Genomic DNA, 56,093 nt, shown 5'->3' with positions numbered 1-56,093 from the left:
GCCGACAGCAACGCCATCGCCGCGGCGTTGCGGCAAATGCGACCGGCGTCCGAAAAAACCGTCTTGCCAATATTAATCGTCATATTGTTTTCCTGGCAGCCGGGTTAGAGCGTGTTGGACCCGGTCAGATGTCCCATGATAATATGTCAAGAAAACGCCCCGGGAGGAACCCCGCGAACCATGTCCAAAGCTGCCGATTCGGACAAAGCGGAAGATGGCGGACCTTCGTCGGTCGAGCAATATCTGGTCAAGGACCCGGAACGCTTCGCGTTGAACATGGCGCGCATGGTCGAGCAGGCCGGCAAGGCGGCTTCCGCCTGGGCCGAGCCGCGCGAGAAGGGCGAGGTGCGCGACCACGTCGCCGAGCCTGTCGTCGACATGGTCAAGACCTTCTCCAAGCTCAGCGAGTACTGGCTGGCCGACCCGCAGCGCGCGCTGGAGGCGCAGACGCGGCTGTTCGCCGGCTACATGACGGTATGGGCAAACGCCATCCAGCGTGTCAGCCCGAATGGCGAGGCGCCGCCTGACGACGCCGTCAAGCCCGAACGCGGCGACAAGCGCTTCCAGGACCCGGAATGGGGCCGCAACGCCTTCTTCGATTTCCTGAAGCAGGCCTATCTCGTCACCTCGCGCTGGGCGGCCGATCTGGTCGAGCATGCCGAGGGTCTCGACGAGCACACGCGCCACAAGGCCAGCTTCTACGTCAAGCAGGTGTCCAACGCGATCGCGCCGTCGAACTTCATCCTGACCAACCCGGAACTGTTCCGAGAGACCGTCGCCTCCAACGGCGAGAACCTGGTTCGCGGCATGAAGATGCTGGCTGAGGATATCGCCGCCGGCAAGGGCGACCTGAAGCTCCGCCAGGCCGACTATTCGCCCTTCGAGATCGGCAAGAACGTGGCGACGACGCCCGGCAAGGTGGTCGGTCGCAGCGACGTCGCCGAGATCATCCAGTACGATCCGGTGACCGAGACCGTGCTCAAGCGTCCCTTGCTGATCTGCCCGCCGTGGATCAACAAGTTCTACATCCTCGATCTCAACCCGCAGAAATCCTTCATCCGCTGGGCGATCGAGCAGGGCCACACCGTCTTCGTCATCTCCTGGATCAATCCGGACGAGCGCCACGGCTCCAAGGGTTGGGAAGCCTATATCCGCGAAGGCCTGCAATTCGGCCTCGACATGGTCGAGAAGGCCACCGGCGAGAAGGAAGTCAACGCCATCGGCTACTGCGTCGGCGGCACGCTGCTCGCCGCGGCGCTGGCGCTGTTGGCGCAAGAGGGCGACAACCGCATCAAATCGGCGACCTTCTTCACCACGCAGGTCGACTTCACCTATGCCGGCGACCTGAAAGTATTCGTCGACGAGGACCAGGTCGCGGCGGTCGAGCGGTCGATGAACGAGAAGGGCTATCTCGACGGCACCAAGATGGCGACCGCCTTCAACATGCTGCGCTCGGGCGACCTGATCTGGCCCTATGTCATCAACAACTACATGCGCGGCAAGGATCCCCTGCCCTTCGACCTCTTGTACTGGAATGCCGATTCGACCCGCATGGCGGCGGCCAACCATTCCTTCTACCTGCGCAACTGCTATCTCGAGAACAACCTCTCGCGCGGCACTATGGAGCTTGCCGGCCGCACCGTCTCGCTGGGCGACATCAGGATCCCCGTCTACAACCTGGCCACCAAGGAGGATCACATCGCGCCTGCGCTGTCGGTGTTCCTCGGCTCGCGCTATTTCGGCGGCAACGTCGAATATGTAGTGGCGGGCTCCGGCCACATCGCCGGTGTCGTCAATCCGCCGGCCGCGAAGAAGTATCAGTACTGGACCGGCGGCAAACCGGTGGGTGATTTCGGCCAGTGGTTCGCCGCCGCCGTGGAGCATCCCGGCTCCTGGTGGACGCACTGGCAGCACTGGGTCGAGACCCAGGACAAAGCCCGCGTGCCGGCGCGCAAACCCGGCAAGCATATGAAAACCTTGGGCGATGCGCCGGGCACCTATGTCAAGGTGCGCGTGTAACAGTCTGTAATGTCTGGTGAGTTGACGGCCCGCTAAAACAGGTCGAAATGGTGGCGTCAACTATCTGGCGGCTTCATTTCGCCTGGAAAAAACGATTACTTCCGAGGCTTGCAGATTTGACACAGGTCCCGTTTCCGGTTTGGGAACAGAACAGCCGTTGCGAGGGGCGTAGAACGCTGCGGCGATGACCAGACGGCCGGATACCGAGGGGGAATTTAGTTTTGAGATCAGGTGGTTGGCGTCTCGCGCGGAGGGAAGGTCGCAGCATTGCGGCAGCGCTTTTCTCAGTGCTTCTGGCCTCCTGCACCTCCGCCGGCGACCCCACGATGTCGGTCGGCATGCCCGGCTACAATACCACCACCACCGAGATGAGCGCTGCAACCGGCGCCAAGCCAGCGACCTCGACCGATTCGTCTCTGCAGGTGACGTCGGCCTCATCGGAGGCGGTGTCGACCGTGATGAGCGAGGACGACAAGCCTCTGCCTGAGAAGGTTGCCTACGTACCGGTGACGAAGCCCGGATCGGCCTTCCCGATCAACGTGCCCGCCGGCGCCGACACCATCGCCGGCAACACGCCGCAGCCACTGGTGCAGCAGGCCCAGGCAGCCGAGCAGACGCAGGCCGTCGCGCAGCAGGTCGCCGCTGGCGATGCCGCCGCGACCGCAGCCAAGCCGCAGGCCGAGGCCGCCGCGCGGCCGATGAACAACGGCGTCTACGTGACCGCCGGCGAAGCACCCCAGCAGCCGATCGCCGCGCCGAAGAAGGGCCTGTTTGCCTCGCTGTTCAGCACCGCGCCGGCGTCGGCGGCGCCCACGCCGCTGGTCAACACGCGCTCGGGCGAACAGCCGGCGGCCGCCAAGGCGACTGCGCCCGCCAAGCCAATCATCACGCTCGCTTCCGCCACCCCGGCCGAAAAGCCGGTGCAACTGGCCTCGCTCGACGACCCGAGCAACCACATCACCGGCGCCGATGCCTTGCCCGGCGTGCGCCAGACGGCGCTGTTCGAGATCAAGCGCAAGTCCGGCATCGACGACGAGAGCGACGTCGACCTCAACGAGGATGAGGGCGGCTCCTACCAGGTGGCGTCGGCCGCCGGCATGGCGCGGCTCGCGCCCAACGGCCTCTTGAAGCAGAACGAAAGCGTCGACGTCGCCTGCCTGAAGCCGTCGCTGGTGCGGGTGCTGAAGACGATCGAGGGCCACTATGGCCGCAAGATGGTCGTCACCTCAGGCTATCGCGACCCGTCCCGCAACCGCCGCGCCAACGGCGCCAAGAATTCGCTGCACATGTATTGCGCCGCCGCCGACATCCAGGTTCCCGGCGTCTCCAAATGGGAGCTGGCAAGCTACGTCCGCTCCATGCCCGGCCGCGGCGGCGTCGGCACCTACTGCCACACCGAATCCATCCATGTTGACGTCGGTCCCGAGCGCGACTGGAACTGGCGCTGCCGCCGGCGCAGCGGCGGCGGCGACGGCTGATCCTTCACCAGCCTTGCCGATTGCCGGCACTGTTTCCGAAACCGCTTGGGCTCGAAACCCATCCCTCGGCGTGCCCAAATCGCGATTTTTGCCACTGTTGAAAAAAGTTGTCGCAGGCGGCGGCAGACGGGTTGCCGGTTGCGAACAACGCAATTATAAGCCGCTTCATCTGAGCGCGCCCATCGTCTAGCGGTCAGGACACCGCCCTTTCACGGCGGTAACAGGGGTTCGATTCCCCTTGGGCGTACCAAATTCCCAAGTGCCTTGATTTCATTGAGTGTTCGAAGACGCTTCCGAACAAACGAGAGAGCTGTTCCACCGAGCGCAGCGCTGTGTTGTCCTCGCAGTCCCCTGTGCCCCCCACAGCCGTCATCGCAATCCTGTACGGGAAGTGGCGCTAAGCTCCACCAGACCGCGCTTCGGGCCCGCTGGTTGATCGGCCTTCCGCCTCGGCCAAGCTGATCTCCAGGCGCTCGATCAGCGCCCGATAGCGCGGATGATCGCGCAGCGGATTCATATCCACGTCCTGCGCCATCCAGTGCACTTGCTGCAATCCAAGCTGCGGCACGCTGTGCTCCAACGTGTCGATCGCCTTTTCGACGGCGCCGATCGCCGCCAGGAAACACGCGACATTGTAGTGGCTGTTGTAGTCCTCCGGATCGATGGTGATCGCGCGCTCGGCCCACTCAAGGGCGCGTTCCTCCAGGCCGAGATTGTGGAGGATGTAACAGCCATAGGCATAGGCTGCCCCATCGTCCGGATACAGTTGCATGGCTTTCTCGATGCGGGTCAGCACCCCCCGTGAAAGCCTGTGGGCCTCCTCGTCGTCGCCCAGGGTCTTGCGGCAATCCCACAGCATGCACATCGCACCATAGCTGTTGCGATCGACCTCCGCCGCCTTCTCATAGGCGGCTGCGGCCTCTGCAAACTTGCGCTCCATGCGCAGCACGTCGCCCAGGGTCCTGTGCGCCTCGTAGAGATTGGGATCGAGCGCGATTGCTCGCCGGCAGGCAACGCCTGCCAACTCGATCTGCTCCTTCTGGAAATGTGCCATCGCGTCGGCCACGTGTGCTTCCGCCAGCGTCGAGTCCAATGCCAGCGCGCGCTGCGCCTCGGCGCTTAAGGTGACGAGATTTGCGCTGCGATCTCCGGATCTCAGCAACATGCCTTCAGCCAGCGCCAGCCCGGCCCGCGCCAGCGCGTATTCGGGATCGATCTCGAGCGCTCGCTGGTAGAGGCGTCGGGCGGAAAGGTGATTGCGACGGCCCAGACGCAGGAAATGCTGCCGTCCCATCAGGTAATATTGATAGGCTTCGACGTTCTCGGTCGTGCGCTTGCCGATGGCAGCATGCTCGGCCGGCATCAGCCGGATTTTCAGGGCATCGACGATGGCCCGCGCGATCTCGTCCTGGAGCGCAAATATGTCGTTGAGATCGCGGTCGTAGCGCTCGGCCCACAGATGATGCCCACTCATCCCGTCGATCAACTGCGCGGTGATGCGAACGCGACTACCCGCCTTGCGCACGCTGCCTTCCAGCACATGCGAAACGCGCAATTGCCGCGCCGCTTCGCTCACGTCCATTGCCTTGCCTTTGAGGGCGAAGGTCGTGTTGCGCGCAGTGACCGCCAATGCGCCGACCTTGCTGAGGTCCGTTATGATGTCCTCGGTGATTCCGTCAGAGAAATATTCCTGCTCGGGGTCGCCGCTCATGTTGTTGAAGGGAAGGACGGCGATCGACGGCTCGGCCTGGGCGGCCGGCTCGGTTTTCTCTCGAGCGATCGAGGCAATGGATCGGGGCGGCGCGTCTGCGAAGAGGTCGACGTTATAGACCCTGACCGGCCGCTCGATGTTCTTCAATATCTGCTCGCCCGTATCGTCGAAGGCCAAGTCGAGCCGGTTGCCAACATTGTCGCGGACCGAGCCGGATACTGCTACGCCCCCCGGCCTGGCCATGCTCTCGATACGCGCCGCGATGTTGACGCCGTCGCCGTAAATGTCGTTGTCCTCGACAATGACATCGCCGAGATGGACGCCGATGCGGAACTCGATCCGCCTGTCTTCCGAAACGTCGACATTGCGCTCGCGCATTTTGCGCTGGATCTCGGCGGCACACGCCACGGCGTTCACCACGCTTGGGAATTCGACCAGCATGCCGTCGCCGGTGAGCTTGACGATCCGCCCCCGGTGTTCGGCAATCTTGGCGTCCGCCATCTCGCGTCGGTGGGTCTTCAGCGCCGACAGCGTGCCCGCCTCGTCCAGCCCCATGAGCCTGGAGTAGCCGACCACATCGGCAGCGAGGATCGCGGTAAGCCGGCGCTCCATTAGTGAAGTCCGAGTTGTTCAGAGAAGTCCAAAGTATCAGGTTCGATGGTACGTGCTACATGGAAATTCCGCTGCCGCAGCCCTTGGGCACCAGGAGGGATTGTGGCTCTGCCCTACTCCATTTGAGGTATGCCCTGACGTAAGGACAGCCTTTTGCGCATGTGCTAATAAGCCATGGCAGGAGGGATGCCATGCCGTCCTTGAGGTGGGCTGCTGTTGTCGCGCTTGCCGCGACGCTCAGCAATACGACACCGATAGCCGCCGCCGAAACAGTCGGCAAGGCCGTCGTGATCAAGACTGCCGTCACCGGCGCAACCGGACCGCTGGTGGTCAGCGCGCCCGTTCATCGGGACGAACGTATCAGGACATCCAATACCGGGCTTGGCCAATTCGTGTTCCTGGATGGCACCAAACTGGCTGTAGGGTGGGGCTCTTCCGTCGTCATCGACAAGTACGTCTTCAACGATGATAATTCGGTGAAGAACCTTACTATCCGCGCCGCCAAGGGAACGTTTCGCTGGATAAGCGGAAGCTCGTCCTCGTCCGCCTACCAGATCGTCACGCCCGCGGGCACGATAGGGGTGCGGGGAACAGCATTCGACGTTCACATCGCGCCCAACGGCAAAACCGCCGTCGTGCTCCTGAAGGGGTCGGCTCGGTTCTGCAGCGGTGGCGGATGCAGGGAACTGAAGCAGCGCTGCGATTGTGTGGTCGCGTCGCCATCAGGCGCAATGAGCGACGTTACCAAGGTCAATCGATCTGTGCTCACCGCACTCGGCACCCAGCGGGCGTTGCCGTTTCTGACCGGCACTCAGCAGCTTTCGGGAGGCTTCGGTACCGGCGGAAATTGCGGGCTTAAGGTCGCCATTCAGCAGGAGCATACGCCGCGGCCGCAGCAGCAACGGGCGCCCAGTCCACCCAGTCCGGGCACACCCAATCCGCCGGATCCGCCGGACCCGCCGGCCCCGCCAACGGATGACGGCAACAACGGTCATGGAAATGACCCGGGCAAGCACGACCCCAGCAATCCCGGAAAATCCTACGGTCCTGGCCGAAAATACTGATAGGGCAAGCGCAACAGACAGCCGCTCTTTTTCCTGGCGCGTCCTGCGCTCGGCTTCGCTGGCCGGTCGGGGCTGAGTCCTTCTAGATCGGTGTGGCCGAAAAAGAGCAGCGAGCGCGGCGGCCAACTGCCGTGTCCAAATGCAGGTCAGGAGTTGGAGCCGAATTGTTGCTCCGCATAGCCGGCAGTCGCTTCCACCCCCGCTCCCGCCCGTTTGGCAAGAAAATCATCCGCTCTGCGCGATATCCTGCCATAGAAGTCCTGCAAGCCCGCCGGCAAGCCCGCGGCCTTGGCTTTGGCCGCCGCGATGATCTTTCGGCTGCCTGGCGAGCGCGAACGCAACGCCTCGATGAGCTTGCCGTGCAGAAGCCGCAATTCCGCAAAATCCGGCGACGAGGCAACACTTTCATCGCCGACGACGGCATTGATTCTCGTCCTCGCCCTTTTTCCCTTGAGCTCCAGCGATCCCGCGTCGAGGAAAGCCCAGCCTGGCAGCGATCTTACGGTGTCGTCGGACGCGAGGATGTCGAAGCTCACCGTCTTGCACACCGTCTCGATACGCGCTGCGGTGTTCACTGCGTCGCCCACCGCCGAATAGTTGAATCGCGACTCAGCACCCATGTTTCCCACGCAGGCGACGCCGGTATGGATTCCGATGCCGATGCGAACCGCCTGCTCGGCCCCGAATCCGAATGCGTCGCTTTCGTTGAGGCGGGCAATCGTCTCGCGCATGGCCAATGCCGCGCGAACGGCTTTGGCGGGATGATCGGCGACATCGATTGGGGCATTCCAAAAGGCCATGATCGAATCGCCGATGAACTTGTCGAGTGTGCCTTCGTTGGCGGTGACATGACGGCTGAGCGCGTCGAGAAGCGTGTTCAGAAACCCCACGACGGCGGTGGGCGGCAGTCTTTCGCTGATCTCGGTGAAGTTGCGTACATCGACAAACATCACGGTCAACTCGCGGTCGTCGCCGCCAAGACGAAGCGCGTCGCGGGTGTGCTCGATACGGTAGAGCAGCGATGGCGACAAATATTGACCGAACGCCCGCCGGATAGCGCGCCGCTCCCGGTCAGTCACCAGGAAGCGGAAAGAGGTGGTCGCGAAATGCGTGATCGAGCCCATGACGATTGGCGCAAACGGGTCGAACAGCAGTCCCGCAAGCGAAAAGGCAAGCCATGATGCAACGAGCGCCATGCCGGTGATCGCCAGGCCGCAGGCGAGAGCAATCGCAGGGCTCACGAAAATCGTGAGAAGCACCAGAAGGCTGCCCAGCATCGCGATCGACGCGATTTCCAGCCCGTTTGCCCAGTCGGGCCGCGACAGATAGTGGCCGGACAGCACCTGTTCAACCATCTGCGCGTGGAGCGAGACGCCCGGCACGTTCTCACCGAGCGCCGTGACACGAATATCCTGCAGCCCGGCGGAGGAAGTGCCGACAAACACGATGTTGCCTTCGATCGCGGCCCTTGTTTGGGGCGAGACGCCATTGGGTGCAAGCACGTCCTTCGCCGAAACATACCGTTCCGCCCTGTCGGGGCTGACATAGAGCCAGAGTTCGCCTGCCGAGGTCACCGGGATAACGAAGTCGCCGATCTTGACGGAGGTCATTATGCCCTGCCCCTCGGGCGCGCCGGCAATCAGATAGGTGGAGGCGCCCTGCGCTACCCTCATGGCTTCGAGAGCAAGACCCGGACAAAGCTGCTCGCCATCACTCAGAAAGAGTGGAGCTGTCCTCACCACAGCGGTCGATTTGCCTGGATTGAGGCTGATATGTCCGATGCCGGCGGCATTGGCCTCAAGCTGCGGCCGCAGCGGTGTGGCTGCCTTGATATGGGGAGGAGCATCGACCGGGCTCTCGCCGGTAAAGGCAATGCCAGCCTTCACCTGCGGGTGATAGGTCCCTTCGTTGGAGATGCCGTAACCCAGGACAACCGGCTTGCCGGCGATCGACCGGGCGAAGATCTCGTCGTTGTCGGGCAGGCGATCGAGCAGGGCAGGATCGATGCCTGGCACGTCGCGGACAACAGTGCGAGGCGACAGACGATCGGGCTCGGCGAAAAGGATGTCGAATGCGACGACTGCCGCGCCAAGCTCCGCCAGTTTATCGACCAGGGCGGCCATGCGATCCCTGGGCCACGGCCACTGCCCGAACTGCCGCAACGAAGCCTCGTCTATGTCGACCACGCGGACGGGCATCGCCTCGAAGCTGCGAGGTGCCAGCCGCTGATATTGGTCGAAAGTCGCTTCGCGGGCGAGTCTCAACGGCTGCGGGTCGCTCGCCCGGACAATGGTCAGCGCCGCTACCAGCGACAGGCCCAGGACGACGCCGGCCAACTGAGCGCGTGTCATGACCTCTGCACCAGTTGCTGAGCCGCGTCCTGCATGGTCCCGCCGGGAAGTAGCTTCTCGAACCCCAGGCTAGGCTGCATTGTTCCCGGCGAAAGCGCAATCGCTAACCCTACCGCCCTAAGGAGTAGTGCAGTTCTGGCGCTGGCGACTTGCGTAGCCACGACGAACCCAACCGCCGAAAACGCGAGATCGCGCCTCGGACAGAAACGCGCTGTTAAGGCCGTTCGCGGGTGACAGGAGTCGGCCTCCGCTCGAAAGTGTAAAGTTCGGCCTGCTCTCAGCCGTGGAGGCGGGAATGCATTTGCTTCGGATGGCACTCCTGTGCGCGGCCATTGTCGGCTTGGCAGGGCCGCTGGCCGTTAGCGCTGAGGAGCAGCCTGCTCCGCCGAACGGGCAAGCGGTGCCAGAGCAGCCGTCAGTTCATTGCGAGGGGCAAAATTGCCTGCCCCCGGCCGAGGACCCTGTCCTGGAGTGCAAGGGGCAAGACTGCGCGCCGGCTCCAGCGACGGACCAGACGCCAGCTCCGGAGATTGAACAGGTCAAGTGAGCAAGCATCAGCCGGAACCTGGAACAGGCAGTCGAGCGACGTCGACCGAATGGGCACAAGGTGCCTGCGCTTTCGCGAGGCGCCTGGAGGGCTTCAGGGTTGGGACGGCGACAAGCCGGACCTGAAATTCAGCCGCTAGATGCCGGCAAAGGCGGACGATGCGAGCTTAGGCCCGCAGTCCCCTCGCCTCGCCGCCGCGCTTACCGGGAACCATCATGTCCCTGGCGAGCAGGCCGCTGACGCGGCAGAACGCCATGAACGCGCGGCAGGCATCCTCGGTCTTGACCACGTCCACCGTGGCGCCGAAGCAGGCATTGAAGGCGGCCTCATGGACCTTGCCCTGGCGGCGGGCCGGCCAGGCCTGCAGGAAATCCAGCGCCTGCTCGACGCCGTAGATCTCCTCGACCGGCAGGCCGGGCGCCGGGGTAATGCGCACCGGCACCTCGAATTGCAATCTGTCCATTCCAAGTCTCCCCGACCGGTGCTGTCACGGCACCGGCGTTCGTCCTGAAAAATCGCTTTGGCCGGGCTTTTGACTCAGGAATGTGTCCTGAGTGCGGTAAGCCCGGCCTGCGCTCATTGGTTGGCCGGATCGGTCTCTGCCTCGAAAGCCATGCGGCTGACGAAGAACAGGGCGTAGGCCGAGGGCACGGCGAAAATGGCGCCGAGCACCATCGCCGCTGTTCCCGCCATGCCGAGCGTCTCGGCGACCGCCCAAAAAACGGTTCCGATGCAGATGATCACCTGGACCGAGAGAAACAGCGCGGCCGAGACACCGCGCGTCAGTGTCTTGAATGTCTTGATGCGTTGCATTGAATATGTTTCCGAAAATGGCGCGCCACGCGGCGACGGACGGCCAACGGCCGCCGCGCGGTTCGCGACGCGAAAAGTGGGGAATGGTTGAAGGTGCGGTCTGGGACCGCTCAATTCAAGCGAAAGGCGGCGCGCGCGGCTGGTTGGTGCTCGCCTGCCGGGCGGAGGTGGCGGCTGGAGCGGCCGCCGCCTGGATCGGCGAAACCTGGTCGACGAGGAGTGCAAGGGTCGCCGGCGCAAGCGCGCCATTGGCGCTGCCCAGGAACTTGACCGGCAGCGCCCGGCCGGCGCGGATTTCGAGCGCCTGCGTCTTGCCGGTGATGCGCAGCAGCGCGACCTGGTCGCCCTGCCGCGCCACGCTGATGCCGGCGCCGCCCGAAGCGGCAGCGCTGATCGCCTGTTGCTGGGCGAGACCGAGCAGCGACACCAGCAGCAGGGCCATCAGCCCCGAGCAGGCCGCCCTGATCGCCGACAGCGATGAGTTTGCGCGCGCGTACGCCATCAAGTCTCCAACTCTTCCCTTCGCCTACCCCGTCGAGCTGCAAAAGGAAAGCGCTGCGCCGACCCGGGCGCCGGACCAGGCGGCGGCTTGGACATCCTCCGTAGAGGCCAAATAGAGCGGGCTTAAGTCCGTCAGCGGCAGTTCGTCCTTGAACCTTGCGGCTTCCGGTGCCAAATCTGGGAAGATTTTCGCGACGGCTCGCATCAGGAGCCAACCCACCCGGTAAACGGACGTAAATGGTCACCTATCTCGACGCCGCCACGGCACCGCTCAGAAACACCGGCCAGATCCGCCTCTATGGCGAGGAAGGCTTTGCCGGCATGCGCAAGGCCTGCGAACTGACGGCACGTTGCCTCGACGAGCTGGTGCCGATGGTCGCGCCCGGCGTCACCACCGAGACGATCGACCGCTTCGTCTACGAGTTCGGCATGGACCATGGCGCGCTGCCGGCGACGCTCAACTATCGCGGCTACACAAAATCGTCCTGCACCTCGATCAACCACGTCGTCTGCCACGGCATTCCCGACAACAAGCCGCTGAAGGATGGCGACATCGTCAACATCGACGTCACCTACATCCTCGACGGCTGGCACGGCGATTCCTCGCGCATGTACCCGGTGGGCACCATCAAGCGCGCCGCCGAGCGCCTGCTCGAGGTCACCCACGAGTGCCTGATGCGCGGCATCGCCGCGATCAGGCCCGGCGCCCGCACCGGCGCCATCGGCGCCGCCATCCAGACCTATGCCGAGGCAGAGCGCTGCTCGGTGGTGCGCGATTTCTGCGGCCACGGCGTCGGCCAGCTCTTCCACGACGCGCCCAACATCCTGCACTACGGCACTGCCACCGAGGGCGTCGAGATGCGGCCGGGCATGATCTTCACCGTCGAGCCGATGATCAACCTCGGCCGCCCGCATGTGAAGGTGCTGTCGGACGGCTGGACCGCGGTGACGCGCGACCGCTCGCTGTCGGCGCAGTACGAGCACACGATCGGCGTCACCGACACCGGCTGCGAGATCTTCACGCTCTCGCCGAAAAAACTCGATCGGCCTGGTTTACTGGCCTAGTCTTCCCTCAATGCCTTCGGGGGGCGGGTTCATGGGAAAAACCGGCGACGACGAGCGGGGATTTTTCTCCGAGCGGTGGATCGAACCGCCGGCCGGCAAAGCGGCGGCCGAAAAGAAGGCGACACCAGAACAGCCGCACTATCATGGCCATCGCGACCGTTTGCGCGAGCGTTTCACGGCCGCCGGTCCCGACGCCCTCCCCGACTACGAGCTTCTCGAACTGCTGCTCTTCCGGCTGATCCCGCGCGTCGACACCAAGCCGATCGCCAAGGCCTTGCTGGCCCGCTTCGGCACCTTCGCCGAAGTGCTCGGCGCGCCGGTTGCGCTGCTGCAGGAAGTCAAGGGCATCGGCCCTTCGGTGGCGGTCGACCTGAAGGTGATCGCCGCGGCGGCGCAGCGCATGGCGCGCGGCGAGGTGCGCGGCCGCGAAATCGTCGCGAACTGGACGCAGCTTCTCGACTATTGCCGGTCAGTCATGGCCTTCGAGAACCGCGAGCAGTTCCGCGTGCTCTTCCTCGACAAGAAGAACGGGCTGATTGCCGACGAGGTGCAGCAGGTCGGCACCGTCGACCACACGCCGGTCTATCCGCGCGAGGTGGTCAAGCGCGCGCTGGAACTCTCGGCCAGCGCCATCATCCTGGTTCATAACCACCCCTCCGGAGATCCGACGCCGTCGCGCGCGGACATCGAGATGACCAAGCAGATCATCGACACCGCCAAACCGCTCGGCATCGCCGTCCACGACCACCTCATCATCGGCAGGAACGGCAACGCGAGCATGAAGGGGCTGCTGTTGATTTAAGGCTGGAGGCCGGCATCAGCGCGCGCGTACAAGCCTATTGGCGCCCCCCCGAAACACTGCGCCCGAAATCAGCTGAAGGATTTTGAATTTGTCAAGCATGCTACGAGAGGACCGCTCACCATTGCGAATCACGGTCACTCGACGGCGAGATGCATAAATATTTTAGGTACCACTAGATCTATCTTGCGATAAAATCATGCCATTAATAATTTCATATATTATCACCAATGGGTGCATAGTTAGATGATCGGAAGGAAAATCTTCTCTGTATATAGATTTCATACAAGTCGCGTACACCCCCAGAAGCTCGTATAAATCATCATCTTCAATAGAAGATCTAGGGAGACCTTTGCGAGTCCTGGCGGCACTATAACTATAAAGCTCTATCAGACCATTAATCGCGCTGGAGAGATATCTTCGATCGAGCGCCATTTCATTTCTGGAGGCTAGAGTATCCAGATGGCTCATTAAGGGCCTAAATAGCTCAGTGCCTTGATCGGGGGTATTCATTGCTTCCACCCATCCCACGGCTTTGGTCCCAATCCCAAACCTTGAAGCCAGCCCTCTGGGTAGTCAATACCGCCACAATCATTGTCAAGCGCGCGCTGGAGCTTTCGGCCAGCGCCATCATCCTGGTCCACAACCACCCCTCCGGCGATCCGACGCCGTCGCGCGCGGACATCGAGATGACCAAGCAGATCATCGACACCGCAAAGCCGCTCGGCATCGCCGTCCACGACCACCTCATCATCGGCAGGAAAGGCAATGCGAGTATGAAGGGGTTGCTGCTGATCTGAGCTCGGTGTCGATCTCCGCCCCGCGCCGGCGACATGGCTCGACGAAGGCACAAGTAGCAGGACAGCTCTTCGCCGCAACCTCGTTCCTTTCGCATTTGACGCATAGCGGACTCCTCGTCATGCTGGGGTGATGACAAGGGGCGTGCTGTTGGACCTTGCAGGCGTCATCTATGATGGCGGGACCGCCATACCGGGCGGCGTCGACGCTGTCGCTCGATTGCGCCGGGCTGGCCTTTCCATACGCTTCGTCAGCAACACCACGCGCTCGTCGAAGCAACGGGTTCTCGACCATCTCGCGGCGATTGGCCTGATCGCGGCCAAGGCGGACGTCTTCACGCCGGCGCAGGCGGCGCGGGAATGGCTGCTTCGCAACGGCCGCGCGCCGTATCTGCTGGTCCACCCCGGTCTCGAGCCGGACTTTCACGAACTGCCAAGTCGCGACAAGCGCGCCGTCATCATCGGCGATGCCGGCGAGACCTTGACCTATGCGGTGCTGAACGACGCCTTCCGCGAATTGACCGCGGGGGCCGAACTGCTGGCTCTCGCCACCAACCGGACATTTCGCGATGCCGATGGCGGGCTCAGCCTCGATGCGGGACCGTTCGTGGCGGCGCTGGAATTTGCCTCGCTGAAACGCGCCACCGTTCTCGGCAAGCCGTCACCGGCATTCTTTCTCTCGGCGCTGGCTTCGATGAACTGCCCGCCGGAACAGGCGATCATGGTCGGCGACGACGCCGAGGCCGACATAGCCGGCGCGCTCCGCGCCGGACTTTCGGGTGCCCTGCTGGTGCGCACCGGCAAATATCGCCGCGGCGACGAGAAGCGGTTCGATCCGCCGCCGACCGCAACCGTCGCCGATCTCGCGGCGGCGGCCGACTGGATCATCGCGCGCTCCGGCCCGGGCTGAAATCGAGGCTCCGCGACCGCGGGACTCGCAAGTTTGCCCACATATATATCCCACCCATAGTCGGCTCTGGAATTTCAACCGCAAATCACGCTATGATGATCTTGGCACTCGCCGGGACGGCTCCGCGCCCCCTCGATTGCCGGGAGGACGGGACATGGCCATTGCGCTTGTACTCGTTTTGGTTGTTGTGGGCTCGGTGCTGTTTCACTTCCTGAGCCCATGGTGGTGGACGCCGATTGCCTCGAACTGGGACTATATCGACCACACCATCATCATAACCTTCTGGATCACCGGCGTCGTCTTCGCCGCCGTGGTGCTTTTCATGGCCTATTGCGTGTTCCGCTTCCGTCACCGGGAGGGCAGCCGCGCCGCCTATGAACCGGAGAACAAGCGCCTCGAATGGTGGCTGACGGTCATCACCGGGGTCGGCGTCACCGCCCTTCTGGTGCCCGGCCTGTTCGTCTGGAGCCGCTTCGTCAATGTCCCGAGCGACGCGACCGAGGTCGAAGTCATCGGCCAGCAATGGCAATGGAGTTTCCGCTTGCCCGGCAAGGACGGCAAGCTCGGCACCTCGGACACCCGCGACATCACGGCTGAAAATCCGCTCGGCGTCATCCCAGGCGATCCCAACGGCCAGGACGATGTTGTGGTCGAGGCCGCCGATCTGCATCTGCCGATCGGCAAGCCGGTCAAGATGGTGCTGCGCTCGGTCGACGTGCTGCACGATTTCTACATACCGGAGTTCCGCGCCAAGATGGACATGATCCCGGGCTCGGTCACCTATTTCTGGTTCACGCCTACCAGGACCGGAACCTTCCAGGTCCTGTGCGCGGAACTCTGCGGCCAGGGCCACCCGCTGATGCACGGCGTGGTCATGGTCGACACCGAACAGGACTATCTGGCCTGGCTGGGCCAGCAGCAGACTTTCGCGCAACTGTCGGCGCCCCAGAAGACGGGCTCGGCCGACCAGGCGACGGCGTCTGGTCTGAACGTTGCGGCAAAGCTCGAAACTGTCGAGGCTCGCTGAACAGGGCACGGAGGTGCCGCCATGGTCGATATCACGCCTGCAGATGCCGTCCCGCCCGCCGAAGTCGCGGAAATGGAGCTCTACCATCCGCACAGTTGGTGGACGAAATACGTCTTCTCGCAGGACGCCAAGGTCATCGCCATCCAGTATTCGGCGACGGCAACGGCGATCGGCTTCGTCGCGCTCAGCCTGTCCTGGCTGATGCGGCTGCAGCTCGGCTTCCCTGGGACCTTCGACTTCATCACCCCCGAGGCCTATTACCAGTTCATCACCATGCACGGCATGATCATGGTGATCTACCTGCTCACTGCGCTCTTCCTCGGCGGCTTCGGCAACTACCTGATCCCGCTGATGGTCGGCGCGCGCGACATGGTCTTTCCCTATGTCAACATGCTGAGCTACTGGATCTACCTGCTCGCCGTGCTGGTTCTGGTGTCGAGCTTCTTTGCGCCCGGCGGACCGACCGGCGCCGGCTGGACGCTCTACCCGCCGCAGGCCATCATGACCGGCACGCCCGGCGGCCAGGACTGGGGCATCATCCTGATGCTCGCTTCCCTCATCCTGTTCATCATCGGCTTCACCATGGGCGGCCTGAACTATGTCGTGACGGTGCTGCAGGCGCGCACCCGCGGCATGACGATGATGCGCCTGCCGCTCACCGTCTGGGGCATCTTCACCGCCACCGTGATGGCGCTGCTCGCCTTTCCCGCGCTGTTCGTCGCCTGCGTCATGATGCTGCTCGACCGCGTGCTCGGCACCTCCTTCTTCATGCCGGCGATCGTCGAGATGGGTGAACAGTTGCAGCACAATGGCGGCAGCCCGATCCTGTTCCAGCATCTGTTCTGGTTCTTCGGTCACCCCGAGGTCTACATCGTCGCGCTGCCGGCCTTCGGCATCGTCTCCGACCTGATCAGCACCCATGCGCGCAAGAACATCTTCGGCTATCGCATGATGGTCTGGGCCATCGTCGGCATCGGCGCGCTGAGCTTCGTGGTCTGGGCGCACCACATGTATGTCAGCGGCATGCATCCCTATTTCGGTTTCTTCTTCGCCACCACCACCCTGATCATCGCCATCCCGACCGCCATCAAGGTCTATAACTGGGTGCTGACGCTGTGGCGCGGCGACATCCATCTCACCATACCGATGCTGTTCGCGCTCGCCTTCATCGTCACCTTCGTCAATGGTGGGCTGACCGGCCTGTTCCTCGGCAACGTCGTCGTCGACGTGCCGCTGTCGGACACCATGTTCGTCGTCGCCCATTTCCACATGGTCATGGGCGTCGCCCCGATCCTGGTGATCCTCGGCGCGATCTACCACTGGTATCCGAAAGTCACCGGCCGCATGCTCGACGAGACGCTCGGCCGGTTCCATTTCTGGGTGACCTTCCTTGGCGCCTATCTGATCTTCTTCCCCATGCACTATCTCGGTCTGATCGGCATTCCACGGCGCTACGCGGAGCTGACCGACATGACGATCATGACGGAGTCGGCCCATCATCTGAATTCGTTCATATCGATCATGGCCTTCATCGTCGGCTTCGCCCAGATGGTGTTCCTGTTCAACCTGATCTGGAGCATCCGCCATGGCCGCGAGGCCGGCGGCAATCCATGGCGGGCGACGACGCTGGAATGGCAGACGCCGCAGACGCCGCCGGCTCACGGCAATTTTGGCAAGGACCTGCCGATCGTCTATCGCTGGGCTTATGACTACAGCGTGCCGGGCGCCAAGGAGGACTTCATTCCGCAGAACGTGCCGGGCAATTTCGGCCTCTCCAAGGAGCCGGCATGAGCGTCATCCTGGTCTTCCTGGCTGTGATTGCCGGCTTTGCCGGCTGGTGGCTTTCGCACCAGCGGCTGACCGCCAAGCCGTGGCTGGAGCAAGGCCTGGCCGGCGATTTCGTCGGCCTCGACCGGTCGGCCTTGCCCACCGCCAAGATCGGGCTCGGTGTCTTCCTCGCCGTGGTCGGCTGCCTGTTCTCGCTGTTCACCAGCGCCTATTTCATGCGCATGGGCCTGTCGGACTGGCGGCCGCTGCCTTTGCCGCGCCTGCTCTGGCTGAACACCGGCGTGCTCGTGCTGAGCAGCATCGCGCTGCAATGCGCCGTGGTCGCCGCGCGCAAGGGCCAGATCGACAATGTCCGGCTCGGCCTTGCCACGGCCGGTTTCACTTCTTTCGCCTTCCTGATCGGACAGTTAATGGCGTGGCGGCAATTGACCGAGGACGGCTACCTGCTGGCTGCCAACCCGGCCAACAGCTTCTTCTATCTGATCACCGGAATGCATGGTCTGCACATACTGGGCGGCCTGATCGGTCTCGGCAGGACCAGCGTCGGCGCCTGGAACGGCGCGCGGCCTGAGCGGCTGCGCCTCGGCGTCGAACTCTGCGCCATGTACTGGCATTTCTTGCTTTTCGTCTGGCTCTGCATCTTCGCCCTTCTGGCCGGCTGGGCCGCCACATTCATCGACATTTGCCGTGGGCTGCTGACCTGAGGAGGCAGGGTATGTCCGAGACGACTCTGACGCATAGCGGCCAAACGGCCCCAAGGCCGGCCGGCTTGAAAGGCATTGCCGCCGACTGGGCCTCGGACCAGCGCGCGTTCAAGAACGTGTCCTGGGGCAAGGCCATGATGTGGATCTTCCTGCTCAGCGACACCTTCATCTTCGGCTGCTTCCTGCTCTCCTACATGACCGCGCGCATATCGACGCGCGTGCCGTGGCCGAACCCGAGCGAGGTCTTTGCGCTGCGCATCGGCGGCCAGGAGATCCCCCTGATCCTGATCGCCATCATGACCTTCGTGCTGATCTCGAGCAGCGGCACCATGGCCATGGCGGTCAATTTCGGCTACCGCCACGACCGCCGCAAGACCGCGATCCTGATGCTTTTGACGGCGGCGCTCGGTGCGACCTTCGTCGGCATGCAGGCCTTCGAATGGACCAAGCTGATCAGCGAGGGCGTGCGGCCCTGGGGCAACCCATGGGGCGCCGCGCAGTTCGGTTCGTGTTTCTTCATGATCACCGGTTTCCACGGCACGCATGTGACCATCGGCGTGATCTTCCTGATCATCGTGGCGCACAAGGTCTGGCGTGGCGACTACGATGTCGGACGGCCCGGCTTCTTCACCAGCCGCAGGGGCCGCTACGAGAACGTTGAGATCATGGGCCTCTACTGGCACTTCGTCGACCTGGTCTGGGTCTTCATTTTCGCCTTCTTCTATCTTTGGTGAGAGGCAGGCTTTGGTGAGAGGAAGCTATGGCTGAAGCAACCGCAAACGGCCTCGGGCAACACGCACTGCACGGCGACCACGCGCATGATGCTGCGACGGTCGCCGTGGCCGAGGCGCATCAGGAACATCCGATCAAGCTCTATCTGGTGGTCTGGGTGTGGCTGTTCATCCTCAGCACCTGCTCCTACCTGGTCGACTATTTCGGTCTGCACGGCTATCTCAGATGGTCGTTGATCCTGATCTTCATGATGCTCAAGGCCGGGCTGATCGTCGCTGTCTTCATGCACATGGCCTGGGAAAGGCTGGCGCTGGCCTATGCGATCATCCTGCCGCCGATATTGGTGCTGGTGTTCACGATGATGATGGTCTTCGAGTCCGACTATACGCTCTTCACCCGCATCACGTTTTTCGGTGCCGGACCCTGACGCTCAGCCAGAGTTGCTGGACGGCCGCCTCGCCTTGAAACAATGGATGGCTGAGCCATCTTTGTCGGCATCGGAAACGGTGGGAGACCGCCGTCATTTCAATGCGTCACAACTCAAGATAAGAGGCGCCAAAATGACGATCGCGAACAAACTCAAGCATTTCATCGATGGCAAGGGAGTTTTCTACGACACCGTCGAGCATCACCGCACTTCTACCAGCCGGCAATCGGCCATAGCCGCCCATGTGCCGGGCAGCATCATGGCCAAATCGGTGGTCGTTCACCATGAGCTCGGCTATGCGCTGGCCGTGGTCCCGAGCACCCACAGGATCGAGCTCGGCACCTTGCAAAGCATCATGGACAAGCGGCTCGGGCTCGCTTCCGAAGACGAGGTGGTCTCGCTCTTCGGCGATTGCGATGTCGGCGCCGTCCCGCCGATCGGCGCCGCCTATGACGTGCCGGTGATCCTCGACGAAAGCCTCGGCGCCGCCGACGACGTCTATTTCGAGGGCGGCGACCACAGGACGCTCGTGCATGTCAGCGGCAAGGACTTTCGCAACCTGACCACGGATGCGCGCCAGGCCCGCTTCAGCCATCCGGCCTACTGAGAAATCGAGAGAACTACCGAGAGATCGGGGCCGCGCCGAAACGGCGCGGCCCCAAAGCTCAACCTGCCGGCTTGGCCGAAGGCGGCGGTTCCACCACCTTGCGGTAGACATGCCAAGTGGCATGGCCGAGGATCGGCAGCACCACCGCCAGCCCGGCGAACACCGGGATCGAGCCGATGATCAGCGCGACGGCGACGATCAGCCCCCAGACCGCCATGACGACCGGGTTCGCCATCACCACGCGCACGGAGGTGTGGATGGCTTCGTAGGCGCCGACATCGCGGTCGAGCAGCAGCGGGAAGGCGACCACTGTGGTGCACAACACCACCACGGCAAAGACGAAGCCGATGGCGTGACCAAGCACGATCAGCGTCCAGCCGCGTCCGGTGGCGAATATCTCATTGATGAAGCCGGACAGCGATGCAGGCGGCGCCGGGCCGAAAAGCTGCACGTAGAATGCCTGGGCGGTCAAAAGCCAGGCGATGAAGATCGCAAACAGCATGATCCCGACGGCGGCGATCGACGGCAGGGCGGGAGAGTTCTTGACCTCGAAGGCATGGCTCCAGGAGGCATCGATACCGGCCTCCCGTCGGCGGCTGATCTCATAGAGGCCGATTGCCGCGAACGGGCCGAGCAGCGCGAAGCCGGAGACCAGCGGGAACAGCAGCGGCAACGCATTGGCGCCCGATGTCCAGGCGGCGAGAACCACGCCCACCAGCGGATAGATCAGGCAGAGGAACACGATATGCGAGGGCTTGACCATGAAATCGTCGACGCCGCGTCTGAGCGCGTCGAAAAGATCGGAAACGCCGATTTTTCGAATTCTTGTATGCTCCAGCGTTTCGCTGGCACCTGCAATCACGTGAAAGCTCGCCATGAACCATTCCTCCAGATCAGGTCCGGCAAGGTCGCGGTTTCATGGTGCGATCGATCTGCGTGATTGGTCACGCCAACCGCGACCTGCACCGCAATCACCATACTCTCTTGCGCGGGACTTGTCGCCCTTTGTCGGCTAGGGTTCCTGCGGTCGTCAGCCATAAGCTGGTTCAAAAACACCTTTTTCGCTATTCTCTGCCGGGTCGAAGGTGAAGGTGATGGACACGCGGACGCTTCTCATACTCGGCTTCGGGATACTCATTCTGCTGCTGCTGGGGTTTTTCGCGCTGCCGGCGTGACGTCGCCGGCAGTCATCCCCGCCGGCGACTGAGGCTCATGCCATCGGTTCAGAATGAACCGACCGCGCGCGCGACAATGGTATCGGCGAGCAGCGTGGCGAAGATCGCGAAGAGATAGGCGATCGAAAAGGCAAACAGCGCCTTCGCCGGCCTCATCTCCTTGTCGGGCGCGGCCAGCACCTTCCAGGCATGCCAGATGAAGCCGACGCCCAACGTGGCTGCGACTGCCCCGTAGAAGCCGCTGGCGAAACCGAAGGGCCAGGGCAGCACGCCGATCGGCGCCAGGATGAGCGCATAGGCGAAGATCTGCCTGCGGGTCGACGCCTCGCCCGCCACGTTCGGCATCATCGGAATGCCGGCGGCGGCGTAGTCGCCGACCTTGAACAAGGCCAGCGCCCAGAAGTGCGGCGGCGTCCACAGGAAGATGATCAGGAACAGGATGGAGCTTTCGATCCCGACGGCGCCGGTGGCCGCCGCCCAGCCGATGACTGGCGGAAGCGCCCCCGCCGCGCCGCCTATGACGATGTTCTGCGGCGTCGAGCGCTTCAGCCACATGGTGTAGATGACGACGTAGAAGAAGATGGTGAAGGCAAGCAGCGACGCGGCGAGCCAGCCGACCAGCACGCCGAGCGTCATCACCGAAAGCGCCGAAAGCACCAGGCCGAAACCGAGCGCCTCGCCAGGGCTGACACGGCCCGACGGCACCGGCCGCTTTGCGGTGCGCGACATCAGTGCGTCGATATCGGCGTCGTACCACATGTTGAGCGCGCCGGCCGCCCCTGCCCCGATGGCGATCGCCGCTATCGCAATCACCGCGATGACCGGGTTCATCGCGCCGGGCGCCGTCATCAGGCCGACGAAAGCGGTGAAGACGGCAAGCGCCATGACGCGCGGCTTGAGCAGTGCGAAGAAATCGGCGGCCGTCGCTTCCGAGAGGCGAATGCCGGTGTCCTCGAGGCGGCTTTCCCTAGTCGACATTGCAGGCGACCACCGATGGAGGCAGGAGAATGACTATTGCGAGAATTGCTTAAGATAAGCGATGACGTTGGCCACGTCCTGGTCATTCTTGAGACCGGCAAACGCCATCTTGGTCCCTTTGACCATGGCCTTGGGATCGTGAAGGTAGGTCGTCAGAGTCGGCTCGTCCCATTTGACGCCGGACTTGCCGGCATCGATCATCGCCTGGGAGTAGGTGAAATCAGGGTGCGTGCCCGCCGTGCGGCCAATTACGCCATGCAATGACGGGCCGATCTTGTTCTTGTCCTCGTCCGCGATGTGGCAGACCTTGCATTTGACGAAGACCTTCTCACCCGCCGCGGCGTCCTGCGCCTGCGAGGGATGCGCGGTGAAGGCTGTTACGGACATGGCTGCAATAAATGCGATGGCGCGCATATGGCACTTCCTCCCTGGTCGTCATCCTTGCCTTTGACGATTTACGCAGCCGCTCACGTCGGCTTGCGCCCCTAGATGGCAAGTACGGAATATCCGCACTGCCGCAGTGGAATTGCGGCACCTACATACCACGGATTCCAGCCGGCGGATAGAAAAAGCCAGAGATTGCGAAGGTTTAGAGCGCGCGCTGAGAGCGGGTCGGCGCACCGACCAGACAGCCACAACGAAAAAGGCCGCCCGAGGGCGGCCTTTCACGATTGAACAAAGTGCACCGGTTACTCGGCGTCCTTGGCCGCCTTCTTCTTCGGCGCGGCCTTCTTCTTGGGCTCTTCGGCGTCGTCGCCGGCCTTGGCTTCACTTGCCTTGGCTTCTGCCTTCTTCGACGCGGCCTTCTTCGCCGGCTTTGCCTTGGTCGCGGTCTCGCCCTCTTCGTCGTCGGCCATCAGCTCTTCCTTGCTGACCTTGACGTCGGTGACCGAAATCTGGCCGAGCAGATGGTCGACCACCTTCTCCTCGAACATCGGCGCCCGCAGCGTGTTCAGCGCATCCGGATTGCTGCGGTAGAATTCGAAGGCTTCCTGCTGCTGGTTGGCCGGGAAGCGGCGAACCTGCTCGAACAGGCCGCGCTGCAGCTCCTCGTCCGAAACGGTGACGCCCGCCTTCTCGCCGATCTCGGCGAGCACCAGACCGAGGCGCACGCGGCGTTCGGCCAGGCGCATATATTCGGCGCGCGCCTCTTCCTCCGTCGTCTCTTCGTCGGCGAAAGTGCGGCCGGCGGCTTCCAGATCGCGATTGACCTGGCTCCAGATGTTGTTGAACTCGGCCTCGACGAGCTTCGAGGGCGCCTCGAACGCGTAGGACGCGTCGAGCTGGTCGAGCAGCTGGCGCTTGACCTTCTGGCGCGTCATCGAGCCGAACTGGTTCTCGATCTGGCCGCGCACGATCTCGCGCAGGCGCTCCAGCGATTCCAGGCCAAGGTTCTTGGCGGTCTCGTCGTTGATCTCCAGTTCGCCGGGCTTCGCCACTTCCTTGACGGTGACGTCGAAAGTGGCTTCCTTGCCGGCCAGATGCGCTGCCTGGTAGTTCTCCGGGAAGGTGACGGTCACCTGCTTTTCATCGCCGGCCTTGGCGCCGATCAGCTGGTCCTCGAAGCCCGGGATGAACTCCTTGGAGCCGAGCACCAGCGGCTGGTCGTTGCCGGCGCCGCCGGAGAACGCCTCGCCGCCGATCTTGCCGACATAGTCGATCGTCACGCGGTCGCCCTCGGCGGCCTTGCCGGTCTTCGGCTCATAGCTGCGCGCCGATTCGGCGATGCGCTTGACCTGGTCGTCGATTTCCGTGTCCGGCACGTCGAACACCTGGCGCGTCACCTTGATGTCGGAAAAGTCCTTGATCTCGATCGCCGGGATGATCTCGTAGTTGAGACGGAACTCGAAATCGGCGCCGCCGGCCAGGATCTTCTCGGCCTCTTTCTCGTCCTCGGTCATGATCACTTCAGGCTGCATGGCGGCCTTCTCGCCGCGCCCGGAGATGATCGAACGGGTCGAATCGTTGAGGATCTCGTTGACCACTTCGGCCATGAACGACTTGCCGTAGACCTTGCGCAGGTGCTGCACCGGTACCTTGCCGGGACGGAAGCCGTTGATACGGACCTTGTTGCGGGCATCCGTCAGCCGCGCCATCAGCTTGGCTTCCATGTCACCGGCCGGCACGGTGATCTTGATCTCGCGCTTGAGACCGGAATTGAGCGTTTCGGTGACCTGCATCATAAAACCTTTGTTCTCACCCATGAGGCTGCCAGGCGGTTCATGCCGCTTACAGCCTGCCGGTATAATCTTGCCGGGAATGGCTTTTGGTACGGAAGCTGGCGGCTTGACCGCTAAAGCGGCTCAAATCCTTCCAAACTGCGTTCCAAGATGTGAATAAGTCTTTGTTTTTCCTACTTCTTATCACATTCTGCAGAAGCGGATCGTCGCGTCCCGTCACATTCGACACGCCTTTTGTCACAGGCCGGCCTAATTTTCAACCATCTTCGCATTGTGGCGAATGACAGCCATTTGGGCTGCGACATTGACAGAATGATGGCTACATGGGATTGCCGGGCGGCGCGGGTATGGCGGAACTGGTAGACGCACCAGATTTAGGTTCTGGCGAGCAATCGTGGGGGTTCGAGTCCCTCTACCCGCACCATCCGCTTCGGCTGACAGACCGAGGCGCCGCGGCTATGCCTCGAAGACCTTGCCGGTAAACCATTCGCTCAATCTCGCCAGTTCCGGCCCCAGCACGCGGTCATCCCTGACCGGCGGCACGATGGCCCTGATGTCGGCAACGAAGGGCCGAAGCGCCGGCGGCGCCTCGCGCCCGGTGACGTAAAGCGCCTGCGAGGCGATCATCGCCAACATCGCCATCGCCGCGTCCAGGCAGCGGCCGGCGGTCGCCTCCTTCGTCCAGGCGAGGAACGCCGTCGTCGCGACATCGTCCTGGCCGGCGCCGGCAGATTCCGTGCCCGGGATGAAGGTGCGTTGCGCCGCAAGCTTCGCCTGTTCCAGATAGCCGGTGATCGCCATCGGCACGTAGCCGACATTGCCGTGGCCGTCGCTGTCGGCCCAATGCCGGTCGGCCATCAGCAGATCGGGAAGCAGCGAGACCTTGCCGTTCAGCAGCTTCGAGGCATGGCGGTCGCAGAGCAGGCAGATGTCGGCCCAGATCGCCGCCAGATCGTCGAGCGCCGGCGTCGCCATCGCATTGTGATAACCGCCGGTGCTGATGCAGCGCCCGAGCGGATGCGCCTCGTCCGGCGGGACGTAGACCGGATTGTCCGAGATCGACGCCAGCGACACGGTCGCCGCCCGTTCCGCGCCGGACAGCGCGCGATGCGCCTGTCCCAGCACGCGCGGCACGATGCGGTAGCTGACGGGCGCCTGATAGTTGCGCCGCCCGTCGCCGGCGCCGACGAGATACTCCCTCAGGCCTTGCAGCGCCGCCGCCTCGTGCTCGTCGCCCCAAAGCCCGTCGAGCGCGGCGTCGTAATGTTCGAGCGGAGCGCGAAACGCCTCGATCGATAGCGCGAACACCTTGTGCGCCATTTGAATGCGCCCACGCGCGGCGAGGGCGGCGTCGGCGACCAGCGCCGCCGCGCAGGGCGAGCCGTTGATCAGCGATCCCCGCTCCTTGACCTCCAGGTCGAAGCGCGTCGAAAGCGCGGCGAATAGCGGATAGAGAGCCAGGATCTCGCCGGCGCCCCCCTGGCCCTGCGACGGCACGATCGGCATCGGCCCGCCGTCCAGCATGGCAGCGACAGCTTCAGCGATGCGCGGCGAGGTGGCGGCGTTGCCCTCGATGAAATTCGTGAGGCGGGCAAGCACGATCGCCCTGACCACGCGCTCCGGCAGCGGCTCGCCGAACGAAGTGGCGGCCGCGAACGCCTTGATGCGCGCGTGGCGGTCCCGTTCGTCACGCTCGAGCTTCCGGCTCGCCAGTTCGCCCATCGCGGTGGTGACGCCGTAGATGATCGGCGCGGGGTCGGTTTCGATCAAGCGCAGGAACGATGCGCGACATGAGGCAATCCGCTGCATGGCCTTGTCGCTGATCCGCACCGGCTCCTTGCGCCAGGCGACACGAAAAACAGTGTCGAGGTTGATGTCGCCCCGCGCCGTCAGCTCAATCGTCATGCTTCACACAGTTCGGAGGAGATCATCAGGGTCACGCCGGGTGGCAATGCGGAGCTAGTAGAGCGGCTCCTCGAACAGCGTCTTGTCGCCGTCCATCAGCGCCTTGATCTGCGGGGTGCCGTCGCCGGCGATGGCAACACGGACGGCGAACGGCCGCACCCGCATGTCGTTCTGGATCGCCATGCCCTCGCCTTCCGGCAGATAGAAGCGCTCGATGCCGTAGTCCGGAGTGATCGATGCGCCCTCTTCGCGCAGGCCCCAACCGTCGTTGATATGTCCGACGATATCGGCTTCGTCCGCGGCGGCCGGCGCTGGCGCCGCGCCAAACCAGGCCGTTGTCGGTTGCCAGTAGCCGTCTGCGCCCTTTTTCAGCCGGACCACGATCGAGGTGTCGTCGCTCACGAGTTTGTCGGCCGGGATGTTGGCTATCAGCTTTACCGGGATGCGCGATATCTCGTAGCCCAGGAAAATATAGTCGCCGCGCAAGAGGTCGCGTGGATCGATCGGCTCGACCTTCAAAAGCACCTGCTTGCCGTCGCGCAGGATCGCCGCCCGCCCGGCGATGATCCAGCCGAGGAAGCCGATCTGGACGAGCGCCAGCAGCAGCGCCGAGATGATCAGTCTTTTGCCGGTCATCATGCAAGGGCTCCTTCGCTGCGCGGCGTGTTCATGCGCTTTTCGACGCGGATGATGACCAGCGCCATTGTGCCGAGCAGCAGCGCGGCGGCCAGGAAGAAGCCGGCGGTGCCGAGCATCGACTGCAGCATCACCACGTAGATGATGGCGAGCTCGAAGGCGAAGCCGGCATAGGCGACCCAGCGCAGACCCCTGCTCTCGCGGCCGCCCAGCATGATCGCAACGACGATGGCGGCGAGCGCCACCGCCGAGGCAATGGCGAAGGCGCCATTGTAGCTCGCCTCGTCGGCCAGTTCGAACTGGACCATCGCCATGCCGGTGAGGAAGCCGATCAGCGCGTGCAGGGGCAGACGGCCGCCGAGTTGCACGATCCTGTCGACCGGCTCGGCGGCGAAGACCGCGGCTGCAAAAAGCAGCGCCGAAACGAGCGCCAGCGGAACCGACACCTGCAGCGTGTTGTGATCCATCGACAGCAGCACGAGATAGAACAGGACCGACAGGATGATCAGGTGCCGCGCCGCCTGGCTGCGGGTCCAGAACGAAATCGCGAACAGCACCAGCACAATGGCCGGGAAGAGATGGGGAAATTCCGAGCGCCGGAAAAAGCCGCCCCATTTGAGGAGCAGCCAGGCGTCGGCGATGCCGACGGAAACGACAGTGAGCGGGTTCGAGCGTAGCGCGACCGCTGCCAGCGCCGTGCCGGCGCCCCACGTGAGCAGCGCCGAGGCCTCGTCGCCGGTCAGATGATACATCTGGCCGATCAGCGCGATCGATCCGCCGAAGGCCGCCGCCGCCACGATCCACAGCGCCTCGCCTATGGCCGCGTGGTCGCGTGTCTTCAGCACCGCGCCACCGACATAACCAGCCAGGATGGCGGTGAACAGCGCCGCGACGCGGACCAGGCGCGGAATGGCTTCCCAGTTGGCTGCGACGAAGATCAGGATCGCGGCGCCGAACAGCAGCGCCGCCATCATCGCCAGGATCGACCCGAAGCTCAGCGACTTGCGCTCGTTGGCCTCGATATCGCGCACCAGCGCCTCGGCCGTCGGCGCGTCGATCAGGCCGGTCTGCCGCCATCGGGCGATGTCTGACCTGACCCGCGAAGCATAGCTCGCCATTTTCTTTTCCCCCTGCCCTCGGTCTTTTATTCAGCCCACCCGGTCAAACCGTTGACGCTACGGCATTTTCCGATTCGGGTTTCTTTATGTCGAAGCCGTGAACGCGCGTTAATGTTGCATTGCACAATTTGCATTGCTGCCATGCGCCAATGGCACTTTTAAATCGATATGACCCCACCTATTTTCTGTTCGTACACAAACGGAATGATCCGAACGAAAGACGAAACGAGCACTACCATGAACCTGATCCGCAACTACCGCAACTGGCGCCGCTACCGGGACACCGTCTCCGAGCTGAGCCGCCTGTCGAACCGTGAACTGACCGACCTCGGCATCAGCCGCAGCGACATCCACTACGTCGCTCGCAAGGCGGTCTAATCCTCTTCGGACCGCGAATGGTCCGAACCAGTTTTGAAGAAGAGAACGACAATGAACCTGATCCGCAACTATCGTAACTGGCGCGTTTATCGCGATACGGTTACCGAGCTGGGTCGTCTGTCGAATCGCCAGCTCCATGATCTCGGCATCGTCCGTGACGAGATCAAGATGATCGCCCGCAAGGCGGTCTAAGTACAAGAATTTCGCCAGGGTCGACCTCCTCCCCGACCCTGACGGATACGGCCAACCCTTACCTCCTCCCAAGGGTTGACCACTGAAACGGCGCCCGCCGGACCTCCTCCCCCGGCGGGCGTTGTTCCCGAAGCGAACGCAGTTCGTCTTCCAAAGGTTTCGCCCCTTTTCAAACGGCGAAAGGAATTTCGTCAGAGCCGACCTCCTCCCCGGCGATGACGAATACGGTCGATCTTCACCTCCTCCCGAGGATCGACCCCCAAAACGACACCCGCCGGACCTCCTCCCCCGGCGGGTGTTGTGTTTCTGAGGCCGGCTTTGCCGCACTTCGGCCCGCCATCGGCCCTTTCCAGTCCTTCGCGCCAATTGCAATCGCAGCGACAAGCGATTATTCCGGCGCCCATGAGCAAAAATCCCGTTCACGTCATCGGCGGCGGCCTCGCCGGCTCCGAAGCCGCCTGGCAGATCGCTGAGGCCGGCGTTCCGGTCGTGCTGCATGAGATGCGGCCCGTCCGCGGCACCGATGCGCACAAGACCGATGGCCTGGCCGAGCTCGTCTGTTCCAACTCCTTCCGTTCCGACGATGCCGAAACCAACGCGGTCGGCCTGCTCCATGCCGAGATGCGGCTTGCCGGCTCGCTGATCATGAGCGCCGGCGACGCGCACCAGGTGCCGGCCGGCGGCGCGCTGGCCGTCGACCGAGACGGGTTTTCCGAGGCGGTGACCCGAAAGATCGAGGCGCACCCGCTGATCACCATCGAGCGCGAGGAAGTGCCGGGCCTGCCGCCGGCGGACTGGGATGAGGCGATCATCGCCACCGGTCCGCTGACCGCGCCTTCGCTTGCCCAGTCGATCGCGCAGGCGACCGGCGCCGATGCGCTCGCCTTCTTCGATGCGATCGCGCCGATCGTGCATTTCGACACGATCGACATGAACACCTGCTGGTTCCAGTCGCGCTACGACAAGGTCGGCCCCGGCGGCACCGGCAAGGACTACATCAACTGCCCGATGGACAAGGACCAGTATCTCGCCTTCGTCCAGGCGCTGGTCGACGGCCAGAAGACCGAGTTCAAAGAATGGGAAGGCACGCCCTATTTCGACGGTTGCCTGCCGATCGAGGTGATGGCCGAGCGTGGCGTCGAGACGCTGCGCCACGGACCGATGAAGCCGATGGGGCTGACCAACGTCCACAATCCATCGGTGAAGGCGTATGCCGTCGTCCAGCTGCGCCAGGACAATGCACTGGGCACGCTCTACAATATGGTCGGCTTCCAGACCAAGCTGAAGCATGCCGAGCAGGTGCGCGTGTTCCGCACCATTCCAGGCTTGGAAAACGCCGACTTTGCCCGCCTCGGCGGCCTGCACCGCAACACCTACATCAACTCGCCGACGCTGCTCGATGCCTCGCTGCAGCTGAAGTCACGGCCGGGCCTGCGCTTTGCCGGCCAGATCACCGGCTGCGAGGGCTATGTCGAGAGCGCCGCGATCGGCCTGCTCGCCGGCCGTTTCGCCGCTGCCGAAAGGCTCGGCCATCAGGCCGCGCCGCCGCCACTCACCACCGCCTTCGGCGCGCTGCTCAACCACATTACCGGCGGCCACATCGTCTCCGACGACGAGCCCGGTAAACGCTCCTTCCAGCCGATGAACGTCAATTTCGGCCTGTTCCCGCCGGTCGAGGCACCGAAGTCCGACGGCAAGCGGCTGCGAGGCAAGGACAAGATCGTCGCCAAGCGGCGCGCCATCACGGCGCGCGCGCTGGCCGATTGCAGGCAATGGCTGGGGTTGCCCGTGCGGGCCGAAGCGGCGGAGTAATCGGTGACTGACGTCATCTGGCAGGACATCGCGTTCCAATTTGAGCCAGATGTCGCGCATACGGTAGCGAAAGCGTGGTCGTGGCTTTTGCCAGAGCCTTGGACCCCACTTGTCTGCTCAATGGTGGGAGGCATGTTTGTCGAGCGACCCAACAATGAGGTTCATTGGCTAGACACCGGAACCGGTTTGGTCGAGCGGGTGGCTCGCAATCGGACACTTTTTGATGAGATGATCCGAATCTCTCATGATCTCGTTGACGAGTGGTTCCTGCCACCGCTTGTGGGACGCCTTCATGCCGCGGGCAAGAAGCCTAAGGTGGGAGAATGCTACGGCTTTACCATCTTGCCAGTCTTCGCCAAGGGCAAATTCGACGTCGAGAACATGTTCGTAGTTCCAGTCAGCGAGCAGTTCATCGGCATGGCCGAGGTTCATCGCCAGATTAACGAATTGCCCGACGGCTCACCGGTGCGGATCAAGGTCGTCGATTAGGCTGGTAAGCTACTCCGCCGGCTCAGCGGCCGCACTAGGCAACCCGGGCTTCCCCGCCTCTCCCGGATTCCTCCGCACGTAAGCTGCCTTCAGCGTCTCCGACGTGTCGCGCGAACCATCATGGCTCCAGCCCGGCGGCTGGATGAGATAGTTGAATCGTTGGCGCAGGGAGAGACCCGGCATCAGCGCGTCCTTGAACATGCCGATCCATTCGTGGAAGGCCACTTTCAGCGGGTTGAAGGTGCCGATGTTCTTGACGATGCCGTAGCGCGGCCGGTCCTCCTCCAGTTCCTCGACGAACGTGCCGAACATCCGGTCCCAGATGATCAGCGTGCCGGCATAGTTGGCGTCCAGATAGCGCGGATTGGTGGCGTGGTGGACGCGGTGATGCGAGGGCGTGTTGAAGATGAACTCGAACCAGTCCCACATCTTGCCGATCGCCTCGGTGTGAATCCAGAACTGCCAGACCAGGTTGAAGCCGAAGGTGAAGGCGATCACCGCCGGATGGAAGCCGAGCAGCACCAGCGGCGCCTGCAGCACGAACATGAAGGTGAAAAGCCCGGTCCAGCTTTGCCTCAGCGCCGTCGAGAGATTGTAGTGCTGGCTGGAATGGTGATTGACATGCTCGGCCCACACCCAGCGCACCCGGTGCGCGATGCGGTGGTAGACATAGTAGCGCAAATCGTCGAGCAGGAAGGCGGCGAGGAACACCCAGACCGACAGGCCGAGATTGAAGAAGCGGAACTGCCAAAGCCAAAGCAGCGCCCAGTAGGACACAACACCGAGCAGCAGCCCTGCAACGACGTTGCCGGTGCCCATCATCAGGCTGGTCAGCGTGTCGCGCGTCTCGAACGATCCCCTGGCGCGGCCTGTGCGCACCAGCCAGAGCTCGATCAGGATGGCGGCGACGAAGAACGGGATGGCGAGCTGGGTGACCTGCGGAAAATTGTAGTCGTCCATCACGCGGCCTCCCGGGTCCGATCATGGTCCTGCAATGCAGCCGCCACAGCTTTGGCGTCGGCCTCATCGGCAAAGGCGAACCGGCCGCCCTGCCAGGTGAAGTCGTTTGGCCTGATGGAGATCGAAAGCTGATCGTCGACGGTCAGGGCCAAGATGTCGCGCGGCGTGACGATGCGCGTCAGGAAGCAATCGCCGATGCTGCTGACGATGCCGGCGCGCGCCGGCCCGAGTTCGAGGAATGCCGCCCGGCGGTCCGCCGTCAGACGCACCGCCGCCGGCTTTTCATCGGGAAAATCCTCGGCAAAACGCTGCAGCGCCTGATCCGTGCCGGCAAGCGTCGCGGTCGTGGTGCCGCCAGTGAAATGCACGGCCGCGACCGACAGCGCGATGCCGAACACGACAAGGGCGACCAGCACGGGCAGGCTCATGGAATGGCATCTCCTCCGGCGGCTTGCGCTTCTTCGACGCGAGTCCGACCGGCAGAACACCTAGCACGATTGACGTTTACGTCAAATGGCCGGCCAGCCTTTCGAGGCGCGACGCAGCAGCAGCCAGTGCCGGCGCAAAGCCGAAAGCCGCGCAGCGCCATCGAGCGGCGAGCGCCCTTCCATCTTGCCGAGATAGGCGCGCGTCAGCACCAGCGGCAGGAAGGCCGGGCGCAGCGAAGCCGGCAGCGCGGCGGCGCCGCGCTCGAAAGCACTGAGATGCTCGCGCGCCAGCGCGATCACCGCCGCCACCGCGCGCTGCGCGCCGGGGCCGCCGTCCGCTTTGACGAACTCTTCCGATGAAGAGCCAGCCGCCGCAAGGATATCCGCCGGCACGAAGCATTGGCCGCGTCGACGATGCAGCGGCAACAGCAGCAGAAGGCCCGTGATCGCCTGGGCGCAGCCCGCCCTCCCAGCCAATTCGGCGAAGCGCGGCGCCTCCTGGGGATCGAGCACCATTGCCGCAAGCTGTATGAGCGCAGCGGCGGTCTCGCCGCAATAGCCTTCGAGGTCGGTGCGCGACGGCATCGCGTCGTCATAGAGATCGAAGATGCGCGCTTCGAGCATGTTGTCGAAGGCCGGCTTCGGCAGGCGGTTGGCCGCTATCGTCGCCCTCAGCGCATCGGCGATCGGATGGCCGGTCTCCGCATCGTTCTCTGCCGCGATGACATCGCGCCACCATTGCAGCCGTACCTCGCCGGGCAACGGCTCGTGGATACGGTCGCGAACGGACGCGATCTCTGCATTGAAGGCATAGAGCGAAAACAGCGCGTCGCGCTTGTCGGCGGGCGCGTAGAGCGCGCTGAGATAACGGTCATGGTCGGAAGCGCGCACCGCATCCATGACGATGTTGGCGGTATCGGCCACGTCAGTCGACGGCAATCAGCGCCGCGGCCACGGCGCGGTCTTCGGCGAGCAGGACATTGTAGGTCCGCACCGCCGCGCCGGTCGACATCGGATCGGCGGCGATGCCGGCTTCCTTCAATGCCGCGCGCAGCGCCGCAGGCAGCGGCCGCAGATCCTTGCCGGTGCCGACCAGCACGATCTCGACCTTGCCGGCCTCGGCGAGCAGCTTGCTGAAGTCCGCCACCGTCAACGCCAGCGGATCGGCCGGCTCCCAGCCATGGATGCCGGACGGCAGGCAGAGCAGCGAGCCGCGATGCGACATATCGGCGAAGCGGAAGCCGCCATTGCCATAGGCCTCGATCGGCGCCCGGCCGGGGAAATGCGCCTCGCGGATGACGATGCCCTTGGCCACGGCCGCGGCGTCAGGTCGCCACGGCCTTGCCGTTCACCGGCTTCTCCTCGTCGGCGGACGTGGCCTGCGGCCGCAACTTGAACAGGATCAGCAGCGGCGCGGCGATGAAGATCGACGAATAGGTGCCGAACACCACGCCGAACAGCATCGCCATGGTGAACGAGCGGATCACCTCGCCGCCGAACAGCACCAGCGCGAGCAGCGCCAGGATCGTCGTCACCGAGGTCAGCGTCGTTCTCGACAGCGTCTCGTTGATGGCGTTGTTCAACAGCTGCGGCAGCGGCATCTTCTTGTATTTCCGAAGATCCTCGCGGACGCGGTCGTAGACGACGATGGTGTCGTTCAGCGAATAGCCGATGATGGTCAGGATTGCCGCCAGCGACGACTGGTTGAATTCCAGTCCGGTGATGACGAAGAAGCCGATGGTCATCACCACGTCGTGCACGGTCGCGATGATGGCGCCGACCGCGAACTGCCATTCGAAGCGGAACCAGACATAGACCAGGATGCCGAGCAGCGCGATCAGCATGGCGATCGTGCCCTGCTTGGCGAGCTCGCCCGAAACCGTCGGTCCCACCACTTCGACGCGGCGGAAATCATACTGGTCCTGCAGCTCGCCGCGCACCTTGTCGATGACGGTCTGCTCGGCGTTCTCGCCACCCTCCTGGGTGCCGACGCGGATCAGCACGTCGTTCGGCTCGCCGAACTGCTGCACCTGCACTTCGCCGATGTTGAGTTCCGTCAGCCTGCCGCGGATGTCGGCGAGATCGGCATTGCCGCTCTTGGACTGCACCTCGATCAGCGAGCCGCCCTTGAAGTCGATGCCGTAGTTGATGTCGACGGTCATGAACAGCACGACAGACAGGATCGACAGCAGGCTGGAGAGCGCGAATGTCCAGCGGCGGATGCCCATGAACGGGATCTTCGTGCCGGGCGGAATGAAGGTCACCGGAGCGCGCGGCAGTTCCTTCGGCCGCGCGCGGCGCAGCCAGATCGACACCAGCAGCCGGGTGAAGGTGAAGGCGGTGAAGACCGTGGTCAGGATGCCGATGGCATAGGTGATGGCAAAGCCCTTCACCGGCCCGGTGCCGAGATAGAACAGCACCACGGTCGCGATCAGCGACGTCACGTTGGAATCGACGATGGTCGCCAGCGCCTTGGTAAAGCCGGTGTCGATCGCCTGGATGACCGAGCGGCCGGCCCGCCGCTCCTCTCGGATGCGCTCATAGATCAGCACGTTGGAGTCCACCGCCATGCCGATGGTCAGCACGATACCCGCGATACCAGGCAGGGTCAGCGTCGCGCCAAGCAGCGACAACAGCCCGACGATCATCGCCACATGCACCGCAAGCGCGATGTTGGCCAGGAAGCCGAGGAAGCCGTAGGCGACGAACATGAAGGCGACCACGAGGATCGAGCCGATGATGCCGGCGACCTTGCCGGCATGAATGGAGTCCTGCCCCAGGCCCGGACCCACCGTGCGCTCCTCGATCACCGTCAGCGTCGCCGGCAGCGCGCCGGCGCGCAGCAGCACGGCGAGGTCGTTGGCGCTCTGGGCGGTGAAATTGCCGGAGATCTGGCCGGTGCCGCCGAGGATCGGCTCGCGGATCTGCGGCGCCGAGATCACCTGGTTGTCGAGGATGATGGCAAACAGCTTGCCGACATTTTGCGCCGTCGCCTGGCCGAAGCGGGTGGCGCCCTTGGAATCGAAGCGGAAGGAAACGACCGGCTCGTTGTTCTGCGAATTGTAGGTCGCCTGCGCATCGACCAGGTTCTCGCCCGACACGATGACGCGGTTCTCGATCAGATAGGGTACCGGCGGATCGTCCTGCGAATAGAGGATCGAGGAGCCTGCCGGCGGACGGCCGTTGAGCGCGTCCTGGACCGGCATCGACTGGTCGACCATCTGGAACGTCAGCTTGGCGGTCTGGCCGAGGATTTCCTTCAATCTTTGCGGATCCTGCAGGCCGGGCACCTGGACCAGGATGCGGTCGTCGCCCTGCCGCTGCACGATCGGCTCGGTCGTGCCGAGCTCGTTGACGCGCCGCTCGACGACCTCGATCGACTGCGTCAGCGCCGTCGAGGTGCGGTATTTGATGCCCGCGTCGGTCACCGTGAACTTGAGCAGGCCGGGCTCGGAATCGTCCAGCGTCATCTCCTGGACGGATCCGCCGGTGAAGAGACCCGCCGCCACCGGGTCGGTCAGCGGCTTCAGCACCTTCTTGGCGGCGTCAAGCTGGCTGGGATCGGTGATGCGGACCTGCACCGTGCGGCCCGATCCGGAAAGGCCGGTGTAATTGATCTTGGGGTTGGCGTCGCGCAGCAGCGTCCTGATCTCGTCGCGCGAGGTCTCCAGCCGATCCTTGATCAGGTCGTTCTGGTTCATCTGAAGCAGGATGTGCGAACCGCCCTGCAGGTCGAGGCCGAGCGTCATCTGCCGCTTCGGCACCCAGCTGGGCAATTGCGCCAACGTGCTGGCGGGGAAGAGATTGGGCGCGGCGAGGACCACGGTGGCGGCCACGGCCAGCCAGATCAGGATCATCTTCAGGCGCGAAAAATAGAGCATTCGTTCTTATCCGTTCAGGCGTACAAGCGGCAGCGTTCCGCCTTCAATTCGGTTATTTCTTGGCGTTCTGGTTCGCCACCGGCTCGCCCTTGACGCGCACGTCCGAGATCGTCGAGCGCAGCGCCGTCACCTTGGTGCCGCCGCCGAGGTCGATCTCCAGTTCGTTGTCGTCGATCACCTTGGTCACCTTGCCGACGAAACCGCCGCCGGTCACGACCGTATCGCCACGCCGCACTGCCGAGAGCATTTCCTGGCGCTTCTTCAGCTGCGCGCGCTGCGGCCGGATGATCAGAAAATACATGATCACGAAAATCAGGACAAACGGCAAAATGCTGATGAACATGTCTGGCGAGGCGCCGACGCCCTGGGCGTATGCCGGTGTAACGAACATCAAGAAACTCCTGAATGGTGAAAAACCGCCACAAGGCGGCCCCGCGAAATTTGGCCGGAATATAGTCGGTAAAGTTGCCAATGCAACTGCGCCGCCGGGCGAATCCGCTGCTTTTCCGGCCGGTTGGCGCGTGTTAGAGCATGATCGCCGAATGCCGGGTGCGGTCTGCGGAAAAGAGCATGCTCCGGCAAAAGGTTGGAAGCGGTTCTTATGCCGCCGCGAAAGAGCGGATTTCCGCCTGCCCGATCCCGAACGCCAGATCAAAAGACAAGACATGACCGACAGCACCCTCGACGCCCTGAACCAGAAGCTCGACCGCCTGATCGAAGCGGTCACCCGGCTTGCCCCGCCGCCGGTGCCGCAAACAGACCTTGCCGGGGCCGATTGCTTCGTCTGGCAGGCCGATCCCGGCTATCTGGAGCCGGTGCGCAAGGTCAACCGCGTCGACATCGGGCTGATCCGCGGCGTCGATCGCGTCCGAGACATCCTTGTCGACAACACCGAGCGCTTCGCCGCGGGCTTTGCCGCCAACAACGTGCTGTTGTGGGGTGCGCGCGGCATGGGCAAATCGTCGCTGGTCAAGGCGGTGCACGCAGCGGTCAATGCCTCCGACAAGCTCGATCGGCCGCTCAAGCTGATCGAGATCCACCGCGAGGACATCGACACGCTGCCCAAGCTGATGGGATTGCTCAAGGCCGCCCCCTTCCGCTTCATCCTGTTTTGCGACGACCTCTCCTTCGACCAGGACGACACGTCCTACAAGTCGCTGAAGGCGGCACTTGAAGGCGGCGTCGAAGGCCGTCCGGCCAATGTCATCTTCTACGCCACCTCGAACCGGCGGCATCTGTTGCCGCGCGACATGATCGACAATGAGCGCTCGACCGCCATCAATCCCTCTGAAGCGGTCGAGGAGAAGGTCTCGCTGTCCGACCGTTTCGGCCTCTGGCTCGGCTTCCACAAATGCTCGCAGGACGAATATCTCGACATGATCGACGGCTATGTCCGCCATCACGGCCTGGCCATCGACCCCGAGACGCTGCGCGCCGAGGCGCTGGAATGGGCGACGACGCGCGGCAGCCGCTCCGGCCGCGTCGCCTGGCAGTTCACACAGGATCTGGCGGGACGTCTCGGCAAGCCGCTGACGGACTGATAGCTGTCATCCGAAAGCAGGCGCACATGAGGCCTGCTGACGTTACGACCAAGCGCAGCACTTGTTCTTTATTTGTTCCGATTGTTGTGTCATCTTCCTTCGGTGACTCGAAGCCCGAGGGAGAACGCATTGGAGAGCAAGGGCGCGGCGTTTCGCAGGCTTCATCAGGAACCAGGTACGTTCATCATTCCCAATCCCTGGGACATAGGCACGGCACGAATTCTGGCGGCCATGGGTTTTCGGGCCCTCGCCACCACCAGTGCCGGCATGGCGTTTTCCCTTGGTGTCGCCGAAGGACAGGTCTCGCGAGAGGATACGCTAAGTCACTGTCGGTCCATCGTGGCGGCAACGCCACTGCCCGTCTCCGCCGATCTCGAAAAGGGCTTCGGCGACAGTCCGCAAAGTGCTGCCGAGACGATCGAGGCCGCGGCCGGCATCGGCCTTGCCGGATGTTCTCTCGAAGACCATACCGGCAGGCATGACGATCCGATCTATGAATTCGCGCTGGCGGTCGAGCGGATCGAGGCGGCCGCACAGGCGCGCCGCGCCCTGCCGGATGATTTCGTCCTGACGGCGCGCTGCGAGAACTTCCTGTGGGGCCGCCCCGATCTGGATGACACCATCAGAAGGCTGCAGGCTTTCGAGAAGGCCGGCGCCGATGTGCTCTATGCGCCCGGCCTCCACGACCTCGGCATGATCCGCACCGTCTGTGGCGCCGTGACGAAACCGGTCAATATCGTCATGGGCATGCCCGGCGCCACGTTTGGCGTGGCCGAATTGGCGGATGCTGGCGTCAAGCGGATCAGCGTCGGCTCGGCGCTGGCGCGGCTCGCCTATGGCAAGTTCGTCCACGCCGTGCGGGAGATGAAATCCGCGGGCACCTTCCGGTTTTCCGAGGAAGCGATGGGCTTCGCGGAACTGGAAGGCTTCTTCACCGGATCAACGCAAGCTTGAGTTCGCCACCCGTATGCCGCGGCGCTGGACGTTTGCCAAAGCGGTGCCGGCAGCGACTGAAAAAGCCCGCCCCTTGCGGAGCGGGCTGAGCCGGCGGGCTGGACTGGAGGTCTCAGACGGCCCGCAATTGTTCTTCTTCTATTCGAGATAGCCCGACGGATCGACCGGGGCGGAGTTCTTGCGCACCTCGAAGTGCAGCTTCGGCGAGTCGGTGGTGCCGCTCATGCCCGACAGCGCGATCTCCTGGCCGCGCTTGACCTTCTGGCCGCGCTGCACCTCGATCGAGCTGGCATGGCCGTAGACGGTGACCAGCCCGTTCTCGTGCCGCACCAGAACGGTGTTGCCGAATTCCTTCAGCCCGTCGCCGGCATAGATGACGACGCCGTTCTCTGCAGCCTTGACCGGCGTGCCCTCCGGGACCGCAATGTCGACGCCGTCCTTGCCGCCGCCAAAATTGGAGATCACGCGGCCGCGCACCGGCCAGCGCATCTTGCCGATGCCGGTGGCATCCGGCGCCACCGCGTCGTCGTCCTCGGCCTGCTGGATGACCTTGGCGTCCTTCTTCGGCGGCGTGTAGGAGGCGAGCGTCTCGGTCGGCTTGGCCGCCGGCTGCGTGGTGGCCGTCGTCACCGGATCGACCTTGACCGGCTTCGCGGCGGCGACAGTCGCCGTGCCGCCGGCCGGAACCTTCAGCGTCTGGCCGATCTTGAGCAGGCCGTCCTGCATGCCGTTCGCCTGCTTCAGGGCCACGACGCCGACACCGGTCTTCCTGGCGATGGACGACAGCGAGTCGCCCTGCTGGACCGTGTAGGTGCCGCCGGCGCCAGCCGGCTTGGCGGAGGCGACCTGCGTCGCGGGCTTGGCGTCCTTCGATCCGCTGGCGGCGGCAGAAGCGTCGACCGGCGCGGCCGACTTGCCGTCCTTGAGCTTGGGCTGCTGCGGCAGCACGGCGATCTTCTCGGGCGCGCTGGCGGGCTTCGGCGCATTCGCGGGCTTGGTGTCGGCGAGTTTCTGCGCCGGCTCCTTGCTCGAATAGGCATAGGCGGGAATGACCAGCTTCTGGCCTGTCTTCAGGCCCTTGGTCGCACTCAGACCGTTGACCTTCATGATCACGTCGGCCGGCACCTTGTAGCGCTGCGCCAGGCCGGAGATGGTCTCGCCGTCCCGGACCACGATCTCGGTGGCGTGAGGCGTGCCGGCGGCCGCCATCTTCGAGTCGGGCTGCGCCTCCTTGAACGGCTTCGCCGCCGGGGCGACGGTGCCGGTGGTCGTCCTGTCGACATGCGTGGCGGGCGGCGCCAGGACCGGGGCCGAAGCGGTGCGCATCGGCTTCGCGGCGGGCGCCTGGGCCGGCTGTGACACCGGCGGCGGCAGCTGCTGCACGGAAACCGGCTCCAGGCTGGAGCGGCTCACCGACTGGGTGTGGCTGCCATCGACCGGCGCCGGCGCCATCGCAGTGTCGCCCGGATAGGGTTGGGCGGCATCCTGTTTATCGATGATGGCGCGCTGATTGTTGGTCGAGGAGGTGAAGACGTCGTCGACACCGTTGAAGCGGGCGACCTGGGAGCTGCACCCCGCAGCGGCGCCTGCAATCATGAGGACGGCGCAGCCACGCGCCAGATTGCGTCCGTTTGCCTTCAAAACACTGAATTGCATCGCACTTAACCCGCACAGACCCGGTACAAACTGGTCATGATTAAAGCGCGTTAATGTTACTGGCCGGTTAACCCCTTAGAATCCGGCGAAAATTTTCTTAAAATATTCGAGGAAGGTCAAATGACGGCGGCGACGCTGCGCAGGATCGGCTGCAGCCTGACGATACCGATGTCCTCGCGCTCGAAGCGGCTGCCGACTTTGGTGAGCTTTGCCAGCACCTGCTCGCCCTCCTCCGGGCCGATCGGCGTGATGACCACACCGCCGCTCGACAACTGGTCGAGCAGGAAACGCGGCAGGTTGTCGAAGGCAGCCCAGGCAACGATGCGGTCGAACGGCCCTTCATTCGGCAGTCCGTTGGAGCCATCCGCCTGGCGGACGATGACATTGCCGATGCCGAGCGCCTCGAAGCGCTGTTTGGCCTGCTCGGTCAGCGTCTTGTAACGGTCGATGGTGACGACGCGCGACGCCAGCCGCGACATCACCGCCGCCGTGTAGCCAGTCCCGGTGCCGATCTCCAGCACGCGGTTGCCGGGCTCGATGCCAAGCGCCGCGAGCACTGCGGCCTGCAGGTCGGCGCCCTCGATCGCCTCGCCGCATTCGATCGGCAGCATGCCGTCCGACCAGGCGAGCGAATGGAACTGTCCGGACAGGAAGCCACGGCGTGGCGTCGCCTCGAAGGCGGCAATCAGCGGCTTCGGCGCCGACCCCCGGCCGCGCAGGCGCAGCAGGAAGGCGGCAAAGCCTTCGCGGTCGTCGACTGAAATCGGCTGGTTCATGCGAGCGCCTTGGTCAGTTGGTCGCGAATTTCATGAGCTGTAAGGTCGAGCTGCAGCGGCGTCACCGACACCAGTCGGTTGCGCATGGCATGGAGATCGGTGCCCTTCTTGCCTTCGACCGGCTCGCGGCCAAAGCGCAACCAGTAGTAAGGCAGGCCGCGCCCGTCGCGGCGCTCGTCCACCCACAGGCTGTGCACCAGCTTGCCTTGCGAGGTGACGACGGTGCCCTCGATCTCGTCGGGCGCGCAATTCGGAAAATTGACGTTGAGCAGCACGCCGTCCGGCAATGGCATCGCCACCAGCTTTTTCAGCAGCGCCGGCGCCAGCGCCTCGGTGGTCTCGTAGGGAACGACGCGGTCCTCGCCGGCATAGGAATAGGCCTGGCTGACCGCGATCGAGCGCACGCCGAGCAATGCGCCCTCCATGGCGCCGGCGACCGTGCCGGAATAGGTGACGTCGTCGGCGATGTTGGCGCCGGAATTGACGCCGGACAGGATGAGGTCGGGCATGCCCGGCAGGATCTTCTTGACACCCATGATGACGCAATCGGTCGGCGTGCCGCGCACGGCGTAGTGCTTGTCGCCAATCTTGCGCAGCCGCAGCGGCTCGGAGATCGACAGCGAATGCGCGTAGCCGGATTGATCCTGCTCCGGCGCCACCACCCAGACGTCGTCCGACAGCGTGCGCGCGATGCGTTCGAGCGACGCCAGGCCCTCGGCATGGATGCCGTCATCATTGGTCAAGAGAATGCGCATTACTTCGATTCGATCTTGGTCAGACCACCCATGTAAGGCCGAAGCGCTTCAGGAATGGTTACGCTGCCATCCTCATTCTGGTAGTTTTCGATGACGGCGATAAGAGCCCGGCCGACCGCGGTGCCCGAACCGTTCAGCGTGTGGACGAAGCGGTTGCCCTTGCCGTCCTTGTCCTTGTAGCGAGCGTCCATGCGTCGTGCCTGGAAGTCGCCGCAGACCGAACAGGACGAGATTTCGCGATAGGCGTTCTGGCCGGGCAGCCAGACCTCGATGTCATAGGTCTTGCGCGCGCCGAAGCCCATGTCGCCGGTGCACAGCGTCATGGTGCGGAACGGCAGCTCCAGCCGCTTCAGCACTTCCTCGGCGCAGGCCGTCATCCGTTCGTGCTCGGCGATCGAGCTTTCCTGGTCGGTGATCGAGACCAGTTCCACCTTGTAGAACTGGTGCTGGCGCAGCATGCCGCGGGTGTCGCGCCCGGCCGAGCCCGCTTCCGAGCGGAAGCACGGCGTCAGCGCCGTGTAGCGCAGCGGCAGCTTTTCATGCGCGGTGATTTCTTCGCGCACCAGGTTGGTGAGCGGCACCTCGGCGGTCGGGATCAAGCCCAGCCTGCCGTCGCCATGCGGCGTGAAAAACAGGTCGAGCTCGAACTTCGGCAATTGGTTGGTGCCGAAGAGGACATCGTCCTTGACCATCAGCGGCGGGATAACCTCCTCGTAGCCATGCTCGGTCGTGTGCAGATCGAGCATGAACTGGCCGAGCGCGCGCTCCATCCGCGCCAGCTGGCTCTTAAGCACCGTGAAGCGCGAGCCTGACAGCCTTGCCGCCCGCTCGAAATCCATCATGCCCAGCGCTTCGCCGACTTCGAAGTGCTCCTTCACCCAGTTCGGGCGCGCAGGCACCTCGCCGACAATGCGCTTCACCACATTGTCGTGCTCGTCCTTGCCGACCGGAACCTCATCCAGCGGCACGTTGGGCAGGACCGCCAGCGCATCGTTCAGCGCCTTGTCGAGCTCGCGCTCGCGCGCCTCGCCGTTCTGGATGAAGGCCTTGATCTCGCCGACTTCGGCTTTCAGTTTTTCGGCCAGAGCGGCATCGCCCGAACGCATGGCGTTGCCGATCTCCTTCGAGGCGGCGTTGCGGCGTTCCTGCTTGACCTGCAGTTCGGTCAGATGCTCGCGCCGCGCCTCGTCGCTGGCGATCAGGCCATCGACGGTGGACTGCGCCTCGGCCGCCGACCACGAGCGCTTGACCAGCGCCTCGGCAAGGGCCTTCGGGTTGTCGCGAATCCATTTGATGTCAAGCATGGTCTGAACGCTCCTGAGCTAAGGCTCGAGGGCGTAAACCGCATCCACGATCGATGCAAGATGGGCCGGGCGGCGGTTACCGTTTTCCGCCGCCGCCGCGTTACGATGCCGCCGGCGCCGAGGGCTCGTCCGGCGTCTTGTCGGCCACGGCCTCGCCTGCCTCCTGCTTCTCGCGCGCCAGACGGTCCCGCTCCTGGCTGCGTTCGATCAGCCGGGCCGACCAGATGGCGACCTCGTAGAGCAGGATGGTCGGGATGGCCAGGCCGATCTGGCTCATCGGATCCGGCGGCGTCAGCACGGCGGCAACGACGAAGGCGATGACGATCGCCCATTTGCGCTTCTCGGCCAGCGCCTTCGACGACAGCATGCCGACCCTGGTCATCAGGCTGGTCACCACCGGCAGCTGGAACACCAGGCCGAAGGAGAAGATCAGCGTCATGATCAGGCTGAGATATTCCGAGACTTTCGGCAGCAGCGAGATCTGCACCTGGTCGTTGGTGCCGGTCTGCTGCATGGCGAGGAAGAACCACATCACCATCGGCGTAAAGAAGAAATAGACCAGCGAGGCGCCCATCAGGAACAGGATCGGCGAGGCGATCAGGAACGGCAGGAAGGCGTTGCGCTCGTTCTTGTAGAGGCCGGGCGCGATAAATTTGTAGATCTGCGTGGCGATCAGCGGGAAGGCGATCACCATGCCGCCGAACATGGCGAGCTTGACCTGCGTGAAGAAGAACTCCTGGGGCGCCGTATAAATCAGCTCGACCTTGTGCGGGTCGAGCCCGGCCCATTGCGTCGCCCATTTGAACGGCACGACCAGGAGGTTGAACAGCCGCTTGGCGAAGAAGAAGCAGACGAGAAAGGCGACGAAGAAGCCTCCCAGCGACCAGATCAGCCGCCGGCGCAGCTCGATCAGATGCTCGATCAGCGGCGCCGACGATTTCTCGATTTCGTCTCTTTCCTGATCCGTGACGCTCACTTGGCGGCTCCCGCCGTCTTCTTGGGCGCGGGCTTCGTCGCCGGCGCGGGCTTCGTCGCCGGCGCCGTCTTCTTGGGCGAGGGCTTCGCCGTCGCCGGCTTCGTCACTGGCGCCGCCTTCACTTCAGCCTTGCTCGCCGGCTTGGTTGCGGCCGGCTTCGTTGTCTTTGCTGGTGCGGCTGGCTTGGCGGCTTTCACCGGCGTCGGCTTTGCCTGCGCCTTCGCAGCCTTCGCCACGGTTGCGGGTGCCTTGGCAGTCTTCGCCGCGGCCGGCTTCTTGGCGTCCACCTTCTGCGGCGCCGCCGTTGCAGCGGCAACTGCCGGCGCCACAACGGCATCGTCGGTCATCGCCGGGAAGATGGGCGCCGCCGGCGTCGCTTCAGGTGTCTCGACGCCAGGCAATACCGTCGCGCCGTTCTTCAGCGGCTCGCTGGCCTGCGGCGTCGAAGCGGCGGGCGTGGCCGGATCGACGGCAGGCTTCGGCTTCATCGCGGCATCGACGCCGGAGCGGACATCGGCCGCCGCCTGTTCGAACGGATTGAGCTGCTTGCGGATCTCGGCGACCGGGCTGAGGCCCCTGAGCTCGTCCACCGACTTCTTGACGTCGTCGAGTTCGGCTTCCTTCAGCGCCTCGTTGAACTGCTTCTGGAAGTCGCCGGCCATGGCACGCAGCTTTGCCGTCGTGCGGCCGAAGGTGCGCAGCATATTGGGCAAATCCTTCGGCCCGACGACCACGATCATGACGACCGCGATCACCAGCATCTCGGTCCAGCCGACTTCAAACATGGCAATCTGTTCCGACTAGAACCTCGGGCTCAGCTCTTGCTGGCCTTTTCCTTCACCGTCGAAACGGTCTCGTCCGCGCGATGCTCGACGGTGCGCTTGTCGTCGGCGGTGTCGTCGTCGGCCATGCCCTTCTTGAAGCTCTTGATGCCCTTGGCCATGTCGCCCATCAGCTCCGGAATCTTGCCGCGGCCGAACACCAGCAGCACGATCACCAGGACGATCATCCAGTGCCAAATCGAAAACGAACCCATAGCTACTCTCTCTCGAATGTTTTCCCTGGCGATGATCTATGCGCTTTCGCGTTGGGATTCAAACACAACCGCGACAAAGTTTATGACAGCGCGGCGGATGTCACGCATTTTCGGTAATGCCGCCCGCTACCAATCGGCGCATCTACCCTCGCAGCGCTGCTTTTGACAGCGGCAGGCAGGTCAATCTTCCGTGACGCGCGGCGTCAGAAGACCGAGTTCCTCGAGGTCGATGTCGGTCAATGCATCCTCGTCCTCGGCCAGCGCGTCGGGGTCGGCCGGCGGCAGCGGCACCGAGAAATTCGACGGCATGCGGGTCGAAAGCAGCCCGGCGCCTTTCAGTTCCTCCATGCCTGGAAGATCGCGGATCTCCTCCAGCGCGAAATGGTCGAGGAAGGCGTCCGTCGTACCGTAGGTGACGGGGCGGCCGGGCGTGCGGCGACGGCCGCGCATCCTGATCCATTCCGTCTCCATCAGCGTGTCGAGCGTGCCCTTCGAGGTTTCGACGCCCCTGATGTCCTCAATCTCGGCGCGCGTCACCGGCTGGTGGTAGGCGATGATCGCCAGAACCTCGAGCGCGGCGCGGGACAGCTTCCTTTGCTGGACTGTGTCGCGGCTCATCAGGAACGCCAGGTCGCCGGCGGTGCGGAAGGCCCAGGCATCGCCGACACGCACCAGATTGACGCCGCGCCTGGCATAGATCTGCTGCAGGTCGGCCATCGCGGCGGCGATGTTGATGCCGTCGGGCAGACGCGCGGCAAGCTGCTTTTCGCTGACCGGCTCGGCGCTGGCGAAGACGATCGCCTCGGCCATGCGCACGGCTTCCGCCAGAGCGAGCCGCTCGGCCGGATTCTCGACCGAAGCCTGCTCGACCGCAGTTTCCTCGGCCTCGTCTTCGACCTTGAACGGAATGACCGAAGCGTTGGCGCGTTCGCTCATGCTACCACCTCGACTGCCTTTATGCCTTGGGCGCGGCCGCGCAGATAGATCGGCGCGAACACCTGCTCCTGCCGCAAGTCCAATTTGCCTTCACGCACCAGTTCGAGCGTCGCGGCAAAGGAGCTGGCGACCGCCGTGCGCCGCTCTTCCGGAGCGGCGAGATACTCGATCAGGAAACTGTCCAGCGCCGTCCAGTCGCTGAGCGTGCCGACCAGCCTGTTCAGGATGTCGCGCGCATCCTTGAGCGACCACACGCCACGCCTGGCGATCGTCACATTGTTGATCGCCTGCTTCTGGCGCTGCTGCGCATAGGCGGTGAGCAGATCGTAGAGCGAGGCGGAGTATGCGTTGCGCTTCTCGATGATGACCATTTCCGGCATGCCGCGCGCGAACACGTCGCGGCCGAGCCGGTTGCGGTTGACCAGCCTGGCGGATGCATCGCGCATCGCCTCCAGCCGCTTCAGCCGGAACTGCAGCACCGCCGCCAGTTCCTCGCCGCTTTCGCCCTCTTCGCCCGGCTGCTTCGGGATCAGAAGCTTCGACTTCAGGAAGGCAAGCCACGCCGCCATCACCAGATAGTCGGCCGCAAGCTCCAGCCTCAGCGCCCTCGCCTGCTCGACGAAGGCGATATACTGCTCGGCCAGCGCCAGGATGGAAATCCGCGCCAGATCGACCTTCTGGTTGCGCGCCAAGTGCAAGAGAAGGTCGAGCGGCCCCTCGAAGCCGGCGACGTCGACGACCAGCGACGGATCGCCTGTGACGCGCGAATCGTCGTTCTCGGCCCACAGACGGTCCATCGGTGCGGCCTTCGCGGCCTTGCTGTCCAATGTTTCCGCCACTGCCCCTGTCTCTTTCCTCTGTCAGGCCACCGCGTCGAAATAGGTGGCAAACTCGGCGCGTATCTCGGTCTCGTTCGCGCGGTCGCGATCCTTTATATAGGTCAGCGCCCGCTCGGCGCGCTCGAGCGGCTTGCCGGTAAGCGCCGTGGTGCGTGACGCGATGCCCGACATTTCCTCGAAAACCCCGTTGCAGTGAAGGACCAGATCGCAGCCCGCCGCAAGGATCGCCGCCGCCTTTGCCGGGAAATCCCCAGAAAGTGCCTTCATCGAGGTGTCGTCGCTCATCAACAGCCCGTCGAAGCCGATCTCGCCGCGGATAATGTCGTTGACCACCTTTGCCGAGGTCGTCGCCGGGTTGTTCGGATCGACGGCGCTGTAGACGACATGCGCCGTCATCGCCATCGGCAATTGGTTGAGCGCCTTGAACGGAGCGAAATCATGGCTGCGCAGCTCGCTGAGCGGCGTATCGACCGTCGGCAGTTCGAAATGCGTGTCGGCGAAGGCCCGCCCGTGCCCCGGAATGTGCTTCATCACCGGCAGCACGCCGCCCGACATCAGTCCCTCGGCGGCGGCGCGGCCAAGCTCGATGACGGGGCCCGGCTCCTTGCCGTAGGCGCGCGCGCCGATGACGTCGCTGGCGCCTTCCACCGGCACGTCGAGCACCGGCAGGCAATCGGCGGTGATGCCATGGCGAAGCAGGTCAAAGGCATGCAGCCGCGCCATCAGCCATGCGGCGCGGCGGCCAGCCTCGCGGTCGTTGCGCCACAGCGCGCCGAGCGCGCCGCCCGCGGGATAGTTCGGCGCCAATGGCGGCCGCAGGCGTTGCACCCGGCCGCCTTCCTGGTCGATGAACACCGGCGCGTCCGCGCGCCCGACGGCGTCGCGCATCGAGGCGACCAGATCGCGGATCTGCTCGGTCTCGCCGACATTGCGGGCAAACAGGATGAACCCCCACGGTCGTTCGCCGCGATAAAAACGGATTTCCTCGGGGGTGAGCGATTTCCCGGCGCAGCCGAGGATCATGGATTTTGATTCGGTCATGCGTGGAAGCTTAGGGCTTCGCGCGGACAAAGGGAATCTCCCCGCCCAACATGCGGCTGAAGGCCCGATCCCGGTCCACAAAAAACCGGCGCAGCCTCGCAGCCGCGCCGGTTTTGATTGATTGCAGCCAGCCTCAGCGCGACACGAAGCAGTTGCCGCCGGCCGCCTTGTAGCTGGTGCACAGGGCGATCGCGTCGTTGCGCGACTGCGCCGGCACGCGGACGCGGTAGAAGGTGCCCTTGCCGGCGATCTCGGCCTTGACGATGTTGGCGGTGCGGCCCGACAGCACGCTGCCGTAGCGGCGCTGCAGGTCCTGGTAGGTGGACTGCGCGCTTTCAACCGTCGGCTGCGAGGCGATCTGCATCGACCACGAACCGCCGCCCGCCGCTGCCGCGCTCGGTGATATGGAGGCGACCTGGTCGGGCTTCACCTCGCCGACGACGTCGACCGGCTGGTCGGACGGACGCTGCGGCGCAACCGGAACAGTGGCCGGCGTGTCGGCCGACTGGCTGTGGGTGGTCTGCGTCTTGGCTTCAGCCTTGGCCTCGGGCTTCGGCGCCGCCGGCTTGAGCGGCTGAGCGGCATCGGACTGGTCGGCGCTGGCGACCTGGTCGGTCGGCTGATCGCTTGCCTGATCGGTCGCCGGCGCCACGGTGCCGGTCTGCTCGGCACCGGCCTGCGCCGCGGGGGCGACATGCTGGGGCGCCGGATCGGCCGGTTCGGCGGCAGCGACCTGCGGAGCAGCCTCGGGTGCAGGATCCTCGCGCGCAACCAGCGAGCCATCGGGCTTGACCATCATGGTCCTGACCTTGCGCGGCGCGACAGCGACGACTTCCGGGTTGGTCCCTTTGTCGGCTTCCTGCAGGACCTGGGCTATGCGATCCTCGGATTTCGGCGCCGGCGCCGCTTCCGCGCTGGCCTGCGCATCCACGCCCGGCATCGCGGTCGCGGCGGCATTGCCCACATCGTCCATGCCCGGCGCAGCATCGGCGGGCGAAAGATCGACGACGCGGCTCTCCGGCTCCTTGGCTTTCACATCGACCGGCTCTTCGGTGTTGGTGACCAGCTTTTCCTGCACCGGCTCGGCCGGCTTGGTCCCCTTGACCACCGCGTCATAGACCTTGTTGTCCTGGTTCGGCACCACCGTGCCGCCCGGATTCTCCGGCTTGACCTTGATCGGCGCGTTGTCGGCCTTGACGATAACCGGCGCCTCGCTGCCGCCCTTGCCACCAAACGACAAGGCAAAGGCGCCAAGACCACCGGCCAGGGCCACGGCGCCGACGACGGCGGCGATCAGCACGCCACGGCCGCGCGGCCTGGCGGCCTCACGCTCGGCAAGGCCCGGTACCGCCATCTCCTGGTCCAGTTCGGGGTCGTAGTCGAGCTCATCGACCGCGAAATCGTCGGCCTGCGCGAGCGGCCGGCTGCCCGGCAGATCGTCAATATCGAAGCCGCCCGTCGCGGCGGCCTGGGAAACCGGCGCTGAGGCAGCCGGCATTTCAGCCGGCTTCGCCGCCGCATAGGCGCGCGCGTCGCCGTGATCGTGGCCCGGCTTGAACCCGGCGCCGTAGCTGTCGTCCTCATAGGCGGCGGCGCGTGCGGGCGCAGGCGCCAGATCGACAGCGTTCATGTCGTTCAGCAGGCCGGCGAACTCGGCGTCGAGATCGTCAAAAGCTGGCGCCGCCGGCTTTTCTTCCTCGAAATTGAGCTCGGGAATATCGAGATCGTCGGCAAGCGCCACCACGCGCTCCGGCACGTCGATGGTTTCGACGTCGGGCATCTCGTCATAGGCTTGCGGCTGGTCCTGCGGCGCGGGCTCCGGCTCGGCATAGGCCGGAACCTCCTCCACGACCGGCTCCTGCCGGTATGACGGCTCGGCCGAAACCGGCGCCGCCGATGCCGTCGGCTGGGCCGCGAACGTCGCCTGCGCGGCCGCTGCGACCGGTGTCACGCGGCTCCAGGAACGGGCCGGCTCAGGCGGTGCCGAGCGCAGCCAGTCCTGCGAAGGGGAAGCCGACGCCACGGGATGGCTCGGCTCCTGATCGCCCCCGATACCCCTGGCAAAGGCGGCATCGAACGCGTCGTCGTCGAAATCAATGTCGGCGGAGGGCGCTGCATCCTCGCCGGACGCTGGCTCCTGCCCGTCGAGATTCCAATCGAGGTCATCAGCCAGCTGTTGGGGAGCGGGAGTCTCGATCACCGGCTGACGGACGGGCTCGGCTTCCCTGGCGACGGGAACCGGCCGCGCGCTCATGGCGCCGAGGAGAGCGTTGAGTTCGTCCTCGAGGCTCCGCTCTTCGGCGGCGGGCTTCGGCGGCTCGACCGCGACGACGGCGGGCGCAATCGGAGCGATTTCCTCGGCAGCGGCTTCGGCTGCCGGCTGTTGATCCTCGGCGGTCGGCGCATCGTCGATATCAAGCTCGAAATTGTCGTCGAACGCTTCCTGCGCGACGAATTCGGGAGCATCGTCATTGGCATCGGTGACGTAAGCGGCCTCGGCAGGCGCTTCGGCAGCCACCGGCTCGTCGACCGGCGCGTGATCGATCTCGAATTCGTCCTCAAAAGCCCGCAGATCGGCCTCGGCATCGTCAGCGGCATAGGCGGCCTCGGCGAGCGCTTCGACGGCCGGCATCCCATCGGCTTCAGCCGGCTCTTCGGCCTGCGCGGCTTCAGCCGGCGCTTCGGCCTGCGCTTCGAAATCCGTGTCGACATCGGCCATCGCCTCGTCGAAATGACCGGAAAAGTCCTCCTCGGGGATCGCCTGGTCGGCAGCCGCCTGCACAGGCGCTGCATATTCGGCAGCAACGGCCGGCGCGGCATGATCCTCCGCAGGGCCATGTCCGTCTAGCGTCAGCTCGTCCTCGAGCGACAGAGAAACCGAATGTTCGAGATCGTCATCGAAAGCGGCTTCGGCCACTGGCGCGGCAGCTTCGACGACGTTGTGGTCGACCGCCTCCACCGCCTCATTGGCGCCCGGGAATTCGCGATCGAGCGACGCGGCAAGCTCGTCGTCCATCGGCAGATCGTCATCGAGCGGCGAGACGTCTTCGAGCGAACTGGCGACCGCCTGGCCGAAATCATCGTCGAAGGCCGCTTCGAATTGCGACTCCGCTTCGACCTGGAGCTCCGCATCGGCCTGCGGCTCGGCGGCCGCTTGCGCCGGGGCGCCGAAGTGATGGTCCGCGATATCGTCGAACACGAAGTCCTGGTCGAGCGACGCCGCAAGCTCGTCGTCCAGCGCAACGGAGGCTGCGGTTTCGAAAGCCGGCTCTGGCGGCTGCGCGACGGCGGCACTTTCCTCGGCGCCGAACTCGCCCATCAGCTCCTTCTCGAGGTCGATGTCGAAATCGCTGCCCGCGGCAGGCTGATTGGCGGGCGCAGCCTTCTGGACAGGCACCTGCGGCTTTACCGGCTGGCGCGGGTCGAAACCCATGATCCTGGTCAGTTCCGCAAACGGATCGTCGTCAGCGATGTCGTTGTGATCGGCTACTTTCAGCGGGGTTCTGTCTGCCATTATTGTTCCCGAACTCGCACACAGTCGGACGCCATGGACGTCGCGCAGGGTTGGCCCTTACCAGCGCAATGTGGGCAAAAGGTGACAGGCTTTTTAGTCAAACCTAACGCATCTCGGTGGGCGCTTCGGCCCCAATCAGCGTCAGGCCGGACGTCAAAACGTCCGAAACAGCCTGCACCAGCCCCAGTCTGGCATACGTCAATTGTCGGTCGTTAACCTTAACAAAACGTAAGTCAGGATTATCCGTCCCCCGGTTCCAGTGCCCATGGAAGCTGGAAGCCAGATCGTAGAGGTAGAATGCCAGCCTGTGCGGCTCCAATGCAAGGGCCGCGGACTCAATCAGTCTTGGATATTCAGCCAGCTTCCGGATCAGGCCGATTTCGCCCTCGTCGGAGAGCGAAGCCACCGACGCCGTCAGCCGATTGCGGTCGAAATTGGCCTCGCCCAACTGCTCGCTCGCCTGCCGGAACACCGAGTGGCAGCGCGCCGAGGCGTATTGCACGTAGAACACCGGATTGTCCTTCGACTGCTCGGTCACCTTGGCGAAGTCGAAATCGAGCGGCGCGTCGTTCTTGCGGTAAAGCATCATGAAGCGGATCGGGTCGCGGCCAACCTCTTCGACGACCTCGCGCAGCGTGACGAAATCGCCGGACCGTTTCGACATGCGGACCGGCTCGCCGTCGCGGAACAGCTTGACCAACTGGCAGAGCAGGACGGTGAGCTTCACCTCGTCGCCCGCGACCGCGCGCGCCAGCGCCTCAAGCCGCTTGACGTAGCCGCCATGGTCGGCTCCCAGGACATAGATCAGGTCGACGAAGCCGCGGTCGACCTTGTCCTTGAGATAGGCGACATCAGCGGCGAAATAGGTGAAGGAGCCGTCCGACTTGACCAGCGCCCGGTCCATGTCGTCGCCGACGGCGGTCGAGCGGAACAAGGTCTGCTCGCGATCTTCCCAGTCGTCCGGCTTCTCGCCCTTGGGCGGCGGCAGCTTGCCCTTGTAGATATGCCCCTTCAGCGTCAGGTCGGCGATTGCCGAGCGGATCTTCCTGGCATTGTCGGCATGCAGCGTGCGCTCGGAGAAGAACACGTCGTGGTGCACGTTGAGCAGCGCCAGATCCTCGCGGATCATCGCCATCATGGCATCGATGGTGCGGTTCTTGACGATGGCGAGCGCCTCGTCTTCCGGCATCTGCAAAAGCTTGCCGCCAAACTCCTTTACCAGCGCCTGGCCGACCGGAATGAGATAGTCGCCCGGATAGAGCCCGGCCGGTATCTCGCCGATCGCCTCGCCGAGCGCCTCGCGGTAGCGGAGCAAAGCCGAGCGGCCGAGCACGTCGATCTGCGAGCCGGCGTCGTTGATGACATATTCCTTGGTCACGTCGTAGCCGGCGAAGGCCATCAGATTGGCGAGCGTGTCGCCCACCACCGCGCCCCGGCAATGGCCGACATGCATCGGGCCGGTCGGGTTGGCCGAAACATATTCGACATTGGCCTTGCGGCCGCCGCCGATGGTCGAGCGGCCATAGTTGCGGCCCTCGCCGAGCAGCGCCGCCAGGTGCGCCTGCCAGAACCCGTCATGCAGCCTGAGATTGACGAAGCCCGGACCGGCGACATCGGCCGCCGCGACGTCGGCGTCGCCACGCAACGCCTCGGCCAGCCTTTCGGCAAGCGCGCGCGGGTTCTGCCCGGTCGGCTTGGCAAGCACCATCGCGGCGTTGGTGGCGAGATCGCCATGGCTGGCATCGCGCGGTGGCTCGACGGCGATGCGCGACAGGTCGAGCGGCGCGCCGTCCTTGTCTTTCAGGTCAAGCGCTTCTACGGCTTTTATGACTCGCGCGTTGAAATCGGCGAAGATGTTCATTGGGTCTGGCTCTGGCGGCTGTGCTAGGGAATCCGGCTCGTTGGCCGGCAAAATCGCGCTCGCCCTAGCTCAAATCGGGCGTGTGGTCAAACAAGCGACGGTGTTCCTTCAGGGCGTAGGTATCGGTCATGCCCGCCAGGAAATCGGCGACGCTGCGCGCCTTGATGCGATCCTGCGCCCTATCGAGGCCTTCGCGCCAGCCGTCGGGCATGGCGCGCGGATCGGCGAAATAGGCATCGAACAGATCCCTGACGATCCCTTCGGCGTCGGCACGCACGCGCATGACCTCGCTGTGCCGGTAAAGATGCTTGTAGAGGAAGGCCTTCAATTCCTTCTCGGTCGCGGCCATGCCGGCGGAGAAGGTCACCATCGTCTCGCCCGCCGCCCGCACGTCGTCGGCGCTTGCCGGCTTCAGGCGCTCGAGATTGGCGTGGGTGGAGGCAATCACGTCCTCGACCATCATGGTGATCTGGCGGCGCATCAGTTCATGGCCGGTGCGCACGGCGTCGAGCGCCGGATAGCGCTCCCGCACGCTCGCCAGGATCGAGCCCGGCAAGGTGACGTCCTCCAGCATGTCCAGCGTCAGGAAGCCCGACCGCAGACCGTCATCGATGTCATGGGTGTTGTAGGCGATATCGTCGGCGATCGCCGCGCACTGCGCCTCGATGCCGGCAAACCGGTCGAGTTCGAGATCATGCAGCTCCGAATAGTCGCGGATCGCCTGCGGCACCGGGCCCTTCAGCCCCTGCCCTTTGGCATCCGTCAGCGGCCCATTGTGCTTGACCAGCCCCTCCAGCGTTTCCCAGGTGAGGTTCAGCCCGTCGAACTCGGCATAACGCCGCTCAAGCCGCGTCACCACGCGCAGCGACTGCGCATTGTGGTCGAAGCCACCCCAGGCAGCCATCTTCTCATTCAACGCCTCCTCGCCGGTATGGCCGAAGGGCGTGTGGCCGAAGTCGTGCACCAGGGCCACGGCTTCGGCCAGATCCTCGTCGCCGCGCAGCGCCCGCGCCAGAGCGCGCGCAATCTGCGCAACCTCGATCGAATGCGTCAGCCTGGTGCGGTAGTGGTCGCCCTCATGCGCGACGAACACCTGCGTCTTGTGCTTCAGGCGGCGGAAGGCAGTCGAATGGATGATGCGGTCGCGATCGCGCTGGAACGGCGTACGGGTCGGGCTTTCGGCCTCCTCGAACAGCCGCCCGCGCGAGCGCGCGGGATCGCTGGCATAGGCGGCGCGCGGCCGGTAGCCGAACCCTATGTCGCCGAGAGCATCCTTGCCCTGCCGCTCGTCCATTCACCCACCAGTTGACTTGGCCCCGCCCGCTTCATACCTATCATATGAAACCGAAAGCAAGGTGACGCCATGGGCGCCGATGCCAAGACTGCCATGAAGGTCGAGATGACCGACGCCGCCGCCAAGCGGATCGCCAGGATCGTGTCCGGCGAGCCAGGCAAGACGGCGCTGCGCGTCTCGGTCGAAGGCGGCGGCTGCTCCGGCTTTTCCTACAAGTTCGACCTCGTCGACACACGCAACGACGACGACGTCGCCATCGAGAAGGACGGCGCCACCGTGCTGATCGACGACCTGTCGCTGGTCTATATGGGCGGCTCGGTGATCGACTTCGTCGACGACCTGATGGGCCAGTCGTTCCAGATCAGGAATCCGAACGCCGTCGCCTCCTGCGGCTGCGGCACCAGTTTTTCTGTTTAGCTGAAATCGGATGCCTGCCGTCGGGGCGGTTCGTCAGGTCGCGCTCTCGGCCGGCCGCGATCTCGACATCACGCTCGCCTTCTGGCGTGACGTGCTCGGCATGGGCGTGCATGCGCGCTACGATCCGCCGGGCATCGCCTTCATCATGGCCGGCGACGTGCGCCTGTTCTTCACCGATGGCGTGCCGGCGGGCATCGTCTATCTCGACATTACCGGCCTCGAAGCCTTCCATGCGCAGGCGAAGGCCGCGGGCATTCCCTTCACCGCGCCGCCGGCACTAGTCCATCGCGACACCGAAGGCCAGTTCGGTCCGGCGGGGGAAAGCGAGTGGATGGCCTTCCTAAAGGACCCGGCAGGCAATACGATCGGCCTCGTCGAACGCCTCCCGTCCGAAGATCCCAAGGGCAATCCATGAAAATCGTCACCTGGAACATCAACGGCGTTCGCGCCCGCATCGGCAACCTCACCCACTGGCTGACCGAAAGCGCGCCCGACATCGTCTGCCTGCAGGAGATCAAATCGGTCGACGAACAGTTCCCGCGCGCCGAGGTCGAGGCGCTCGGCTACAATGTCGAGACCCATGGCCAGAAGGGCTTCAACGGCGTCGCCCTCCTGTCGAAACTGCGCTTCGATGAAGTTATCAAGGGCTTGCCCGGTGATGACGAGGACGAGCAGGCGCGCTTCATCGAGGGCGTGTTCTCGACCGACAGGGGCGCGCTGCGCGTCGCCTCGCTCTATCTGCCGAACGGCAATCCGATCGATGACGAGAAGAAGTTCTCCTACAAGCTGTCGTGGATGGCGCGGCTGGAGAGGTGGGCGCAGGAGCGGCTGCGGCTCGAAGAGGCGCTGGTGCTGGCCGGCGACTACAATGTCATCCCCGAAGCCGCCGACGCCCGGTTCCCGGAGAACTGGCTGCGCGACGCCCTGTTCCAGCCGCAGACGCGGCAGGCCTTCCGTCGGCTAAAGAACCTCGGCTTCACCGAAGCGGTGCGCGCCGTCACCGATTCGTCCGATGTCTACACGTTCTGGGACTATCAGGCCGGCGCCTGGCAGAAGAACAACGGCATCCGCATCGACCACCTGCTTTTGTCGCCCGAAGCCGCCAACCG

53 protein-coding genes, 2 tRNA genes and 1 pseudogene (2 of these 56 cut by a window edge) are annotated in these 56,093 nt (G+C 64.2%); 24 read left to right on the top strand and 32 right to left on the bottom strand.

Translation table 11 applies throughout. The features are described 5' to 3' along the window. Positions 1-83, bottom strand: the 5' portion of a protein-coding gene (locus tag EN857_RS22015) for a hypothetical protein (RefSeq protein ID WP_187331290.1). The gene continues 328 nt to the left of window position 1, outside the view; the window shows 83 of its 411 coding nt (coding positions 1-83); the start codon lies at positions 81-83; its stop codon lies off the left edge, out of view. Positions 84-180: 97 nt separating this feature from the next. Here EN857_RS22015 and phaC point away from each other — a divergent pair, with 97 nt between their 5' ends. The 3 genes from phaC (at position 181) to EN857_RS22000 (ending at position 3,747) form a co-directional block, all read left to right on the top strand. Beyond that, positions 181-2,019 carry a class I poly(R)-hydroxyalkanoic acid synthase gene (gene phaC, locus EN857_RS22010; RefSeq protein ID WP_127283310.1) on the top strand — a complete coding sequence of 613 codons (1,839 nt, stop codon included), beginning with the start codon at positions 181-183 and terminating at the stop codon, positions 2,017-2,019. 326 nt (positions 2,020-2,345) lie between these two features. After that, on the top strand, positions 2,346-3,497 hold the full coding sequence (locus tag EN857_RS22005; protein WP_245493296.1) for a YcbK family protein: 1,152 nt from the start codon (positions 2,346-2,348) through the stop codon (positions 3,495-3,497). Positions 3,498-3,672: 175 nt separating this feature from the next. Beyond that, positions 3,673-3,747 (top strand) — tRNA-Glu (locus EN857_RS22000). A gap of 147 nt (positions 3,748-3,894) precedes the next feature. Here the strand turns inward: EN857_RS22000 and EN857_RS21995 are convergent. Beyond that, positions 3,895-5,820, bottom strand: coding sequence for an adenylate/guanylate cyclase domain-containing protein (locus EN857_RS21995; RefSeq protein WP_135858385.1), 1,926 nt, complete (start codon positions 5,818-5,820; stop codon positions 3,895-3,897). A 191-nt stretch (positions 5,821-6,011) separates the two neighbouring features. On the opposite strand from EN857_RS21995, the gene EN857_RS21990 reads away from it, so the two are divergent. Beyond that, a complete protein-coding gene (locus EN857_RS21990) occupies positions 6,012-6,884 on the top strand; it encodes a FecR domain-containing protein (RefSeq protein WP_127285543.1) in 873 nt (290 codons plus the stop codon). Between the two features lie 146 nt (positions 6,885-7,030). Here the strand turns inward: EN857_RS21990 and EN857_RS21985 are convergent, their stop codons facing one another. From EN857_RS21985 to EN857_RS21970, 4 genes are all read right to left on the bottom strand, one after another. Further along, positions 7,031-9,235 carry an adenylate/guanylate cyclase domain-containing protein gene (locus EN857_RS21985; RefSeq protein ID WP_135858383.1) on the bottom strand — a complete coding sequence of 735 codons (2,205 nt, stop codon included), beginning with the start codon at positions 9,233-9,235 and terminating at the stop codon, positions 7,031-7,033. Between the two features lie 713 nt (positions 9,236-9,948). Next, on the bottom strand, positions 9,949-10,245 hold the full coding sequence (locus EN857_RS21980) for a DUF982 domain-containing protein (RefSeq protein WP_127285545.1): 297 nt from the start codon (positions 10,243-10,245) through the stop codon (positions 9,949-9,951). Positions 10,246-10,358: 113 nt separating this feature from the next. Beyond that, positions 10,359-10,595: a hypothetical protein gene (locus tag EN857_RS21975; protein WP_127285546.1), complete on the bottom strand. Its 237-nt coding sequence runs from the start codon at positions 10,593-10,595 to the stop codon at positions 10,359-10,361. A gap of 115 nt (positions 10,596-10,710) precedes the next feature. Next, positions 10,711-11,097, bottom strand: coding sequence for a hypothetical protein (locus EN857_RS21970; RefSeq protein WP_245478495.1), 387 nt, complete (start codon positions 11,095-11,097; stop codon positions 10,711-10,713). Positions 11,098-11,333: 236 nt separating this feature from the next. On the opposite strand from EN857_RS21970, the gene map reads away from it, so the two are divergent. The 10 genes and pseudogenes from map (at position 11,334) to EN857_RS21920 (ending at position 19,952) form a co-directional block, all read left to right on the top strand. After that, complete coding sequence (gene map, locus EN857_RS21965; protein ID WP_127285547.1) at positions 11,334-12,161, top strand: type I methionyl aminopeptidase; 828 nt, start codon at positions 11,334-11,336, stop codon at positions 12,159-12,161. Positions 12,162-12,192: 31 nt separating this feature from the next. Next, positions 12,193-12,963, top strand: a complete 771-nt coding sequence (gene radC / locus EN857_RS21960) for a DNA repair protein RadC (protein WP_127285548.1) — start codon at positions 12,193-12,195, stop codon at positions 12,961-12,963. Between the two features lie 590 nt (positions 12,964-13,553). Continuing rightward, a pseudogene (locus tag EN857_RS21955) lies at positions 13,554-13,760 on the top strand (JAB domain-containing protein); the annotation flags it as partial. Positions 13,761-13,902: 142 nt separating this feature from the next. Beyond that, on the top strand, positions 13,903-14,667 hold the full coding sequence (locus tag EN857_RS21950) for a TIGR01458 family HAD-type hydrolase (RefSeq protein ID WP_348630777.1): 765 nt from the start codon (positions 13,903-13,905) through the stop codon (positions 14,665-14,667). A 154-nt stretch (positions 14,668-14,821) separates the two neighbouring features. Next, positions 14,822-15,694, top strand: a complete 873-nt coding sequence (locus EN857_RS21945) for a cytochrome c oxidase subunit II (protein ID WP_127284343.1) — start codon at positions 14,822-14,824, stop codon at positions 15,692-15,694. A 21-nt stretch (positions 15,695-15,715) separates the two neighbouring features. Further along, positions 15,716-17,485: a cytochrome c oxidase subunit I gene (locus EN857_RS21940; protein WP_127393225.1), complete on the top strand. Its 1,770-nt coding sequence runs from the start codon at positions 15,716-15,718 to the stop codon at positions 17,483-17,485. Continuing rightward, positions 17,482-18,186, top strand: coding sequence for a cytochrome c oxidase subunit 3 (locus tag EN857_RS21935; protein WP_127284345.1), 705 nt, complete (start codon positions 17,482-17,484; stop codon positions 18,184-18,186). The genes EN857_RS21940 and EN857_RS21935 overlap by 4 nt, the downstream gene beginning before the upstream one ends. Before the next feature lie 11 nt (positions 18,187-18,197). Further along, a complete protein-coding gene (locus EN857_RS21930) occupies positions 18,198-18,920 on the top strand; it encodes a heme-copper oxidase subunit III family protein (RefSeq protein WP_128346036.1) in 723 nt (240 codons plus the stop codon). A 26-nt stretch (positions 18,921-18,946) separates the two neighbouring features. Then, positions 18,947-19,345 (top strand): cytochrome C oxidase subunit IV family protein, encoded by a 399-nt coding sequence (locus EN857_RS21925; RefSeq protein ID WP_127392867.1) that lies wholly within the window; start codon positions 18,947-18,949, stop codon positions 19,343-19,345. Positions 19,346-19,478: 133 nt separating this feature from the next. Continuing rightward, entirely contained in the window at positions 19,479-19,952 is a 474-nt protein-coding gene (locus EN857_RS21920; RefSeq protein WP_127392866.1) for an aminoacyl-tRNA deacylase, read from the top strand. A 58-nt stretch (positions 19,953-20,010) separates the two neighbouring features. On the opposite strand, the gene EN857_RS21915 is transcribed toward EN857_RS21920, so the two are convergent. The 4 genes from EN857_RS21915 to tig all read right to left on the bottom strand — a co-directional run bounded on the left by EN857_RS21915 (position 20,011) and on the right by tig (position 24,285). Next, positions 20,011-20,829: a DUF2189 domain-containing protein gene (locus EN857_RS21915; protein WP_127284349.1), complete on the bottom strand. Its 819-nt coding sequence runs from the start codon at positions 20,827-20,829 to the stop codon at positions 20,011-20,013. A gap of 346 nt (positions 20,830-21,175) precedes the next feature. Then, a complete protein-coding gene (locus EN857_RS21910; RefSeq protein WP_127392865.1) occupies positions 21,176-22,105 on the bottom strand; it encodes a heme o synthase in 930 nt (309 codons plus the stop codon). A gap of 33 nt (positions 22,106-22,138) precedes the next feature. Continuing rightward, the gene (locus tag EN857_RS21905) at positions 22,139-22,519 is read right to left on the bottom strand and encodes a cytochrome c family protein (protein ID WP_127284351.1); all 381 of its coding nucleotides are present in this window, start codon (positions 22,517-22,519) and stop codon (positions 22,139-22,141) included. 275 nt (positions 22,520-22,794) lie between these two features. Then, positions 22,795-24,285, bottom strand: coding sequence for a trigger factor (gene tig, locus EN857_RS21900; RefSeq protein WP_127284359.1), 1,491 nt, complete (start codon positions 24,283-24,285; stop codon positions 22,795-22,797). Between the two features lie 341 nt (positions 24,286-24,626). Between tig and EN857_RS21895 the strand changes: the two genes are divergently transcribed. Further along, positions 24,627-24,709: transfer RNA gene (locus tag EN857_RS21895), tRNA-Leu, on the top strand. 32 nt (positions 24,710-24,741) lie between these two features. Here the strand turns inward: EN857_RS21895 and EN857_RS21890 are convergent. The 3 genes from EN857_RS21890 to EN857_RS21880 are packed head-to-tail and all read right to left on the bottom strand — an operon-like array spanning position 24,742 to position 27,944. Then, positions 24,742-26,190: an aromatic amino acid lyase gene (locus EN857_RS21890; protein WP_127392864.1), complete on the bottom strand. Its 1,449-nt coding sequence runs from the start codon at positions 26,188-26,190 to the stop codon at positions 24,742-24,744. A gap of 54 nt (positions 26,191-26,244) precedes the next feature. Then, positions 26,245-26,829 carry a GDYXXLXY domain-containing protein gene (locus EN857_RS21885; RefSeq protein ID WP_127309821.1) on the bottom strand — a complete coding sequence of 195 codons (585 nt, stop codon included), beginning with the start codon at positions 26,827-26,829 and terminating at the stop codon, positions 26,245-26,247. Continuing rightward, positions 26,826-27,944, bottom strand: a complete 1,119-nt coding sequence (locus tag EN857_RS21880) for a DUF2157 domain-containing protein (protein WP_128346034.1) — start codon at positions 27,942-27,944, stop codon at positions 26,826-26,828. The genes EN857_RS21885 and EN857_RS21880 overlap by 4 nt, the downstream gene beginning before the upstream one ends. 237 nt (positions 27,945-28,181) lie before the next feature. Between EN857_RS21880 and EN857_RS21875 the strand changes: the two genes are divergently transcribed. The 4 genes from EN857_RS21875 to EN857_RS21860 all read left to right on the top strand — a co-directional run bounded on the left by EN857_RS21875 (position 28,182) and on the right by EN857_RS21860 (position 30,815). Next, positions 28,182-28,322 (top strand): DUF1127 domain-containing protein, encoded by a 141-nt coding sequence (locus EN857_RS21875; RefSeq protein WP_006335194.1) that lies wholly within the window; start codon positions 28,182-28,184, stop codon positions 28,320-28,322. Positions 28,323-28,373: 51 nt separating this feature from the next. Beyond that, positions 28,374-28,514, top strand: coding sequence for a DUF1127 domain-containing protein (locus EN857_RS21870; protein WP_127284355.1), 141 nt, complete (start codon positions 28,374-28,376; stop codon positions 28,512-28,514). Positions 28,515-28,916: 402 nt separating this feature from the next. Next, the gene (gene trmFO / locus EN857_RS21865) at positions 28,917-30,326 is read left to right on the top strand and encodes a methylenetetrahydrofolate--tRNA-(uracil(54)-C(5))-methyltransferase (FADH(2)-oxidizing) TrmFO (protein ID WP_127284356.1); all 1,410 of its coding nucleotides are present in this window, start codon (positions 28,917-28,919) and stop codon (positions 30,324-30,326) included. 3 nt (positions 30,327-30,329) lie between these two features. Beyond that, positions 30,330-30,815 (top strand): T6SS immunity protein Tdi1 domain-containing protein, encoded by a 486-nt coding sequence (locus EN857_RS21860; RefSeq protein ID WP_127284357.1) that lies wholly within the window; start codon positions 30,330-30,332, stop codon positions 30,813-30,815. Between the two features lie 9 nt (positions 30,816-30,824). On the opposite strand, the gene EN857_RS21855 is transcribed toward EN857_RS21860, so the two are convergent. From EN857_RS21855 to yajC, 6 genes are all read right to left on the bottom strand, one after another. After that, a complete protein-coding gene (locus tag EN857_RS21855; RefSeq protein ID WP_187331288.1) occupies positions 30,825-31,775 on the bottom strand; it encodes a sterol desaturase family protein in 951 nt (316 codons plus the stop codon). Then, entirely contained in the window at positions 31,775-32,203 is a 429-nt protein-coding gene (locus EN857_RS21850; protein ID WP_127392844.1) for a hypothetical protein, read from the bottom strand. Before EN857_RS21850 ends, EN857_RS21855 begins: the two co-directional genes overlap by 1 nt. 81 nt (positions 32,204-32,284) lie before the next feature. After that, complete coding sequence (locus EN857_RS21845) at positions 32,285-33,103, bottom strand: phytoene/squalene synthase family protein (RefSeq protein WP_127285297.1); 819 nt, start codon at positions 33,101-33,103, stop codon at positions 32,285-32,287. A 25-nt stretch (positions 33,104-33,128) separates the two neighbouring features. After that, positions 33,129-33,518: an Mth938-like domain-containing protein gene (locus tag EN857_RS21840; RefSeq protein ID WP_127309816.1), complete on the bottom strand. Its 390-nt coding sequence runs from the start codon at positions 33,516-33,518 to the stop codon at positions 33,129-33,131. 10 nt (positions 33,519-33,528) lie between these two features. Further along, positions 33,529-36,084 carry a protein translocase subunit SecDF gene (gene secDF / locus EN857_RS21835; protein ID WP_127392845.1) on the bottom strand — a complete coding sequence of 852 codons (2,556 nt, stop codon included), beginning with the start codon at positions 36,082-36,084 and terminating at the stop codon, positions 33,529-33,531. A 52-nt stretch (positions 36,085-36,136) separates the two neighbouring features. After that, the gene (gene yajC / locus EN857_RS21830; RefSeq protein WP_041004168.1) at positions 36,137-36,475 is read right to left on the bottom strand and encodes a preprotein translocase subunit YajC; all 339 of its coding nucleotides are present in this window, start codon (positions 36,473-36,475) and stop codon (positions 36,137-36,139) included. Positions 36,476-36,749: 274 nt separating this feature from the next. On the opposite strand from yajC, the gene EN857_RS21825 reads away from it, so the two are divergent. Together EN857_RS21825 and EN857_RS21820 are read left to right on the top strand one after the other, a co-directional pair. Beyond that, complete coding sequence (locus tag EN857_RS21825; RefSeq protein WP_127392846.1) at positions 36,750-37,625, top strand: ATP-binding protein; 876 nt, start codon at positions 36,750-36,752, stop codon at positions 37,623-37,625. Between the two features lie 129 nt (positions 37,626-37,754). Further along, positions 37,755-38,579 carry an isocitrate lyase/phosphoenolpyruvate mutase family protein gene (locus tag EN857_RS21820; RefSeq protein WP_127392847.1) on the top strand — a complete coding sequence of 275 codons (825 nt, stop codon included), beginning with the start codon at positions 37,755-37,757 and terminating at the stop codon, positions 38,577-38,579. A 138-nt stretch (positions 38,580-38,717) separates the two neighbouring features. On the opposite strand, the gene EN857_RS21815 is transcribed toward EN857_RS21820, so the two are convergent. The 13 genes from EN857_RS21815 to EN857_RS21755 form a co-directional block, all read right to left on the bottom strand. Next, on the bottom strand, positions 38,718-40,235 hold the full coding sequence (locus EN857_RS21815) for a LysM peptidoglycan-binding domain-containing M23 family metallopeptidase (protein ID WP_128346033.1): 1,518 nt from the start codon (positions 40,233-40,235) through the stop codon (positions 38,718-38,720). Between the two features lie 116 nt (positions 40,236-40,351). Then, positions 40,352-41,011, bottom strand: a complete 660-nt coding sequence (locus tag EN857_RS21810; RefSeq protein ID WP_127394322.1) for a protein-L-isoaspartate(D-aspartate) O-methyltransferase — start codon at positions 41,009-41,011, stop codon at positions 40,352-40,354. Beyond that, positions 41,008-41,766 (bottom strand): 5'/3'-nucleotidase SurE, encoded by a 759-nt coding sequence (surE, locus tag EN857_RS21805; RefSeq protein WP_126054204.1) that lies wholly within the window; start codon positions 41,764-41,766, stop codon positions 41,008-41,010. Before surE ends, EN857_RS21810 begins: the two co-directional genes overlap by 4 nt. After that, positions 41,766-43,070, bottom strand: a complete 1,305-nt coding sequence (gene serS / locus EN857_RS21800; protein WP_128346032.1) for a serine--tRNA ligase — start codon at positions 43,068-43,070, stop codon at positions 41,766-41,768. Before serS ends, surE begins: the two co-directional genes overlap by 1 nt. 100 nt (positions 43,071-43,170) lie before the next feature. After that, positions 43,171-44,046, bottom strand: coding sequence for a twin-arginine translocase subunit TatC (gene tatC, locus EN857_RS21795; RefSeq protein WP_127394111.1), 876 nt, complete (start codon positions 44,044-44,046; stop codon positions 43,171-43,173). Further along, positions 44,043-44,831, bottom strand: a complete 789-nt coding sequence (gene tatB / locus EN857_RS21790; RefSeq protein WP_135858380.1) for a Sec-independent protein translocase protein TatB — start codon at positions 44,829-44,831, stop codon at positions 44,043-44,045. Before tatB ends, tatC begins: the two co-directional genes overlap by 4 nt. Before the next feature lie 29 nt (positions 44,832-44,860). Further along, complete coding sequence (locus EN857_RS21785) at positions 44,861-45,082, bottom strand: twin-arginine translocase TatA/TatE family subunit (protein ID WP_127286570.1); 222 nt, start codon at positions 45,080-45,082, stop codon at positions 44,861-44,863. Between the two features lie 180 nt (positions 45,083-45,262). Beyond that, positions 45,263-46,018: an SMC-Scp complex subunit ScpB gene (gene scpB, locus EN857_RS21780; RefSeq protein WP_127286569.1), complete on the bottom strand. Its 756-nt coding sequence runs from the start codon at positions 46,016-46,018 to the stop codon at positions 45,263-45,265. Beyond that, positions 46,015-46,815: a ScpA family protein gene (locus EN857_RS21775; RefSeq protein WP_127393928.1), complete on the bottom strand. Its 801-nt coding sequence runs from the start codon at positions 46,813-46,815 to the stop codon at positions 46,015-46,017. The genes scpB and EN857_RS21775 overlap by 4 nt, the downstream gene beginning before the upstream one ends. Before the next feature lie 63 nt (positions 46,816-46,878). Then, positions 46,879-47,898, bottom strand: a complete 1,020-nt coding sequence (gene nagZ / locus EN857_RS21770) for a beta-N-acetylhexosaminidase (protein WP_127286568.1) — start codon at positions 47,896-47,898, stop codon at positions 46,879-46,881. Between the two features lie 133 nt (positions 47,899-48,031). Then, the gene (locus EN857_RS21765; RefSeq protein ID WP_135858378.1) at positions 48,032-51,412 is read right to left on the bottom strand and encodes an SPOR domain-containing protein; all 3,381 of its coding nucleotides are present in this window, start codon (positions 51,410-51,412) and stop codon (positions 48,032-48,034) included. A 103-nt stretch (positions 51,413-51,515) separates the two neighbouring features. Next, positions 51,516-53,273 carry an arginine--tRNA ligase gene (gene argS, locus EN857_RS21760; RefSeq protein ID WP_127283788.1) on the bottom strand — a complete coding sequence of 586 codons (1,758 nt, stop codon included), beginning with the start codon at positions 53,271-53,273 and terminating at the stop codon, positions 51,516-51,518. 64 nt (positions 53,274-53,337) lie between these two features. Beyond that, on the bottom strand, positions 53,338-54,567 hold the full coding sequence (locus EN857_RS21755) for a deoxyguanosinetriphosphate triphosphohydrolase (RefSeq protein WP_127283789.1): 1,230 nt from the start codon (positions 54,565-54,567) through the stop codon (positions 53,338-53,340). Positions 54,568-54,636: 69 nt separating this feature from the next. Here EN857_RS21755 and erpA point away from each other — a divergent pair, with 69 nt between their 5' ends. The 3 genes in view from erpA to xth are tightly spaced (at most 10 nt apart) and all read left to right on the top strand, a layout consistent with a single transcriptional unit that may run on beyond the window. Then, a complete protein-coding gene (gene erpA, locus EN857_RS21750; protein WP_126054194.1) occupies positions 54,637-54,984 on the top strand; it encodes an iron-sulfur cluster insertion protein ErpA in 348 nt (115 codons plus the stop codon). 10 nt (positions 54,985-54,994) lie between these two features. Beyond that, on the top strand, positions 54,995-55,399 hold the full coding sequence (locus EN857_RS21745; protein ID WP_127283790.1) for a VOC family protein: 405 nt from the start codon (positions 54,995-54,997) through the stop codon (positions 55,397-55,399). Beyond that, on the top strand, positions 55,396-56,093 hold the 5' portion of the coding sequence (gene xth, locus EN857_RS21740; RefSeq protein WP_127283791.1) for an exodeoxyribonuclease III. 97 nt of this gene lie beyond the right edge of the window; only the first 698 of its 795 coding nucleotides appear in the window; its start codon is at positions 55,396-55,398; the stop codon falls past the right edge of the window. Before EN857_RS21745 ends, xth begins: the two co-directional genes overlap by 4 nt.

The sequence above is a fragment of the Mesorhizobium sp. M4B.F.Ca.ET.214.01.1.1 genome (genome assembly GCF_004791545.1).
Classification (GTDB): Bacteria; Pseudomonadota; Alphaproteobacteria; order Rhizobiales; family Rhizobiaceae; genus Mesorhizobium; species Mesorhizobium abyssinicae.
This window is presented reverse-complemented; position numbering and strand designations above follow the sequence as displayed.

Excerpts from the sequence above, each read along its gene's own strand:
- phaC (WP_127283310.1), top strand. The coding sequence starts at position 181 with ATGTCCAAAGCTGCCGATTCGGACAAAGCGGAAGATGGCGGACCTTCG.
- EN857_RS22005 (WP_245493296.1), top strand. The coding sequence starts at position 2,346 with ATGTCGGTCGGCATGCCCGGCTACAATACCACCACCACCGAGATGAGC.
- EN857_RS21995 (WP_135858385.1), bottom strand. The coding sequence starts at position 5,820 with ATGGAGCGCCGGCTTACCGCGATCCTCGCTGCCGATGTGGTCGGCTAC.
- EN857_RS21990 (WP_127285543.1), top strand. The coding sequence starts at position 6,012 with ATGCCGTCCTTGAGGTGGGCTGCTGTTGTCGCGCTTGCCGCGACGCTC.
- EN857_RS21985 (WP_135858383.1), bottom strand. The coding sequence starts at position 9,235 with ATGACACGCGCTCAGTTGGCCGGCGTCGTCCTGGGCCTGTCGCTGGTA.
- EN857_RS21980 (WP_127285545.1), bottom strand. The coding sequence starts at position 10,245 with ATGGACAGATTGCAATTCGAGGTGCCGGTGCGCATTACCCCGGCGCCC.
- EN857_RS21975 (WP_127285546.1), bottom strand. The coding sequence starts at position 10,595 with ATGCAACGCATCAAGACATTCAAGACACTGACGCGCGGTGTCTCGGCC.
- EN857_RS21970 (WP_245478495.1), bottom strand. The coding sequence starts at position 11,097 with ATGGCGTACGCGCGCGCAAACTCATCGCTGTCGGCGATCAGGGCGGCC.
- map (WP_127285547.1), top strand. The coding sequence starts at position 11,334 with ATGGTCACCTATCTCGACGCCGCCACGGCACCGCTCAGAAACACCGGC.
- radC (WP_127285548.1), top strand. The coding sequence starts at position 12,193 with ATGGGAAAAACCGGCGACGACGAGCGGGGATTTTTCTCCGAGCGGTGG.
- EN857_RS21945 (WP_127284343.1), top strand. The coding sequence starts at position 14,822 with ATGGCCATTGCGCTTGTACTCGTTTTGGTTGTTGTGGGCTCGGTGCTG.
- EN857_RS21940 (WP_127393225.1), top strand. The coding sequence starts at position 15,716 with ATGGTCGATATCACGCCTGCAGATGCCGTCCCGCCCGCCGAAGTCGCG.
- EN857_RS21935 (WP_127284345.1), top strand. The coding sequence starts at position 17,482 with ATGAGCGTCATCCTGGTCTTCCTGGCTGTGATTGCCGGCTTTGCCGGC.
- EN857_RS21930 (WP_128346036.1), top strand. The coding sequence starts at position 18,198 with ATGTCCGAGACGACTCTGACGCATAGCGGCCAAACGGCCCCAAGGCCG.
- EN857_RS21925 (WP_127392867.1), top strand. The coding sequence starts at position 18,947 with ATGGCTGAAGCAACCGCAAACGGCCTCGGGCAACACGCACTGCACGGC.
- EN857_RS21920 (WP_127392866.1), top strand. The coding sequence starts at position 19,479 with ATGACGATCGCGAACAAACTCAAGCATTTCATCGATGGCAAGGGAGTT.
- EN857_RS21915 (WP_127284349.1), bottom strand. The coding sequence starts at position 20,829 with ATGGCGAGCTTTCACGTGATTGCAGGTGCCAGCGAAACGCTGGAGCAT.
- EN857_RS21910 (WP_127392865.1), bottom strand. The coding sequence starts at position 22,105 with ATGTCGACTAGGGAAAGCCGCCTCGAGGACACCGGCATTCGCCTCTCG.
- EN857_RS21905 (WP_127284351.1), bottom strand. The coding sequence starts at position 22,519 with ATGCGCGCCATCGCATTTATTGCAGCCATGTCCGTAACAGCCTTCACC.
- tig (WP_127284359.1), bottom strand. The coding sequence starts at position 24,285 with ATGCAGGTCACCGAAACGCTCAATTCCGGTCTCAAGCGCGAGATCAAG.
- EN857_RS21890 (WP_127392864.1), bottom strand. The coding sequence starts at position 26,190 with ATGACGATTGAGCTGACGGCGCGGGGCGACATCAACCTCGACACTGTT.
- EN857_RS21885 (WP_127309821.1), bottom strand. The coding sequence starts at position 26,829 with ATGATGACCGGCAAAAGACTGATCATCTCGGCGCTGCTGCTGGCGCTC.
- EN857_RS21880 (WP_128346034.1), bottom strand. The coding sequence starts at position 27,944 with ATGGCGAGCTATGCTTCGCGGGTCAGGTCAGACATCGCCCGATGGCGG.
- EN857_RS21875 (WP_006335194.1), top strand. The coding sequence starts at position 28,182 with ATGAACCTGATCCGCAACTACCGCAACTGGCGCCGCTACCGGGACACC.
- EN857_RS21870 (WP_127284355.1), top strand. The coding sequence starts at position 28,374 with ATGAACCTGATCCGCAACTATCGTAACTGGCGCGTTTATCGCGATACG.
- trmFO (WP_127284356.1), top strand. The coding sequence starts at position 28,917 with ATGAGCAAAAATCCCGTTCACGTCATCGGCGGCGGCCTCGCCGGCTCC.
- EN857_RS21855 (WP_187331288.1), bottom strand. The coding sequence starts at position 31,775 with ATGGACGACTACAATTTTCCGCAGGTCACCCAGCTCGCCATCCCGTTC.
- EN857_RS21850 (WP_127392844.1), bottom strand. The coding sequence starts at position 32,203 with ATGAGCCTGCCCGTGCTGGTCGCCCTTGTCGTGTTCGGCATCGCGCTG.
- EN857_RS21845 (WP_127285297.1), bottom strand. The coding sequence starts at position 33,103 with ATGGATGCGGTGCGCGCTTCCGACCATGACCGTTATCTCAGCGCGCTC.
- secDF (WP_127392845.1), bottom strand. The coding sequence starts at position 36,084 with ATGCTCTATTTTTCGCGCCTGAAGATGATCCTGATCTGGCTGGCCGTG.
- yajC (WP_041004168.1), bottom strand. The coding sequence starts at position 36,475 with ATGTTCGTTACACCGGCATACGCCCAGGGCGTCGGCGCCTCGCCAGAC.
- EN857_RS21825 (WP_127392846.1), top strand. The coding sequence starts at position 36,750 with ATGACCGACAGCACCCTCGACGCCCTGAACCAGAAGCTCGACCGCCTG.
- EN857_RS21815 (WP_128346033.1), bottom strand. The coding sequence starts at position 40,235 with ATGCAATTCAGTGTTTTGAAGGCAAACGGACGCAATCTGGCGCGTGGC.
- EN857_RS21810 (WP_127394322.1), bottom strand. The coding sequence starts at position 41,011 with ATGAACCAGCCGATTTCAGTCGACGACCGCGAAGGCTTTGCCGCCTTC.
- surE (WP_126054204.1), bottom strand. The coding sequence starts at position 41,766 with ATGCGCATTCTCTTGACCAATGATGACGGCATCCATGCCGAGGGCCTG.
- serS (WP_128346032.1), bottom strand. The coding sequence starts at position 43,070 with ATGCTTGACATCAAATGGATTCGCGACAACCCGAAGGCCCTTGCCGAG.
- tatB (WP_135858380.1), bottom strand. The coding sequence starts at position 44,831 with ATGTTTGAAGTCGGCTGGACCGAGATGCTGGTGATCGCGGTCGTCATG.
- EN857_RS21785 (WP_127286570.1), bottom strand. The coding sequence starts at position 45,082 with ATGGGTTCGTTTTCGATTTGGCACTGGATGATCGTCCTGGTGATCGTG.
- scpB (WP_127286569.1), bottom strand. The coding sequence starts at position 46,018 with ATGAGCGAACGCGCCAACGCTTCGGTCATTCCGTTCAAGGTCGAAGAC.
- EN857_RS21775 (WP_127393928.1), bottom strand. The coding sequence starts at position 46,815 with ATGGACCGTCTGTGGGCCGAGAACGACGATTCGCGCGTCACAGGCGAT.
- nagZ (WP_127286568.1), bottom strand. The coding sequence starts at position 47,898 with ATGACCGAATCAAAATCCATGATCCTCGGCTGCGCCGGGAAATCGCTC.
- EN857_RS21765 (WP_135858378.1), bottom strand. The coding sequence starts at position 51,412 with ATGGCAGACAGAACCCCGCTGAAAGTAGCCGATCACAACGACATCGCT.
- argS (WP_127283788.1), bottom strand. The coding sequence starts at position 53,273 with ATGAACATCTTCGCCGATTTCAACGCGCGAGTCATAAAAGCCGTAGAA.
- EN857_RS21755 (WP_127283789.1), bottom strand. The coding sequence starts at position 54,567 with ATGGACGAGCGGCAGGGCAAGGATGCTCTCGGCGACATAGGGTTCGGC.
- erpA (WP_126054194.1), top strand. The coding sequence starts at position 54,637 with ATGGGCGCCGATGCCAAGACTGCCATGAAGGTCGAGATGACCGACGCC.
- EN857_RS21745 (WP_127283790.1), top strand. The coding sequence starts at position 54,995 with ATGCCTGCCGTCGGGGCGGTTCGTCAGGTCGCGCTCTCGGCCGGCCGC.